Genomic DNA, 48,490 nt, shown 5'->3' with positions numbered 1-48,490 from the left:
CAACGCAGCGTGAGCCGCGATCCGGTCCACGCCCTCACCGAGGCGAAGGACATCGACGACGCCCTGTCCAGGCAGCACGGCCAGGCTGGAAACCGCACCCTCGGAGACCTAGCTGCGCCGGGACAGCGATCCCGCTCAACGTCCTCGACGCGATCGCGGAGGACGTGTGGATCGACCTCGCACCCCTCGATCCGATCGGGGGTGACCCTGAGGTGATCTACCGGCCACTGACGCTTGGCCTGGACACGGATCAGCGCGTGGTCTAGGCCGCGCTTCGCGCAAGTGAGCACGGCCCCACGGCTGCCCTCCTGGTCTCCCACGCGGTGGTTGTCATCGCCCCTGCGGGCCTCGACCAGAGGGACGTGGTCCGCGGGACTGCAACGAGGTCCGCGGGGTGTGGTACTGGCAGCATGCGCGCAGCCCGTGCGCCTCGTAGGGCGCTGCGGGATCCCACCAGAGGTCCTGGAGGCGAAGTAGCGAGTGAAGGGGCGCACCGAGCTCCAGGGCCAGGTGCAGGTCGGTGAAGTTGATCGCGAAGACCGCCGACATGGGCCCTCCGGACAGGGTGAGCGGGTGGAGCGTCCACGGTGCCGGGAGAGACGCTCGCGGCAGTTGCCCGGCCCTGAGCTAGGAGTTGCCGCGGGCGCCGTACAGGGCGTTCAACTCATCGGTGCTCACACGGATCGACTCCCGGTAGACGGCGCTGTCCAGCCCGAGGGCCTCGTCGATCCCCCGGTCCTCGAGCTCGATGCTGCCCTTGTCGCCGTAGCGAGCGCCGTCCTGCATCGGGGCAAGAGTGACCTCGATGGTGACGTTCGACGGTTCGGTGCGCGACGTCGTCCATGCTGCGTCGAGAGTGGCGTCGATCGCTGCGACCAGGCCGTCGTCGTCCTCGTCGGTGGTCGTGGGCATCGACAGCCGCACGATGATGTTGTCGACGAAGATGTCCTTGTGGTTGTGCACCACGGCGTCCTCGACCCCGGGCGCCTGCTCGACGATCACGTCACGGATCTCGCGGGCGTTGTCCTCGGTCGTGGAGCACCCGCCCAGGACCACCACCGCGGCGAACGCGAATACGCCGGCACGCGCCAGGCGAGAAGTGCGGGCAACGGTGGGTGGCAAGGCAGTCCTCCAGCTCGAAAGGCGGGCAGCCACGCAAGGAGGCCGAACGAAATGGTGCCACGTGTGAACGAACCGGCGCGCTGAACCCGGTGCTGTCAGGCCACGTCTTGTTGTACCCATGATCGGACAGCTCGAGATTCAGAGAGAACTCTCGGCGGGCGGCAGCCACGTCAACGGCACCCATGGCAGGCTCTGCGTCACCGCGCGTCGCTCTTCATGAGACCACGGCAGTGCCCGACCGTGGCAGCCTGCCCACTGACGGTGCGCCGCATTTCGGCAAGCAATTCGCCGTGGCCAGGTTCGGGGCGTCGCACCTCGCGGACGAGCACGCCGATTTCACCCGCCTTTTCAGCGGACGGCCGTCGTCCGACATATGCCCGGCGCGAACGCCGTGCCAAACTGCTCACCACAGCGACTTGCTTTCTCCATCTGAGGAGTGCTGATGGCACCGCGATACAACTCGCCGCCGAACTGGCCCCCACCCCCTGCGGGCTGGACGCCTCCGCCAGGTTGGATGCCCGACCCGTCGTGGGCACCAGCACCGCAGGGTTGGCAGTTCTGGGTCGACGATCCTGCCAGCGGGTCCACATACGCCTCAGAGCCTTCCTCTGACCTGGCAGGAGACGGCTCGCGGGCTCGCGGACCTGTTGCCGGTGCCACGACGGCAAAGTCCTGGCCAACTCGCTACAAGGTCCTCACCGGGGTCGGGGCGTTGGTCCTGCTCCTTGTCGTCATCGGCGCCTTGAACGGCGGCGGTGAGCAGAATCCGGAGAATCCGGTCGCCGACACCGCCGCCACGCAAGACGTGGCCGACGACGAGAAGGCTGCCGAAGAAGAAGCCGAGCGCCTCGCCCAGGAAGAGGCGGAGGCTGCGGCGCAGGCTGAAGAGGAAAGACTGGCGGAAGAGCAGCGCCTCGCAGAAGAAGCAGCCGCCGCTGAGGCCGCCGCTGCCGAAGCGGCCGCCGCCGCCGAGACAGCGAGGATCGGCTCGGTCGCCCAGCAGAATGCCTACCGGTCGGCGGTGAGCTACCTCGACTACACCGCCTTCTCCCGTTCGGGACTCGGCGGCCAGCTGGCGTTCGAGGGCTTCAGCCCAGCAGACGCCGAGTTCGGAATCGCTCGCCTGGAGGCCGAGGGCGGTGTCGACTGGAATGCGCAAGCCGCTGCGAGCGCGGCGAGCTACCTCGCCTACACGTCCTTCTCCCGTTCGGGACTGATCGACCAGCTCGTGTATGAAGGCTTCACGGTCGAGCAGGCCACGTACGGCGTGAGCACGGTGGGCCTGTAGCACGTCATGGGGCGAGAGCAGGGACCGCGACCGACGTCGCGCCCTGCATCCGCTGCCCGCGGTCTGAGACAGTCTTCGCCGGTGGCTCCCGGCGAGCCCCGGACGGCCCCCGCACGGGACACAGCAGTGGCGAGGATCACGAGGACGGCCCTGGGCTGGGGCGTCCGTACGGTCGACGACGGCACCGTTCTGGCACGTGAGCACACGCCGTCCGCGAAAAACCGTCCGCGTGAAGTGCAGTGCGCGTCCACGGTGTCCGCGGGTGTCGTCATGAGGGGTCGGCCTGCGTACACTAAGCCCTCGTCACTGCCGGGGAACCGTTCAGCAGTGACGCTCTCTTCTGGAAGGAATGTCGATGGCAGACGTCGTCACCGCCCCACCCGAGTCGCTCGCCCAGCTGCTCACCGACCACGCCGAGGCCGTGCGTGGCGAGTGGATCGAGGCTGCCGCCCGGGAGCTCTACGGACGCACCTCACGAGGTGAGCTCGAGCGCGAGCAGGCCGAGATCTTCGACACCCTGGTCGAGGGACTCCGCGCCGGTGGGACCTCGCTGGCCGACGCCGCGTTCGACCAGCTCCGCGGCATCCTCGCGGACGTCTCGGCGACACGCGCGCGCCTGGGGTTCACGCCGCGCGAGACCGCCGTCGGCATCTTCGCGCTCAAGGAGGGGCTGTACCCGCTCGCCTCGTCCGGTGCGGACATCACGACGCTGCTGCGCCTCGTCGACCAGCTCGGTCTCATCACGTTCGAGACCTTCGCGGCAGCCCGCGAGTCGATCATCGCGGAGCAGGCGGAGCAGCTCCTCGAGCTCTCGACGCCGGTCGTGAAGCTCTGGAAGGGGATCGTCGCGGTTCCGCTCGTCGGGACGCTCGACTCCGCCCGCGCTCAGGTCGTCATGGAGAAGCTGCTCAACACGCTGGTCGAGACGGGCAGCGAGCACGCGATCATCGACATCACCGGCGTCCCGGCAGTCGACACCCAGGTCGCGCAGCACCTGCTCAAGACCGTCGTCGCGGCGCGCCTCATGGGCGCCGAGTGCACCATCAGCGGGATCCGGCCCCAGATCGCGCAGACGATCGTGGCGCTCGGCATCGAGTTCGGCGACATCCGCACCCGTGCGACGCTCGCCGACGCCCTCGTCGACGCGCTGCGCTCGGGCCGCGGTGACCGGCAGGGCGGGCTGCCCGCATGACCGACGGCGTGCCCATCCTCAGGATCGGCTCGACGCTGCTCGTCTCGATCCAGATCGATCTCCAGGACGACACCGCGCTCCGTCTCCAGGAGGACCTCGCGGAGCGGATCACCGAGACGGGCGCACGTGGCGTCATCATCGACATCTCCGGCCTGGAGATCGTGGACTCCTTCATCGGACGGATGCTCGCGTCGGTCGCCGGGATCTCGCACGTTCTCGACGCCACGACCGTCGTCGTGGGCATGCGGCCGGCGGTCGCGATCACCATGGTCGAGCTGGGGCTCTCGCTCGGGGACGTCCGCACGGCGCTCGACGTCGAGCGCGCCCTGCTGCTCCTGGCTCCCTCCGAGCGATCCCCGGAGGACGTGCTTCTCGCGGCCGCCGAGCGCGAGGAGAGATGACCTCGACCACGGCAGAGCGCTTGCCGATCAGGACGGACTCCGACGTCGTCAAGGTACGCCAGCTCGTGCGTACCCTGGCGCAGGAGGCGCGCCTCTCGCTGGTCGACCAGACCAAGCTCGTCACTGCGGCGAGCGAGCTCGCCCGCAACACCCTCGTGTACGGCGGAGGTGGCGATGCCGAGGTCGTGCTCGTCACCGACGGCGTCCGGACCGGCGTGCGCGCGGTCTTCTCGGACGAGGGCCCGGGTATCCCGGACCTCGACCTCGCCCTGACGGACGGCTGGACCAGCGGGGGCGGCCTCGGCCTGGGCCTCTCCGGGTCGCGCCGGCTCGTCCAGCACTTCGCGATCGACACCGCCGCAGGCGCGGGTACTCGCGTCGAGATCGCGACCTGGCGCCGATGACCCCCACATCGAGCGGTGTCGACGAGCGGCGCAGCCTCGTCGAGGAGGGCGACTGGTACGCAGTGGACCACCCGTCCGCGGTCGGGCGGGTGCGACGGGCCGCGAGCACGAGCGCCCGACAGCTCGGCCTGAGCGAGGACCGCGCCGCGGAGATCGGCCTCGTCGTCTCCGAGCTGGCCACCAACCAGGAGAGGCATGCCGGATCCGGGGCGATCCTGGTCCGCGTGCGCCGCACCGGTGACCACGCCACGCTCGAGGTCCTCGCCGTCGACTCCGGTCCCGGCATGCGCGACATCAGCGCCGCCATGCGGGACGGCGTCTCCACCGGAGGGACCCTCGGCATCGGTCTGGGCACTCTTCCCCGGCTCGCCACGTCCTGGGACGCCTGGACGGCGCCCGGGCAAGGGACGGTCATCGCCGCGACGTTCGCCGCCCCGGGTGGGGCGAACGGGCTCGCGCAAGCGACGGGCGTGGTGCGCGCGATGACCGGGCAGGACGTGTCGGGTGACGCCTTCGCGGTTCGCCACGACGACGGTGTCCCGAGCCTCATGGTCGCCGACGGCCTGGGGCACGGGCCACTGGCCGCAGCGGCCTCCGGCGCTGCCGTGCGCGCCTTCCTCGACGCGCCTGCGGGGACGCCCGTGGCGCTCTTGCAGCGCGTGCACGGAGCCCTGTCCGGCACGCGTGGGGCCGCCGTCGCGATCTCCCAGGTGAGCGGCGGCGTGCTGCGCCATGCGGGCCTCGGGAACATCTCCGGGACCATCCACGGCGACCGTCAGCGGGGGCTGGTCTCCCACCCCGGGATCGCGGGGGTGCCCGGCCGACCGCTGCGCGAGACGACGTACCCGGTCGACCGTGGCGACGTCGTCGTCCTGCACAGCGACGGACTCACCAACCGCTGGTCCCTCGGGGACTACCCGGGACTGGCGACCCGCTCCCCTCTCGTCGTCTCCGGCGTCCTGCTGCGCGACAACGCCGTGCGGCGCGACGACTCCAGCGTGGCGGTGCTGCCCGTCGCCTGGTCGGATCGCTGACCATGCCACTCCTCGCGACCCATCTCCGGTCCGACGCCGACGTCCTCGCGCTGCGCCGGGCCGGGCGAGAGATCTGCCGCCAGCTCGGGCTGGACACCCAGGACCAGGTGAGGGTGGCGACCGCGCTCTCGGAGATCGGCAGGGCCGCGGTGGCCACCGGGACCGCCGACGTCGTGATCGCCGTGATCCCGGGTGTCCCTCAGGCGACCCTGCGCGCCGAGATCACCCCCGACGTCCCCTTCGTCGTCGACGGTGACTCGTCCGGCGGTGGGGTCCCTGCGGCGCGACGTCTCGTCAAGGGACTCGAGGTGGAGCCGACCGGTGCCCGGGTGGTCCTCACCAAGGTCCTCAGCTCGACGGCCCGCACGGACGAGGCGTCGCTCGCAGCCGTGCGCCGGTCCACCGCGGCGGCGCACGTGGCGGACGCGCTGGACGAGCTGCGGGTGCAGAACTCCGAGCTCGTGCGGACCCTGGAAGAGCTGAACCAGCAGAAGGAGGAGCTCCGGCGCTTCAACGAGGAGCTCGAGGAGACGAACCGCGGCGTGCTCGCGATGTACGACCAGCTCTCGACCGAGCTCGAGGAGACGAACACCGGGGTCGTGGCCCTCTACGCCGAGCTCGACGAGCGTGGTCGTGAGCTCGCGTCAGCCAACGAGGCCAAGACGCGGTTCCTGCGCAACGTGAGCCACGAGCTGCGCTCACCCGTGAACTCGATCCTCGGCCTCACGTCGCTGCTCGCGGACTCGCACCTCGACACCGAGCAGGCGCAGCAGACCGCCTACCTGCGAGAGAGCGCCGGGACGCTGCTCCAGCTCGTCGACGAGCTGCTCGACCTCGCACGGGCCGAGGCAGGGCACGAGGACGTCGAGCCGGCACCGGTCGACGTCGCCCAGCTGCTCCAGGAGCTGCACGGCACGACCCTTCCGTTGCTGCGACCCGGCGTGACGCTGCGGACCACCACCACGCACCAGGCCCCGCTCGTGACGGACCGCCGCCTCGCCACCCGGGTGCTGCGCAACCTCCTGGCGAACGCCGCGAAGTTCACCGACGAGGGGCACATCGAGTTCACGGCGAGCACCGACGGCGACCACGTGCGGTTCGACGTCCAGGACACGGGCCTCGGGATCCCCGAGGAGCAGCTCGACGCGGTGTTCGAGGAGTTCGTGCAGGTACCGAACCGCCTGCAGCCCACAGCACGCGGCACCGGCCTCGGGCTGCCCTACGCACGGCGGACCTCGCAGGCACTGAGCGGGACGATCCGCGCGTCGTCGCGCCTCGGCGCCGGGAGCACCTTCACCGTCCGCCTTCCCTCGCTCTCGCTCGGCGGGGCGCTCCGGGACACCCCGCCCCGCCCCGCCGACCCTCGCGCGAGGGACCTCGGTCACGTGCTCGTCGTCGACGACGACCGGGCGTTCGCGTCCGTCCTCGTCGCCATGCTGGCCGACGACGCGGCTCGGGTCAGCATCGCGCACGACGCGCCGCACGCTCTCGCGCTCCTGCACGACGGCGCAGCGGACCTCGCCCTCCTGGACGTGCGACTACCTGGCATGGACGGACCGACGCTCCGGTCGACGATCCACGACCTCTATCCGGCGACCGCGACGGTCCTCATGTCGAGCACTCCCCCTCCCCTCCTGGAAGATCTCGGAGGCGCGGCTTTCCTCCCCAAGTCGAGCATCTCGCGAGACCACCTCGTCGCGACGTTGCGGCGGGCGAGGGAGACCTCGTGAGCGCGCCCCGCACCGTGCTCGTGGTCGACGACACGGCGGCGCAGCGATACGTCATGTCGAGCTGGCTCCGCCGTGCGGGCTTCGACGTGATCGAGGCCGCGACCGGCAGCGAGGCCCTGGCCCGCACCACCCCGCAGATCGACGCGATGGTCCTCGACGTCAATCTCCCGGACATCTCCGGGCGCGAGGTCTGCAGCACCCTCAAGGCGGACCCCGCGACCGCTCACATCCCCGTCCTGCACGTCTCGGCGACCGCCGTCGACGCGGCGTCCCGGACCGCCGGTCTCGAGGGCGGTGCGGATGCCTACCTGCCCGAGCCTCTCGACCGGGACGAGTTCCTCGCGACGATCAGTGCGCTGTGCCGGCGGCACGACGCTCAGCGCGGGGCCGGACGTACCGCACGTCGTCTCGAGGCGCTCGCGAGCGCCCTGGTGCCCTTGCACGAGGCCCGCTCCTACGAGGCGATCGTGGACCGTACCGCTCGCGGGGCCTGCACCGTCCTCGGGCGGGCCGTCGTCGCGATGGTCGTCGCGGAGACCGGACTCGTGCTGCGCTCGGTCTGTACGACGGACACCTCGCCGCTGGTCCGTGGGCGCGGAACCACCGCCGTGCTCGCCCCGGGCGACGAGAGGACCGCTGTCTTCGCCGCCGACGAGATCCCTGCCCCCTGGCAGCCTCTCCTGCGGGAGGCGGGGATCGACCCGTCGCCGTGGTGGACCCTGTGGCTCGTCGACACCAACGGTGCGCTCGTGGGCGGGCTGGGCGTCCAGGTCGACGAGGCCCGGACGCTCACCGACGAGGAGAGAGCGGTCGCCGGCCGCTTCGCCGACGCTGCGACGGTCGCGCTCTCGAACCTGCGCACGTTCGCCGAGGAGCAACGCATCGCGCTCGCGCTCCAGCGGGCGCTGCTGCCGTCGGGCCTGCACGTGAGCGGCGGCCTGGACGTCGCGGCTCGCTACGAGGCCGCCGACGCCCGTCTCGACGTCGGCGGTGACTTCTACGACGCGTTCGACCTGCCGGACGGCCGGGTGGCCGTCGTCATCGGCGACGTCCAGGGGCACTCGTTGCGCGCTGCGACAGTCATGGCCGAGGTGCGCGTGACCCTTCGCGCCTACCTTCGAGAAGGTCACGACGCGCAGGTCGCCCTCAACCTCCTCAACGAGGCGTTGCGCCAGGACCACACCGAGTACGCGACGGTGTGCGTGTGCGTCGTGGACCCCGTCTCAGGAGCGGTCGAGATCACCGACGCCGGCCACCTCCCCGCGCTCGTCGTCCGCGCCGACGGCACGGTGATACGTGTCAAGGAGGGGTCACGCCTCCTGGGGCTGCCGAACCCGGACAGCCGCCCCGCTCACCATGACGTCCTCGACCACGGCGACCTGCTGGTCCTCGTGACCGACGGGCTCGTGGAGCGCCGCGGCGCGTCGCTGCCCGACGCCCTCGACCGACTCGCCGTGCTCGCCGGGGAGAACGCGGGGGTCGAGCCGACGACGATGTGCGAACGGCTGGTCTCGGGCTTCGACGATCCGGGCCGCGAGGACGACGTGGCCGTGGTCGCGGTCGGACGTCGCGCGCTGCCCGACGGACCTCCCCGCTAGCTCTGCGCCGCGGCCGCACCTGGTCCTTCTGCCGAGCGGCTAGGCGACGCGGGCCGTCCGGGCCGCGCGGCGGCTCGACCGCATCCTGACGGTCGTGCGGGAGCGGAGCCTGTCGTCGGGCAGCACGGTCGCGGCATCGGTGACGACGTCGTCGAGCCGGGTGGCGAGGTCGGGCAGGTCGGTCGCGGGGTCGACGGTGACCAGGAGGCTGAGCACGAGCTCGGCGCCCTCGTCGCGCAGGGTCGCCGTGGCCCTGCGGACCGAGGGGATCTGCTGGGCCGCACGGGCGGTCGCGTCGGCGACGGCGCCCCGGTCGATCCGCAGACGCACGGCGCGGCTGGAGCCGGGCAGGTCCTGCTCGGGCACGGTGCGCGCGGGCAGGTGCGCGAGCATCCACCAGACCGCCACGACCGCGAGCACCAGGGCGACGGCGCCGGTCGCGTAGGGCCACCACGACTGGGAGTCGGCGTCGGTCGCGGCGGACGTGTCGAGCGTCGTGGGGACGCCGTCGACGTACTCCGCCAGGGTGCCCGTGGTCCACAGCAGCGCAGCGACGCCGACGACGACCAGCACGAGGCCGGCCAGGGCGAGCAGCGCACGGTCGAGACGCAGGACGGTGCGGTTCATGGTCGTTGCCCTTCGCTGGGTCGCACCGTCAGGCGCGGCGGTCGTTCGAGCGCCGCGAGCTGGCGGGTGACCTCGTCGCGAACGTCGGAGAGGATGTCCGGGGAGCCCGTCGACCGGACCGTGACCCGCACGGCGCGTCGCGTCACGGACGTGCGGGTGTCGAGGACGCCCGGTACGTCGCGGGCCGTGGCGTTCACCCAGCGGGCGACGTCGGCCGAGCGGAGATGGACGCCGCTGGCCGCCGCGACGCGCTGGGTCGTGCGCGGACGGGGGCGGACCGCCTGCCAGAGCAACCAGAGACCGACCAGGGCGACGAGCACGCCGACCACCCCGACCCACGTCTCGGGTTCGAGCCCGTCCAGGGCGTCCGCGAGGGAGGCGTACCAGCTCGTGCCCTGCCCGCGGGCGGCCACGAACGCGGCCTGCCCGGCGAGGACCGCGACGGCGAGCAGCACGAGCGCCAGGACGAACGCCCACGAGGTCAGGGCGAGACCGGCCCGCGGCGATCTGGCCGGTGCGGGGATCGTCCGGGTGGGGGGTGCTGAGGGTGCGCTCATCGGACTCGTCGCTCCTTGGCCGAACCGCTGGGCCCGACGACGTCGGACGGGTCCACGATGCGCGCGACGGTCGCGCGGATCTCGTCCACGTGCACCCCGGCGAGGCCCCGGAGCTGGTCGGTCACCGCGTCGCAGACCCGGCGGGCGACGTCCGCGGCCGGGGCCGGCCACACCAGGGCGATCTCGAGCACGACGCGGGCCCGGTCGCCGGCGCGTGAGCAGGTGACGTGCGGGTAGGCCCTGCCCAGGGCTCGGCCCACCGTTCCCGCGGTGGCCGCGTCGGGCGCGACACCGGGGACGCCGAGCACGGCCGCGCGAGCGACCTTCTCCACGACCCGGTCGGCGACGCGCAGCACCCCCCGTTCCGGGGCATCGGTCGCCTCGACCGTGGGGCGCGTGGCCCACCCCTCGGCGAGGGGCGGCCGGGTGGTCGACGGGTCAGACATGGCCGCGGCCGCGGAAGGCGGCGCCGAGGTCGATGCGCCCTTCGATCTGGGCCGCGACGACCCATCCGATGCCGCCGAGGACCACGGCGAGGACGAAGCCCCAGAACCCTCCGAGGATCGCGGCGATCGCCAGCAGGATCCCGGTCAGCAGACCGATCGTGGACACAGACATGTGCTCTCCTTGGACGGCGCCCGCTCAGGGCGCGGACGGTGATGAGGGTGGGGACTCGACGTCCTCGACGAACACGCGCACGGGACCGGGGACCAGTCCACGCAGGGCCTCGTGGACGTCACGGGCGACGTCGGGGAGGGGACGGCCGACCGAGACGACGAGGTGCACCTCGGTCTCCTCGGGACGGAGCCGGACCCCCGTCACGGCGCGCCCGGGCAGGTAGGTGGCGACCTCACCGAAGACCCCGGCGTGCAGCCGCACGACGCCCGGCACGGCGAGCACGCGGGCCACGACGCGGTCGGCGAGCTCGTCCTGGTCGCGGTCGGCGGTCACGGTCTGCGCACCGGTCCCGGCCACCGGGCCGGTGGCCGCGGCGGTGGCGTCCACGGCCACCGGGCCGGGCACGGGACCCGGTGCGGAGGGCTCGACGTCGCTCGCTGCCGCGTGCGCGTGCTCGAACGCCTCGGCGACGTCCAGCGGGGTGGGGACGGCATCCTCCTCACCCTGGCCGGTGGGACCGGGGTCGGAGGCCGCGGGTACGGACGTGGTCATCGGACCCGCCCGCCACCGTCCTCGCCCTCACCGCTGTCCGCGGTCTGCGCGCGCCGGCTGGGACGGTCGGGGCTCGGCTCGGCGTCGTCGTCGGGCAGGTGGACGTCGTTGACGTCGATGTTGACCTCGGTGACCTCGAGCCCGGTCATGCGTTCGATCGAGGTGATCACGCTGCGGCGGACCGCCTGGGCGAGGTCGGCGATCGACACCCCGTAGTCCGCGACGAGGTCCAGGTCGACGGCAGCCTGACGCTCCCCGACCTCGACGTGGACGCCCGAGGTGGTGTCGCTGCCGCTGCCCGGGATGTACTCGCGGATGGCGCCGAAGGCCCTGGCCGCTCCCCCGCCCACGGCGTAGACGCCCTGGACGTTGCGGGTCGCGATGCCCGCGATCTTGGCGACGACCTGGTCCGCGATCGTCGTGCTGCCGTGCTCGGAGGCGAGCGCCGAGGTGCGTTCGCCGCTCTCGCGTGGCGACCGTCCGGGCCCGAGGTCCCCGGGACGTGAGGACGTGCCGGAGGTGGTGGGTGTGCTCTGCTCGCTCATCGTTGGCTCCTCGTGCTCGGGACGCCCGGCCCCCGGCCGGGCGATCTGCGACGTTCATGAGTGAGTGCCGCGGCACGGGCCGAACGTCACGGCCCATCCGGTGTGATCTGCGTCACATCAGGGGCTGCGCATGGCGAGTACCGGACCGGGCGCTATCGTCGAACGGGTGGAAGCCGTCGGTGCTGAGGACGACGCGGGGGCAGTCTCCGACCTGTTGCTCGCCCGCCGGGCTGCCCTGCACGACCGGGCCGCGTTCACGACGCTCGTCGACCGGCACGGCCCGGCATTGTACCGGTACGTCCTGCGCATGGTCCAGGACCCGGAGGTCGCAGCGGACTGCCTGCAGGACACCCTGGTGGCGGCGTGGACCGGGTTCGCCGGTTTTCGCGGAGAGTCCGCTCCACGCACCTGGCTCTTCGGGATCGCGACGCGCCAGGCATACCGCCACCGGAGCCGAGCAGCCCACGTCCCCGGCCCCTTGCCCGACGAGCTCGTCGAGACGGCCTCCCACCCGCCCGACCAGGACGCCGTGGACGCCGCCCTCGTCGAAGCCCTCGACATCGCCCTGCTCGGTCTGCCACCGTTGCAGAGGTCGTGCTGGCTGCTGCGTGAGGTCGAAGGACTGCACTACGCCGAGATCGCCGACATCCTCGGCACGACGCACGACGCAGTGCGCGGGATGCTCCACCGGGCCCGCGCCACGCTGGCCGAGACGATGAAGGGGTGGCGATGAACGACGACGCCGTCCTCGACCGCGCGACCCAGGCCCTGCGACGCCACACCGACCACGGGTGGACCCTCGTCCGGGAGAACGCGCTGCTCAAGGCTCTCTCCGCCTTCCGCCCCTCGGCCCCCGTGCGCGGCCGGACCGCCACCGCCGACGGCGTGGTCGACTACGTCGTCGCCGCCGACGTCGTGGTCGCGGCCCTCCGCGAGTCGGTCGTCGCGACGCCGCAGGCCGCGCCCCTGACGATCACCTGCTCGACCGACGCGCACGACCAGCTCACGGCCGTCACGATCGAGATCGTCGCGGCCTTCGACGAGCCCCTCGTCCCGCTCGCGGCGGCCGTCCGCCGCGCGGCAGCCGCACGGCTGCGCTCGGTCCTCGGCGACCTCGCTCCCCCGGCGACGGCCGTGTCCATCGATCTCGCGATCACCGACGTCATGAGCGGCGACCTCTGGCCGACGGCGCGCCCCGACGGCGCGCCCTGACCGGTGCCGTCGGTCGTCGGGGCGCGCTGCCAGACCGCCACGTCGCACGCTGCGACCGTCGCGCTGCGGCCGGAGGGCTGCCCGTGGTCGCACTGCGCAGGTCGCGCTGCGCTCGTCGCACTCCGCAGGTCGCGGTGCGCGGTTCGCGGAGCGCGAAGCGAGCGCACCTTCCACGGGCTCTGGCGCTACGATCCGGTGAGGAGTCTGGAAGCAGTCCGTGGCCTCCCTGCCCCCCAGGAGTTGAGATGACGACCTCGTACAACCTTGATCGCCCTCTTGATGCGGACCTCATGGAGGTCCTTCTCACCGGCACCCCCCAGCCCGTCGGTCAGTTCGTCCTGACGGTCCGCTCGGGTGAGTGGTGGTGGTCGGACGGCCTCTACGAGATGCACGGCTTCAAGCCGGGCGAGGTGGTGCCGACCACCGAGCTGATGCTCGCGCACAAGCATCCTGACGATCGAGCCCGGGTCCAGGCCCTGCTCGCGGATGCCTGCCTCTCCGGCGAGCCGTTCGCGTGCGTGCACCGGATCATCGACGCGAACGGTCACACCCGGACGCTCGGCGTCGTCGGCCGGGGCCGCAAGGAGCCTGGGTCGGACCAGGTCACACAGGTCTCGGGGTACTTCGTGGACCTCACGATCACCCAGCGCGAGCTGTCGCAGCGCGAGGCGAGCGCCGCCATCCAGGCGTCCGCGAAGAGCCGCGCCGTGATCGAGCAGGCCAAGGGTGCGGTGATGACGGTCTACGGCCTGTCCGAGAACGAGGCGTTCGACCTCCTGCGCCACCACTCGAGCGTGACCAACGAGTCGATCCGCCACCTCGCGCGACGCCTCATGCACAACCTCGCCGAAGGCTCGGCGCTCGCTGCTCCCACGGCCGACGACCTCGACCTGTTCTTCGAGGCCACCCCCGCGGCGGCAGGCGATCTCGGTGCGGGCGACCCGCCGGCGAGCTCACGGACCGAGCGTGCCGCTGCCACGTCCCCGAACCTGGCCGCGTTCTCCTGACCTCAGCGGGTCACGGACGCAGGAGCACCTCCACCGGTCGGTGCCCGCCACGTGCGAGGCCGCCGGGCCGCACCTAGCCTACGGGGAACCCCCCGAACGGACAGGAGGCCGCCTTGACCGGTCCACGCCCCACAGATTCCACCACGCCCCGCACCGTCGAGCTCGATCCCGCGCGACGGGACGACGGGCGCCGTCGCCGTCTGGACGCCTCGATCGCCCGTGTCCCCTCGATGCGGGGCGACGTCGTCGCGGCCCTCGGCTGGGCTGCGGAGATCGGGCAGTCCGCGCCCCACCCAGGGTCCGGCGGCACCCTCGAGCTGTGGGAGCTGCTCGCCTCGACCGCCGCCACCGACGTCGGTGTGGCGCGCGTGCTCGAGCCGCACCTCGACGCGTTGTCGATCCTCGCCCAGGCTCCCGACGTGGTGGACCTGTCGCGGATCGGCGCCGACGGGACGAGCACCTGGGGGGTGTTCGCGGCCGAGGGCCCGGACACCCGTCTGGAAGCGCACGAGAGCGAGGACGGGTGGCGGTTGACCGGGGTCAAGCCGTGGTGCTCGCTCGCGGCGACCCTCTCGCACGCGCTCGTGACCGCCTGGACCGAGGCCGGTCGCCGCTTGTTCGCCGTCGACCTCCGCTCGCCCGGCGTCGTGCCCGACGACGGCCCGTGGGTCGCCCGGGGCTTCCCGGAGATCGTCAGTGCGCCCGTGCGGTTCAGCGGGGCCGTCGCCGTCCCGGTCGGCGGCGCCGGGTGGTATCTCGACCGCACGGGTTTCGCCTGGGGCGGCATCGGCGTCGCGGCCTGCTGGTGGGGCGGGGCGGTCGGGCTCGCGCGCGACCTGTTCGCCTCGACGCGCCGTCGGGAGCCGGACCAGCTCGCCCTGGCCCACCTGGGCGCTCTGGACGTCGCCCTCGCGGGAGCCCGGACGCTGCTCGTCGAGGCGAGCCGGACCGTCGACGGGGCACGGGGAGAAGACGTCCCACCAGGAGTCCTGGCCCGCAGGGTGCGGGGATCGGTCGCGCGCGCCGTGGAGGAGGTCGTGGAGCGGTGCTCCCACGCGCTGGGTCCCGGGCCGATGACGGCCGACGAGACCTACGCCCGTCGGCTCGCCGACCTCCAGCTCTACGTCCGTCAGCACCACGCCGAGCGGGACGACGCCGCGCTGGGCCGCGACCTCGTGGCCCGCGGGAGCGCACCGTGGTGACGTTCGACCACCGCGCCCCGGGGACCACCGAGGAGGTCTGGCGGGACAGCGGCCTGCTCGACCGGTTGCCGCCGCTGGACCTTCCCGAGAACGTGTCCCACCTCGTCGTGCTCGCTGCGCACCCCGACGACGAGTCGTTGGGCGCTGGTGGCCTCCTGGCCCGGCTCTCGGGCCAGGGGACCCCGGTCACGGTCGTGGTCGCGACCGATGGCGAGGCGTCGCACCCCGGCTCCCCCACGTGCTCCCCGACCGAGCTCGCGGCCGTGCGCCGCAAGGAGCTCGTGGAAGCGGTCGATCTGGTCGCTCCTGGTGCCGCGCTGGTCTTCCTCGGGCTGCCCGACGGCGGGTTGCGTGAGCACCGTACGTCGTTGCACCAGGGTCTGACCGGTGCCCTGACCCTGGCCGGCGCGGCGGGCTCCACCCGCGATCCGGTCGCACCGGGACAGGCGCTCCTGTGCGCGCCCTGGCGGGGCGACGGCCACCGTGACCATCGCATCGCGGGCGAGGTGGCGGCCGTCGTGGCCGTCGCACAGGGTGCACGGCTGCTGGAGTATCCGGTCTGGTGGTGGCACTGGGCGACCCCCGACGCCCCGGTGGGCAGCGACTCGATGAGGGCACTGGCCCTCTCGCCAGGGGAACGCGCCGGCAAGGCGCGGGCTGTCGCCGCGCACCGGTCGCAGGTCGAGCCGCTGTCCGGGGACCCTCGGGACGCCGCGACCATCGGGGCGGAGATGCTGCGGCACGTCGAACGGGCCGTCGAGGTGTTCGTCGAGTCGCCGGGCGTGGCGCCCGCCGATCACACCGCCTCAGCCGGGACCGCCGCCACGACCGGGCCGACCGCCCCCGCGAGCCTGCCCCCTGAGTTCTTCGACGAGTTCTACCGGGACCGTCGCGACCCGTGGGGCTTCGAGACCCGCTGGTACGAGGAGCGCAAGCGCGCCGTGACGCTCGCGGCGCTGCCGCGCCCGCGCTTCCGCGCCGGCCTCGAGATCGGGTGCTCGACGGGTGTCCTGACCGCGGGTCTCGCCGCGCGGTGCGATCGGACGGTGGCGGTGGACGTCGCTGAGGCTGCGCTCGCGTCCGCCCGCGAGCGCCTCGGCGACTCGGTCGAGCTCCTCCTCCTCCGGACTCCCGCCGAGTGGCCGCCGGGACGCTTCGACCTCGTGGTGCTCTCCGAGGTCGGGTACTACTACGGCACGAGCGACCTGGAGGTCGCGATCTCCCGCGCCGTCGAGTCGCTCACGCAGGACGGCGTCCTCGTCGCGTGCCACTGGCGCCATCCCGTCCCCGAGTACCCGCTCGGGGGGGACGACGTGCACGCGGCGCTCGGGGCCCGCCCCGAGCTCGTGCGCCTGGTCCACCACCTCGAGGAGGACTTCGTCCTGGACGTCTTCACCCGGCCGCCCGCACGGTCGGTCGCCAGGGAGGCGGGGCTCGCATGAGCGCACCCGACCGTGTGACGCGACTGGCCGTCGTCGTCCCCGTGAACGACGAGGAGGCACTGCTGCCGCGCTGCCTGGAGGCTCTCGAGGTCGCCGTGGCGAACGTGCGGGCCGAGCGCCCCGCGCTCCGGGTCGCTGTCGTGGTCGTCCTGGACGACTGCCGTGACGGCTCGGCGGCGATCCTCCGGTCCTCGCCGTTCGCCGTGATCGAGGTGGGCCACCGCCGGGTGGGCGCAGCCCGCGCCGCAGGGGTCGCCGCGGCGACGGACCTGCTCGGTCGCGGCAGTCCGGCGCGGCTCTGGATCGCGAGCACGGACGCCGACTCGGCGGTCCCCCCGCAGTGGCTCACCCACCAGCTCGCGCTCGCCGAGGACGGTGCGGACCTGGTCGTCGGCACGGTCCGGCCGGACTTCGACGACCTCTCACCCGCACAGCAGGCGGCCTGGGTCGCGACGCACCCCGGGGGGCGCGCGAACGGTCACGTGCACGGCGCGAACCTCGGGGTCCGCGGCGACGTCTACCGCGCGGCAGGGGGGTTCCCGGGCTTGGCCGAGCACGAGGACGTCGGCCTGGTGGCGCGCGCCCGCGCCGCGGGCGCGCGCGTCGTGGCGTCGGACGGTGGTCGGGTCCTCACCTCGGGGCGCCCGACGGGTCGGACCCCGGGCGGGTACGCGCGGCACCTGCGGGAGGACCTGGTCCGCGACGCGCAGGTCGGCTGAGGGAACGGCCCGTCCCGACGGCGCCTCCCGGGCCGGCGCGTCGCGCGCGCCGTCGCGACGTGCCCGGACGGGACGAGGCCCCTCTGCCCAGGATGGTGGGCAGAGGGGCCTCGTGGTCGGTCGCGGGTGCTCCGCCGGGAGGCGTCACGCCGTGCTGGTCGGTGCGAACAGCGGGTCGGCGGCGTCGGCCATCTCGAGGTCGGCGGTGGCCTGGATGAGGGCCAGCAGGTCGGGGTCGAGTCCTGGGGAGAACTCCTCGAAACGTTCGCGGGCGATGGTCGAGGGGACACCGGCCGGTGCCTGCTCGGTGCCGTCGAGCTCGGTCCCGTCGTTCGAGGGCGACATGCCCTGGAAGATGCGCCCGGCCTCCGAGGCTCCCTCGAGGTCGAACGTGTACTGCTTGGACTGCAGGCCCAGGTCGACGAGCTTCTTGACCTCGGGGAACTTCTCGGCGTTCGTCCTGGGGATCGGCAGGACCTTGCCCCAGTCCACGCCCAGGGTCTCCAGAGCCTTGGCGTACGCGTTCTCGTGGGCCTGGTCACGCACGATCAGGTAGGAGATGGTCGACCGCGCGGTCTTGTTGTCGGTCATCTCGTAGATCCGACACTTCTGCAGCCGCCCCGTGGACTCGAGCATCAGGTTGTACAGCAGGTCCAGGACCAGGTTCCCCGAGTTGTAGACGTAGCTGCCGCTCCACGGGTTGCCCGCCGCGTCCACGGGCAGGGCCCCCTGGGCCGCGACCAGGTAGTGGTGGATGTTCCCCACCCCCAGCGCCAGGTCGAGCGGCGTCTTGCCGCCCGCGCCCGGGGTGTCCAGCGGGTCGGTCTTCCTCCCGTTGTACCGGGGCGAACCGTCGAGCAGACGGGCGATGGTCGTACCGATCAGCTCGACGTGGCTGATCTCCTCGGTCCCGATCCCTTGCAGCAGGTCCCGGTACGGCTTGCCCGTGGGGCCACGGAAGTTGATGCTCTGGAAGAGGTACTGCATCATCGTGCGCATCTCCCCGAACTGCCCTCCCAACCCTTCCTGGAGCGCGTTCGCCGCCGCAGGGTCCGGCTCGTCGGCCACGATGTCGTTGATCAGTCGCTGCACGTGCAGATACATCTCGTGCCTCCTCGGTGAAACCGATGTGGCCCTCCACCGTGCGCGCCTCCCGGCCCACTGGCATCTGGGCGGCCCGACCGGTCAGTCGTCGACCCGGGAGGTCGCGCCCGTGCGACGACCGGCGAGACGCGTGAGGAGGTAGAGCACGACGCCCACCAGGACCAGGGCGCCCGCCCGGAGCCACGTCTCCGGTGCCTGCTGGGTCAGGAGCAGGACGCAGCTCGCGGCCCCGAGCACGGGCACGATCGTCGCGACGCGGAAGTGGTCCTCCGGCACGGTGTCCTTGCGCAGGACCAGGACCGCGACGTTGGTGCTGATGAACACCACGAGGAGCAGGAGCACCACGGTCTCCGCGAGTGCGCCGAGGTCGCCCGTGAAGACCAGCCCCATCGCGACGAGCGTCGTCGCGACGATCGCGACCCACGGGGTGCGGCGACCGGGCAGGACCCGGGCCAGCCCGGCGGGCAGCAGGCCCTGTCGCGCCATGCCGTAGGTGAGCCGGCTCGCCATGATCATGGTGAGCAGGGCGCCGTTCGCGACCGCGACGAGGGCCACGACCGCGAAGACCCGCTCCGGCACGACGTCGGCGACCTTGACGACCTCGAGCAGCGGTCCCGTCGACCCGGCGAGCTGCTCGGGGGGCGCCACCGCGACGGCTGCGACGCCGACCGCGACGTAGACGGCCCCGGCGGTGATCAACGCGCCGAACAGCGCACGCGGGTAGACCCGCCGGACGTCCTTGACCTCCTCTGCCAGGTTGGCCGAGGTCTCGAAGCCGACGAACGAGTAGTACGCGATGAGCGACGCCGAGAGGACCGCGAGCGCCGGCGTCGTGCCCTCGGTGAACTCGAGGGCCCTGCCCGGCTCCGCATCGCCCCGGGTGAGGACGACGGCCGCGAGCACCACGATCAGCACCAGCCCGGAGAGCTCGATCGCGGTCATGGCCACGTTGGCCCGCAGGGACTCCTGGATGCCGCGTGCGTTGAGGGCCGCGACGAGGAGCAGGAAGACGAGCGCCACCGGCACGACGGGGAGGTCCACGAACGAGCCGAAGTAGTCGCCGGCGAAGGCGAGGGACAGACCGGCGGCGCTCGTGACGCCCGCCGCGAGCATGCAGAATCCCACGAGGAACGACACGATCGGTACCTTGAAGGCGCGTTCGGCGAACACCGCGGCGCCCCCTGCGGCCGGGTACTTCGTGACCAGCTCGGCGTAGGAGCCCGCGGTCAGGAGCGACAGCCCGAGAGCCACGAGCAACGGCAGCCAGACGGCGCCCCCCACCTTCCCGGCCATCTCCCCGACGAGCGCGTAGACACCCGCACCAAGAACGTCGCCCAGGATGAAGACGTAGAGCAGTCGGCCCCCGACCGTGCGGCTGAGGGGCGAGGTCGCGGTGGTGGTCGTGGCAGGCATCCGGGCAGACTCGCACGGGTGTGCGCGACTCGCGACCTCTCGTGCCCCGGCCGCTGAGCGGGACTCCGTCGAGGTCGTTAGGTTTGCTCGATGACCACCGGCGAGATCGAGCGACACTCCACGGTGTCCACCGCGGTGGGAGACGTCGTGCGCGTCCTCGCAGGTATCGCGATCCCGGTGGGCACCCTTCTCTACGGGCCCGTGGCGACCGCCCTGCTCGCTCTCGTCCTGCTGGGAGCGGTGATCCCCCGGGCCGTCGGTCTCACGGGGCCGCTCGACCCCCTCGTGGGCCTCGTCCTGAGCGCCGCTGCCTGGATCGCCCTGCTCGACCTCTATGCCCGGCTCGCGTGGCTCGACCTCGCCGTGCACCTGGTGGCGACCGCCGTGCTCACGGTCCTGGCGTACGCGGTCCTCGTCTTCCTGGGGGCGCTTCCCTCGCCCGGCCCCCTGCTCGACGGCCTGGGCGGCCGCCCCACGCGCTCGGTCATGGACGGCCTGGCACGCCCTCGGCTGGGCGGCGTCGTCACGGCGACGGCGCTCGGGGTGCTGCTCGCGCTGCTGTGGGAGGTCGGCGAGTGGGCAGGAGCCACGTTCGTGGATCCCTCGATCGACGTGGGGTACCTCGACACGCTGGGGGACCTCGTGGCGGGTGGCGTCGGGGCCCTCCTGGCAGGTCTGGCCCTGGTGAGGCGCTCGTGAGCGCCACGACGCCGAGAGACGCGGCGGCGTTGACCGTCGTCATCCCCGTCAAGGACGACGCCCGGCACCTGGAGCGTTGCCTCGCGGCCATCTCCCGGCAGAGCCTCCCACCCCACGAGGTGGTGGTCGTCGACAACGCCTCGTCGGACGACAGCGCCGCCGTGGCGCGACGGGCCGGGGCACGGGTGCTCGACGAGCCCTCGCCCGGCATCCCGGCGGCCGCCTCGACCGGGTACGACGCCGTGGCGGCCGGCATCATCGTGCGTTGCGACGCGGACACCGTGCCCCCGGAGGACTGGCTGCGGCGGGTGCACGAGGCGTTCGCCGGCGACCCCGGTCTGACGGCGCTCACCGGCACCGGACACTTCTACGACCTCCCCGCAGTGCGTGGGCGCATCGCCCGGCTCGTGTACATGCGCTGCTACTACTGGGGCATGCACGCCGCGACGGGGAACGTCCCTCTGTGGGGATCCACCATGGCGATACGCGTCGACGCCTGGCAGGAGGTCAGGCTCCTCGTGCACCGCCACGACCCGCACGTCCACGACGACACCGACCTGAGCTTCCAGCTCGGGAGCGCCGCCCGCGTGCGCTACGACCCCCGGCTGGTCGTCGGGGTCTCGGGACGCACGTTCGAGTCCCGGCAGGCCCTGGCCCGACGGTTCCGGTGGGCCTGGCACACCCTCGCCGTGAACTGGGCGATCAGCCCGCCGTGGGAGAGATGGGCCGCGCGGATCGTCGCCCGCCGCGCCGGGGCGCCGCGCGTCGGAGCAGGATCGTCGGACGAGCCGACGCGCGGACGGCCGCCCACCACGGAGCCTTGAGCCGCCGGCTAGCCGACCGCGTCCGGTGACCGCCGCCGGAAGACCTTCGCGTGCAGGACGTCGAGCAGGTCGGAGAGCACGCGGACCTGCTGGTCCGCCTGGGTGACGAGGTCGCCGAGGTCCACGACCTGCTCAGCAGCGAGCCCCAGGTCAGGACCCTGCGCGAGGAGCGTCTGCCATCCGCTCTTCTTCCCCGTGACCGCACCGCGGAGCAGCTCGACCTCGAGGAGCGCGCTCAGCGGCGACGTCCTGCGCACGTGCCCGTTGAGCTTGAGACGTCCGACCCGCTCGGCGACGGACGCGCCCACCACCTTGTAGGTGCGCACCGGGATCTCGAGGCGACGCAGGCAGTCGAGCAACCACTCCCGTTCCTGCCCGAGCTGGGGCACGAGGGGCGCGATCGCCGTGCCCACCACGGTGCCCCCGTACACCTTCGCCATGCGCTGGACCCGCTGCACCCCGACGGTCGCGCCGGCCACGTGGTCGTTGAGGTAGATCGCGAGGAGGTGGGTGTCGATCGCCGTCATCGTGAGGACTCCTTCTCGAGGGCCGACGCCGTGCGCACCGTGGGGTCGAGGACGACCTTGATGCACCCGTCCTCCTTCTTCTGGAACAGGTCGTACCCCCGGGGTGCGTCCTCGAGCGCGAGGCGATGGGTGCGCAGGTCGAGGACGCCCAGCGGGTCGGCGGGGTCGGAGACGAGGGGCAGGAGGTCGTCGATCCAGCGGCGGACGTTGGCCTGTCCCATGCGCAGCGTGACCTGCCGGTCGAAGAGGTCCATCATCGGCAACGGGTCCTTCGCTCCGCCGTACACGCCAGAGATCGAGATCGTCCCCCCGCGCCGGACGAGCGAGATCGCGGTGAGGAGCGCGGCCAGGCGGTCGACGCCCACCTTCTCGTTGATCGCGCCGGCCACGGCGTCGGGCAGGATCCCCGCCGCCTTCTGGAACATGGACGCACCCGGCGAACCGTGCGCCTCCATCCCGACGGCGTCGATCACCCCGTCGGCGCCCCGACCGTCCGTGAGGTCCCGGACCGCGCCCACGACGTCGTCGACGACCGACAGGTCGACGACATCGATGCCGTGCCGCCTGGCCATCTCCAGGCGCTCGGGCACGAGGTCGAGCCCGACGACCTTCCCCGCCCCGCGGTGCCTCGCGACGCGAGCGGCCATCTGACCGATCGGGCCGAGCCCGACGACGACCACGGTCCCGCCGGGCGGCACCGCCGCGTACTCGACGGCCTGCCACGCGGTCGGCAGCACGTCGGACAGGTAGAGGAATCGTTCGTCCGGGCCGCCGGCCGGCACGACGACGGGGCCGTAGTGCGCCTGCGGCACCCGCAGGTACTCGGCCTGACCGCCCGGGACCTGGCCGTAGAGCTTCGTGTAGCCGAAGAGCGCCGCACCCTTGTCCTGCGACCTGACCTGCGTCGTCTCGCACTGCGACTGCAGTCCGTGGGTGCACATCCAGCACGTCCCGCACGCGATGCCGAAGGGCACGACGACGCGGTCGCCGACCTTGAGCCGGGTCGCGTGCGCACCGACCTCCTCGACGACGCCCATGGTCTCGTGCCCGAGCACGTCGCCCGGGTCCAGGTACATCCCCAGCACCGAGTACAGGTGCAGGTCGGAGCCGCAGATCGCGGTCGACGTGACCCGCACGATCGCATCGGTGGGCTCCTCGATCCGGGGGTCTGGGACGTCCTCGACCGAGACCTTCTCTCGTCCCTGCCACGTCAGTGCTCGCATGCGCTCGGTCCTCTCGTGCGTCGTCCTGTCGGATGGTCGTGCCACGTCCCGGCCGGGAGGTTCCCGGCGGGACCGTTCAGTCCCGCACCGTCGGGGATCCGGCGGACTCCTCCGTCGTCTCCTGCTGCGCGGCCCTGCGGATCTCGGTGCCTCGCTCGACGTCCTCCTGGAGCTTCTGCGCCCGCTTGTCGCTCGCGCGCGTGTCGCGGGGCGGGAGCTGGAGGGACTGCTCGGCCGCGATCCCGCCCTCCAGCTCACGGGCCCGCTCGAGCTCCGCGTCGAGCTCCGCGCCGAACAGCAGGGCGAGGTTGGTGATCCACAGCCACAGCAGGAAGACGATGACTCCTCCCAGCGCGCCGTAGGTCGAGTCGTACGAGGCGAAGGTCGAGACGTAGACGCCGAAGCCGACCGACGCGAGGACCCAGACGAGGATCGCGACGATCGCGCCCACGCTCAGCCAACGGAACCGGGGCTGCCGGACGTTGGGCGTCGTGTGAAAGAGCACGGCCACGATGAGGATCACCAGCAGCAGCACCACGGGCCACTTGGCGAGGTTCCACGTCGTCACGGCCGCCGCGCCCAGCCCGACGGCGTCCCCGATCGCGCGGGCGACCGGCCCGGACACCACCAGGGCGACCACGACGAGCGCGGCCATGAGCACCACGGCAGCGGTCACCACGAGCATCACGGGTCGCAGCTTCCAGATCGGGCGCCCCTCCTCGACCTCGTAGATCCGGTTCATCGACCGACCGAACGCGCCGACGTAACCGGAGGCGGACCACAGCGCCACGACGAGCCCGACGATCAGCGCGAGCCCGGCCCGGTCGCTGCCCCCCGCGACCTGCTCGACGAGGGGTTCGATCGTCGCCATCGCGTCGGCCGGTACGACCGACGACGCGACGTCCAGCACCTGGGCGACGATCTTCTCGCTGTCCCCGACCAGGCCGATCAGCGAGACGACGGCCAGGAGCGCGGGGGCCGAGGCCAGGACCGCGTAGTAGGTCAGGGCGGCCGCGAGATCGAGGCACTGGTCGCGTGAGAACTGCCGGAAGGTCGTCCGGGCGACGTGCTTCCACGAACGCCTGGGCAGGTCCGTGGGCGAGTCCGGCTTGCGCGGGTCGTCGGGCGCCGGCTCGGAGCCGGACCGAACCGTGTCGTTGCTGTCGATGGAGTCCTCCTCGTGGGCGACGCGGTGCACCCGGGTTCCCGGTCGGTCGCGTCTGATCTCCCTCGAACGTAGGCCACCTCCCCGCACTCGCCACCGGGAGGGCGCCCCGACCCGACGGGCAGGCTCTCGGGAGCGAGCACGAACCCCGCTCCGGTACGGTGTGCGACGGCAACCGGTCGAGAGGCCGACGACGAACGCGACGAAGCAGGGGTTCGACATGGTGACCAACGACGCAACGGCCGGCGAGGCCCGGGGTCCAGCCGGCGACCCCGACGCCAGGACCGCTGTCCTGCCGTACCGGGAGTCGGGCGGCGGGTACGGCCGGGCGGCGAGGTGGGTGGCGGTGCCGACGGCCGTCGCGTTCCTCGTCGATGCCGCGGTCCGTGGATGGCAGGACGCGTCGGTGTGGATCATGATCGGCACGATCGTCGGGGTGATCGTGCTGCTGACGGTGTTCTCCACACGCCGCTACCAGAAGATCGTCGTCGACCGGACGGGGCTGCGGGCCGGCAGGGACCACTTTCCCGCGGCCATGATCGATCCGACCGTCGTCGCGCACGTCGCCGAGCACGGGCCGCTCAGCCCGGGGGAACGCCTGCCGGACGGCTCGACCGTCAGCGACGGGACGCTCGTCGGCGGCGCCTACGCGCCGACGGTCGGTGCTGCGGTGCTCCTGCTCCGCCTCACCGACGGCAGCTGGGTGCGGGTGCAGTGCCGTGCGCCTCGGCAGGTCGTCGCAGCCTTGCAGCTCTGTCTCGCCGGAGCGCAGAGGGTCGGCTGACGCCCGTCCCGGGCTCGAGACGACGAGCGTCGACCGCTGCGTGCGGAAGCCGGCTCGGGAGCACCGTTCACCCGATGCCGCGACCCCACCAGGAGAGCGCACCGGCCCAGACGAGAAGGGCTTCCTCGTCTCCGGCGAGGGGGCCGATCGTGAGCACGGGGACGCCGTCCTGCGGGCGGACCGACGCGAGCTCGTCGAGGCCGCGCCACACGCGTGCGACAGCCCGTCCCCAGCTGAGATCCTGCAGCTCGGTGAGCACGGGAGCCGTGCCGACGTCGCCGGCCGGCCGGACCTCGCGAGATCGCGCCTTCCTCTCGGGGACCACCAGCTCGGCGACCAGGGTCCCGTCGGCGAGGGTCACGTCACGCGTGACCCAACTTCTCCCGTCGCGCCGCTGGACGAGCGTGCTGCGCAGCAGGATCTGCCCGTCGGTGTCGACCAGCTCGACCGTGCGCAGGTCCTCCTCCCCCGGGTGGACGTCCATGGCCAGCTCCTCGACGATCCCCCAGAGGAGCGCTCCCTTGGAGGGGGGCTTCACCGGGGCCTGCCGGACGAGGACCCGGGGCACCTCCCCGCCGACGAGGTACATCGCCCCGGTCCACCCGAGGGGTTCGACGACCCCCTTCGCGGGTCGCACGGGAAGCTCGAACGACCGTGGCAGGAGCGCGGCGACCTCGGCCGCGCTGCGGAGCACGGGGTGCTCCGGGACAGCGGGGACGCCGACCGCGGGTGCCGGTGGCCCGAAGAGCGCTCCCGGTGCGCGCAGCTTCCGCCCGATCGTGCGCACGCCGGCTTGCGCCCCTTCGACGTTCGCGCGAGCCGTCTCGACCCCCGCGAGCGCCGCGCGCCCCCGGTCGACCAGCGCCTCGGGCACGAGCGAGTCGAGCCTCGGGACCTCCCACCCACCGATGCGTCGCGGGGCGCCGGCCCTCCCGACCGCGTCGTCCTCGCCGACGCTCTCCCGGGCGTCGGCCTGCGGGCCCTGGACGGGGTCGGTGGTCTCGTCGCGGTGCGTCACGGACGCCAGGGTATCGGCCCCGTGCCCGTTCAGGCGTCGCGCCGGCGCCCGAGCACGAGCGCGGCCGTCCCGAGCACGAGCAGCATCGCGACCAGTGCACCGGCCCGGGCGAGATCGGCCCCGGTCCCGGGCAGTACGTCGCCGGTTGCCGCCTGGGCGCAGCCGGCCGCGACCGCCGCGTCGGCGGGCGAGAGGGCCGTCGTCAGCGCGTCGTGGACCGCCGTCCCGCCGCCCATGCCACTGCTCGTCGGCGACCACGTGTTGACGACCTCGACGGGCTCGCAGACGTCCGGCCCCACAGGGAGGTCGAACTCGACCGACTCCGGGACGGTCGCCGAGGGGTCCGTGAGCGTGCTCTCGCCGTCGACGACGATCTGCACGGTGTCCGCGCTGCCCGCGTCCGTCTCGGCCACGACGCACGCGGCCCCCTGCGGGAGGTCCTCGTACACCGCGACCCAGCCGTCGGCGGCCGAGAGCGTACGCGTCGGACCACCGGGAATCGCGACGTCGGCCGTGACGCCGTCGACCTCCTGGGTGCACGCGAGCGAGACGGTGAAGACGTCCCCCCGGTGCTCGGCGGCGTCGGCACCGGACAACGTCTTGACGACGCGGACCTCACCGACGTCGAACGTGTTCGTCACGGTGACGCCCCCTGCGTCTCCTGCCGGGACGACGACGGCGCCCGGCTCGCCCTCCCCCACGGCGGAGACCGCGGTGGTGGTCGCGCCGCCCGTCGCGGTCTCGGTGACCTCGCACTGCGCGCCGACGGGCAGGCCGTCGTACTCGACGGGCTCGCCCGGGACGAGCTCGCGCGCGGCGCCGCCGGGGATGTCGACCGCCTGGCCGTCGAAGGTGCACGCGAGCGACACCTCGAACGGTCCGGCGCCGTACAGCGCGGCCCCGTCACCGTCGACGACCTTGTCGACCACGAGCGACCCGAGGTCGAACGTGTTCGTCGCGACGACGCCCACCGTGGTGGGCGCCCCCTGCGCATCGACGGGCGTCACGACGACGTCGGCCGACGGGCCGTCCGTCTCGACGGGGGCGCCGCCCTCGGCCGTGATCGTCATGGTCGACGCGGACGCCCCGCCGTCCTCGGTCTCGGTGATCGTGCAGGCCGCGCCGACGGGCAGGTCGTCGTAGACGACGGGCGTCCCCGGCACGAGCGTGCGCGTGGGTCCGCCGGGGACCGTGAGCGGCTCACCGTCGGCCGTACAGGTGAGCGTCACGGTGAACGGGCCCGCGCCGTAGAGATCGGCGCCCTCGCCGTCGACGACCTTGTCCACCGAGACCGCGCCGACGTCGAACGTGTTGGTCGCCGTGACCGCGACGGTGGTCCCTGCGGCCACGGTGACCGGGCTGGGGTCGATCGACGTCGACGTCGCGCCGCCGTCGTCGGGCTCCGTCACGTCGCAGACCGCACCCGCTGGCAGGTCGGCGATCTGCGCCTCGAGAGGCGCCCCGACGCCGAGCACGACCGTGTCGTCGTAGACGATGCGCGGGACACCCGGGCCCGTGCCGTCGTCGTCGAACGTGCAGCGCACCGCGAGGGTGAACGGCCCTGCGCCGTACGTCGTTGCCCCTTGACCCTCGACGACCTTGAGGAGGTCGAGCCCGCCGACGTCGTAGGTGTTGGTGAGCACGACGTCGTTGGTGCTCGCGCCATCGTCGGTGTCGGCGCCCAGCGTGAGCGTCGTGGAGGCCCCGGGTGTGGTCACGGGCGGGCCGGCATGCTGGGTCACCGTGATCGTGACGGACGAGGCGTTGCCCGTCCCGGTCTCCTCGACCGTGCAGACGGCGCCGACGGGCAGCCCGTCGAGCTCGACCGTCTGGTCGTCCTCGATCTCGATCACCATCGGGTCGTCGGGTCCGTACCCGGTCGCGTACACCGGCTCGCCGAGGAAGGTGCAGTCGACCGTGACCTCGAACGGGCCGAACGGCACCGGCTGACCGTCCTGGTCCTCGGCGTCCGTCACGACGTCCTTGGAGACCTCGATGCTCGCGAGGTCGTAGCGGTTGGTCGCCGTGATCGCCGTGACGTCGGGAGACTCGCCGATCGTCACGGTGCCGACGATCAGCTCGGTCTGGCCGCCCGACCCGTCCTCCGTGAGCGTGCAGACGGCGCCGTACGGCAGGTTCGGCACCGTGACCGGCGTGTTGCGCGCGACCGTGATCGGGATCGGGTCGAGCACGGTCTCCACGGGCGTGCCGGGTGCCGACGTGCACTGGACGGACAGGTCGAACGTGGCCGGGGCGTTGGCCGCCCCCGCGCCGGCGACCCGCTTGGTCACCTCGAGCGACCCGGTCGCCGTGGCCACACCGACCTTGGTGCCCTCGGTGGGCAAGAGGTTGAGGTTGCCCTGCGGCGTCACGACGACGGCGGACGCGGCGGCCGAGTTCCATGCGATCGACCGGTCGCCGGCCTCCGGCGCGAGGGCCGGGGTCAGGGTCGTGCCCTCGATCGCGACGTACTCCCCCGGCTGGAAGGGATCGGCGTCGGGGAACGTGATGACGAACTTGAGCGCCGTGACCGTCGCGAGCAGCGCCGCGTCCTCGGTGCCGGTCAGCTGGACCCAGCCCGTCGCCGGGTCGTCCGTCGGGCAGGTCGGCTCGGCCAACGGGTCCGTGAGGTCGTCCATGCAGTAGTCCACGGCCGTCGTGTAGGAGAACGACGCGGTGCTGCCTTCCGGTGCGTTGACGAGCGCGGGCGGCGGGTCGTTCGTGAGGATCGGCGTCCACTGCGAACCGCGCGGTGACGTCGACGAGGAGGACCCGGTGTCCCCCACCGCAGGGAGCCTGTCGTACGCCACGATCTTGCTCATCGGCAGGTTGCCGACGTTGTCGATGCGCACGTGCCACGTCTCCTCGTGCCCCGGCGCGATGACAGGTGTGCACGGGTAGGCGTAGAGCCCCGTCGGGAGCGGCGTGCACTCGACCGGCGGGCCGGTGTACGCCGGGTCCACGATGACGTCGAGCGCGTCGCCGTTCGTCGCCCGCACGAGCTTGGACTGCGCGAGGACCCCCGCGGGGATCGGCGTCACGTCGGCGTCCGCCTCGCACGCACCCGTCTGCGCGTCGAGCCGGGTCTGGCACTGGTCCCACGGACGGTCGGCCGTCGCGCCCGCGGTGTTCGTCACCAGGGTCTGCGGGGCGAGCCCCACACGGAAGCGCACCAGGACGGTGATCGTGTACGTCTGGCCGACCCCGAGCACGGTCCCCTCGGGGAAGGCGAACCGGAGCCCGAGCAGGTCCCCGGTCTGGGTGACCGTCACCTCGTCGGGGTCGACGGGCAGGGGGTCGCCCTCCTCGGGGGCCAGTGGCGGACCGGTCAGCAGGTAGGAGTAGGGGTCGTCCACGTCGGCCAGCCGGAGCTGGGCGCCCTGGGCGTCCGTCGGCATCGGGGCGTCCTCGACCACGAGCTCGCCGATCGCCCGGTTCCCGGTGTTCGTCACGGCGATGCTCATCGGGAAGGTCGCGTCGGGCGGCTGGGTGCCGCCGGTCACGACGCCGTCGAACGCCTTGACCACCTGCACCCCGTTGGTGGCGTGCACGTAGACGAGCGGGGCCGTCTCGGTGTCGGTCGCCGAGACGGGGACCAGGTCGCCGGACCCGGGGTCGACGACGAGGTCCGCCCCCGTCACGGTGCCGTCCACGGTGTTGGTCGCAACGCCCGGGGCGCTCTCGCCCGGGGCCGGAGCGTTGGCCGCGAGGTCGGTCAGGACCGGGCCGCCCGTGCGCATCTGGTCCCGGCGTTCGACCGAGATCGGCACACTCTGCAGCGGGTTCGCGGGGTTCTCCCAGATCGACCCGTCGCTCCGGGAGAACGTGAACCGCAGGCCCTGCACGTCGGCCGGGGCCACGCCGTCGGGAAGCTCGAACGTGGCGACCTCGTCCCCCAGGACCCACGAGCCGCCGTTCACCACGACTCCGCCGGGGCCCGTCACGAACTCGCCCCCCGTGAAGGCGTCGACGCGCACCTGCTGGATCGGCGCGGTGAGCGCAGCGCCCGCGAACGCGTCGAAGTCGTACTGGTTCCAGAACCGGGGGTCGTCGTCGACGAGAACCATCTCGACCGCGCGCGACGGCCCGAGGGGCTGACCGCTGAGCGTCATCGTCACCGGGCCCGTGCCCGGCTCGACGATCTGCGTCGGGTCGAAGGTCTTGCCGACGTCGAGCGCGATGCCCGCGTCCTGCAGGACCATGCTCGCGTCGTCGTACGCGAGCCGGACGTCCTGGTCGGTGCCGCCCGGGTCGGCGATCGTGGCGACCGCGCCGTCCGGCACCGGGCTGTACCCCGCGACCGTCACGGGCGCCGCGGTGTACCGGTCGTTCTCGCGCAGCTGCAGCGTGAGGTCCATGCTGCCCGACGCGCCGGGGGCCACGAGACCGTCGAACGACGTCACGACACCGACGACGTCAGCCAGGTCACCCGTCGTGAGGGCCTCGGCCTCGGCCTCGGTGAAGCTCGCGGTCGAGCCCCCCAGGTAGGTGAGCGTGACCGTCGTCGTCTCCGCGCCCTCGGGGGGCTCCAGGGCGATCGCCCGCAGCGTGAACGCGTCGAACGGCTTGGTCCCGGGCGCCGTCTGCACGTCCCCCGAGGTCGCGATGCCCGGCTCGACCAACCGGAGCTGGCTCACCTTCGCGGCCGACGCGTTGGTCCCGGCGATGGTCACGTCGGTCGTCGGGTAGAACTGCGCCGGGGTGTCCGACGGCGGCACGGAGATGGGACCGCCGGTCCAGTCCTTGGCGACGGTCACGTTGAGGGGTTGGTCGATGATCAGCACGTCGGCCGTGTCGGTGTCCGTGTACTGGTTCGTGTCGAACGTGCCGGTGGCGCGCACGGTGTCCAGGACGATCCCGGGATCCGTCGAGTTGTAGAGCGTGCCCTGGGTCGAGCCCAGCACCGGGGCGGCCGGGTCGGAACGCTTGACGTCCCGGACCTGGAAGGTCAGGTCGAGGTGACGACCGTCCGCGAGCGTCGAGCGCGCCACGCCGTCACCGGGCTGCGGAGCCGTCGGGTCCCCCGTCGTGGTGCGGTCGGGCGACTCCTCGTAGGTCAGGCGCACCGACGTCGCCGACGCCTGCTCCGCCGGAGTCAGGGTGTACCCCGGGAAGGACCCCACGCACGGGCACGGGTCGCCGCTCGCGGGAACCCATGTGCCCCCGATGAACAGCTCGACCCCCGTCACCTGGTCGTAGGAGATCAGCGGGTCCGTGGTGGTGTCGATCGCCTCGACCCGCACGAGGTCGAACGCGTCGTAGAACGAGCCCGCGATCGGGGTGCTCTGCGGGTCGGCGATGTCCGAGATCACCATCGGGTCCACGCCCGAGAAGCCGTTGGTGGACCAGGTGATCTGCGCCGTGACCTGGTCGTCCGAGCGGGCGAGGACGCTGGGCGGGGTGCCGCCGAGGAAGTCCTTGGTGACGAACTCGAGCGCGCCCGGACCGTCCACGGGGAACGGGTCGACCGAGGCGCAGCCCTGCGCGGGCGGGGTCGGGTCCACCGTGCCCGACGACGCGCTCGACGCGCCGCAGTTCTCGATCGGGGTGTCACGGTCGGCCGGTCCGGTGTAGTCGGCCGTGAAGTTGGGCTGGAACTGTGTGCCGGGCGGGAAGCCGTCGCCCGTCGAGTCGTAGACGAACTGGACGCCCTGGGCACCGGCGGGGAGCTCGCAGCTCACGGTCGCCGGGCCGGTGTAGGGCCCGCACGCCGGGGCCGGCACCCAGGCGCTGCCGTTCCAGTAGTTGACCGTCAGGGTCGAGCCGGCCGGCACGTCGGTCGTGCGCACCGCGGTCGCGGTGAAGTTCGACCAGAACTCGCCGGGGTTCGCCGGGTCGACCGGGTCCTGGACGACGACCTGGTCGGCGTTCGCCGTCGACCCGTCCGGTCCGAACGGGAGGAGCTGGGACGGGAGCTGCACGATCACGGACTGCCCCGGGACGGCGGGGATCGTCGAGGGCGACATGAGCTTGGTCGTGCTCGTCGCCAACCGGTCGACCAGGGTCACGAGGTCCGCGGGGGCCGTGGCCGGGTCCGCGCTCGGCACCGTGGCCTCGATGGTGTTGGTGTGCGTGACGTCGTCGGTCGTCTGGTCGGGGTCGGTGTCGGCCGTGAACGGGATCGAGGCGGACGCCCCGTTCGGCAGGTCGCCCGTGAAGACCACGGTGAAGCCGACCACGACGCACCCGTCCGGGGGGTTCGGGAGCGTGTTCGGAGCGGACGCGTCGACCTCGGGGGTCGAGCCGTCGGCGCACGTGAACGTCACGGTCGCGCCGTTCGCGCCCGAGGGCCACTGCACGCCCGTGCCGTCCCCCGTCGGCCCGAACCCGGTGAAGGTCAGCGGGTCGTCCCCCTCGAACGGGTTGTCGGTCCCGGGGGCGGGCTCGGTGATCGTCAGGGAGTCGACGGCGGTCCCGGTGTTGGTGGCCCCGATCGTGACCGTCGTCGGGTCGCCCGCGGACACGGTCGTCGGCGAGAAGCTCTTGGACGCCGCCACGCTGTTGTCCGGCGGGGTGATGACGTACGTGTCGCTCGCCGTGGTGGCCGTGGACTGCGCGCCCGTGTGCGTGACGTACGACGAGGCGTCGTTGGTGATCGTGGTGGCGTCCGTGAGGTCGTCGACCGCGTCGCTCTGCTGCACCTGCACGGGCACGCTCGCGGTCGCGCCCGGCTGGATGTCGCCGCTGAACGTGTAGCGCAGGCCCTGCACGGTCGCCGGGTCGACCGTGTCGTCGAGCGTCTCCCACGAGTCGCCGTCCCAGTACTGCGTGGTCACGGTGTCGGCGTTCGGGGGGAGCACGACCGTGCCCGTCCCCGTGTACTCGAGGTACGTGAACGGGTTGGGGGTCGCCGTGGGGTCGACGGGGTCCTGGAGGACCAGGGTGTCGACCGGGTCGTTCGAGGTGTTCGTCGCGCCGATCGTCATGGTCGCGGTCGTCCCCGGGGCCGCGAGCGCCCCCGGCGGGTCGATCGCCTTGGTCGTCGTCGAGCCGAGGACGAGCGGGACGACCGGGGTGATCGAGTCCGACGCGGGCTGCTGCGCCGCGTTGTCGGCCACGACGGTCGCGGTGTTGGTGATCGGCACGCCGTCGGCACTGAAGGGCAGGTCCGGGGACACCCGCGCGGTGACGATGATCTGCGCCTGCGCGCCGTTCGAGACCTCGGGGTTGGTGTAGGTGACCGTGTTCGTGCCGGTGTCGGCGTCGATCTCGCCGCCCGGCGGGCCGCTCTGGATCGATGCGGCGACGAGGTCGAGGCCGTCGGGCAACGGATCGGTGAGCACGGCGTTGGTGCACGGGTCGGCGTTGGGGTCCGAGCAGGAGATGGTGATGATCCACTGGACGTCGTCGCCGGGTTCGTAGGGGCCCTGCGAGACCTCCTGCTTGCTGATGCCCCAGTCGGCGGCGGCCGCCGGGATCGCGGGGACGAGGGCCAGCGGCAGCGCCAGCAGGACGGCGCCGGTGGCCGCCCAGGCCCGGCGGGCCCGCACGGACCACTGCTGCCGGGCCCTCCCCCCGCTCCGGTGCTGCCTCGATCGCGCGTTCCCCATCCCCGTGCCTCCGCTCGCCCGTCAGTGCGACGCACGCCCTCGTGCGCCGTCCGATCCCGTCCTGCCGGCAGGTGCCTCCCTCGCCCCGGTCGTCCTTCGGTCGGTTCCGCGGGCCCTGGTCCGCGGGACCGGTCAGGCCGTGCCGGGTGCCGGGGCGGCGACCGGCACGACCCGTCCGCCCGTCAGGGGGTGACGATCGCGAAGTCCTTGTCGCCCGGGTCCAGGACGGCGGCGAGCCGGCCGAGCACTGCGGAGTCGCCGCTGAGCTCGATGCCCGCCTGGACGAGCGTGTCCGGGGTGACGTTCCCGCTCGCCAGGACCGGTAGTGCGCGCTTGGTCCCGGTGAGCGTGAGGTCCGCCGGACTCTTCTGGACGGCCGTGTTGTAGGTGAGCACCCCGTTGGCCAGGCGCAGACGGTAGCGCTCGTGGGTGTCGGTCAGGACGATGTCGATCGAGAGCTTCTCGTCCCACGCCCGGGGCCCGTCGACCTGGATCGCGAGGGCGTCGAAGAGCATCTCCGGGGAGAGCTGGGCGACCATGTCCCGGGACCCGGTGACGGTGGGGGTGCCGAAGGGTCCGTCGCGCAGCTCGGTCACTCCCGAGAGGTAGACGTTGCGCCAGGTGCCGTTCTCCGCCCCGTACCCGAGCTGCTCGTAGGTGTCGGCGAGGAGGTCGCGTGCTCCGGCGTGGTCGGGTTCGGCGAAGACGACGTGGTTCAGGATCTCGGCGACCCACCGGTAGTCGCCCTCGTCGAAGGCCGCCTGCGCGGAGGCGACCACGGCGTCCGCACCACCCCCGAGCGCCACGTAGCGCTTGCCTGCCTCGACCGGGGGGTGACGCCACAGGCTCGACGGGTTCCCGTCGTACCAGCCCATGTACCGCTGGTAGATGGCCTTGACGTTGTGGCTCACCGAGCCGTAGTAGCCGCGGGTGCTCCATGCCTTCTCGAGCGCCGGGGGCAGCGTGATCACCTCGGCGATCTCGATCCCGGTCAGCCCCTGGTTGAGGAGCCTGAGGGTCTGGTCGTGGAGGTACGCGTAGAGGTCTCGCTGGATGTTCAGGTACTCGAGGATGCGTTCGTTGCCCCAGGTGGGCCAGTGGTGGGACGCGAAGACGACCTCGAGGTCGTCGCCGAAGAGCTCGATCGACTCGGTGAGGTAGTGCGCCCAGGCGTGCGGGTCACGCACGACGGCACCGCGCAGCGTCAGCAGGTTGTGCAGGTTGTGCGTCGCGTCCTCGGCCGCGCACAGCGCGCGGTGGTCCGGGAAGTAGACGAGCATCTCGGACGGCGCCTCGGTGTCGGGGGCCATCTGGAAGATCATCCGGACGCCGTCGACCCTCTTCTCCTCACCGGTCGTGGTGATGTCCACGGTCGGGGCGACGAGGGTGATGGTTCCCGTCGACGTCGTCTGTCCGAGCCCCGCCCCGACCTGTCCCTGCGGTCCGCGCGCGAGCGCCGCGCCGTACATGTAGCCCGACCTGCGCGCCATGGCCGTGCCCGCATAGACGTTCTCCGAGACGGCGTGCTCGGTGAACCCCTCGGGGGCGAGGACCGGGACGCGCCCGGCGTCGACGTCCTCCTGGGTCGTGACCCCCTTGACCCCGCCGAAGTGGTCGACGTGCGAGTGGGTGTAGACGACCCCCGTCACGGGACGCTCGCCGCGGTGCTCGCGGTACAGCGCGAGGGCCGCCGCGGCCGTCTCGGTCGAGATCAGGGGGTCCAGCACGATCACGCCGGTCTCGCCCTCGATGAAGGTGACGTTGGAGAGGTCGAAGCCCCGCACCTGGTAGATGCCCTCGACGACCTCGAACAGCCCCTGGGTGGCGACGAGCCGCGACTGGCGCCACAGGCTCGGGTTGACCGTGTCCGGGGCCTCGCCCTGGAGGAAGTCGTAGGTGTCGTTGTCCCAGACGACGCGACCGTCCGTGGCAGTGACCGCGTTCGGTGTTCGTCGGCCGAGGAGGCCGCGGGAGACGTCGTCGAAGTCCTGGGTGTCCTGGAAGGGCAGGCTGTCTCGCAAGACCTGCTGCTGCCGGACGATGGCGGGGGAGGCTGGCTTGGCTGGTGACATGTTGGCAGCATTACAGCCACCCACGGACTGCGCACCCGCAAGGTGTGACGTGGGTCTCGACGGCGACACGAGCGGGCACGCGCGCGGCCGCGCCGGTGCCTCGGCGCGCCGTCGTCGCGGTCGTGTGACAGCCTCGACGCGACGGAGGCGCACCCGCTCGTGCGTCGTGGGCGCGAGCTGAGGCGCGGAGGGCACCGAGATGAGGGTCAGGCCCGTGCGCGCGGCGAAGGCCTGGTGGGCCGGCGTGCGCCCTGCACCCGGGACGTTCTGGCGCTCGGCCGGGACAGGGGTCCCCGGGGCGGTCGGCGGCGTCCCGGACGGCATGGCGGCCGCGACGCTCGTCGGGGTCAACCCGATCCACGGCCTCTACGCGACGGCCGTCGGCCGGATCGCCGGCGGCCTGACCGTCGACTCCCAGCTCATGATCGTCACGACCACGAGCGCCGCCGCGCTCGCGGCCGGGTCGGCGCTGGCGGAGATCGACCCGGCCGACCGGCTCGGTGCCCTGATCCTCCTCACGACGCTCGCGGGCGCCGTGATGGTCGTCGCGGGGCTCTCGGGTCTGGGCCGACTGACCGGTTTCGTGTCGCACTCGGTCATGACCGGTTTTCTCACGGGCGTCTCGGTCAACATCCTGCTCGGGCAGCTCGACGCGCTCACGGGCAGTGACCCGACGGCGTCGCTCGCGATCGAGCAGGCCTACCAGGTGCTGCGGTCCCCCGGCTCCTGGGACGTGCCGACGCTCGTCGTCGGCGCCGGTTCGATCGTCCTGCTGCTGGTCCTCGCCCGGACGCGGCTGGCGCCCTTCGCCGCGGTGGTCGCCCTCGTCGTGTCGTCGGTGGGCGTCTGGCTCGTCGGAGCGGGGTCCGTGGAGCTCGTGGGCGACGCGGGCGCGATCCCCGTCGGCCTGCCCGTCCCCGCGGTCCCCGACCTCACGGTGTTCTCGCTGGACGTGACCGTGGGAGCCTTCGCCGTCGCGGCGATCGTGCTCGTCCAGGGGGCGGGCGTCGCCGAGTCGGTCCCGAACGCGGGGCGGCGCGCGGACCCGGACCGGAACTTCGTCGGTCAGGGGGTCGCGAACCTCGCGGCGGGCTTCTTCCGCGGGATCCCCGTCGGCGGTTCGGTGGGCCAGACGGCGGTCAGCACCGCCGCGGGGGCACGCGACCGGTGGGCCGGGGTCATGTCGGGCGTGTGGGTGCTGGTCGTGCTCGTCCTGCTGTCGGGACCGGTGGGGGCCGTCCCCTCGGCGACCCTCGCAGCCCTGCTCGCGGTCGCGTCGGTCGGGTCGATCCGCCTGTCCGCGATGGCCACGGCCTGGCACACGGGCAGCCAGTCGCAGGTGGCCATGGCGACGACGTTCCTCGCGACGTTGCTGCTGCCCGTGGCGGCAGCGGTCGGGATAGGCGCGGCCCTGTCGATCCTGCTCCAGGCCAACCGCGAGTCCCAGGACCTGCGCATCGTGCGGCTCGTCCCCGTCGAGGAGGGGCGCTATCGCGAGGAGCCTGCGCCCCGCCGTCTCGACGGCGGGACCGTCACGGTGCTCGACGTCTACGGCAGCCTGTTCTACGCGGGGGCCCGCTCCCTCGAGGCGACGCTCCCCGAACCTACCGGCGCCCAGGACGCCGTCGTCGTCCTGCGGCTGCGCGGGCGAGCGAGCCTCGGCGCGACGGCCTTCACCGTGCTCGCCCGCTACGCCGACCAGCTCGGCGTCCACGGCGGGCGTCTCTACGTGAGCGGCGTGGACCCGGTGCTGGCAGCGAAGTTCGAGCAGGTCATCGACCTGCGGCTGCACGATCGCATCGAGGTGTTCGAGGCCCGGCCCGTGATCGGCGAGTCGACGGCCGACGCCGCACGGCACGCGCAGGCGTGGCTCGTGCACGGTGCGCAGGCCGTGCCACCTCCCCCCGAGCAGGAGGGCAGCCCGCTCCGACGGCTCTGGGACCGGCTGTCGCGCAGGGGGCACCGCACCTGAGCGGACTACGGCACGGGGAGCCCGGGCACCTCGAGGCTCGCGTCGGCGTACGGCGCGAGCAGCAGCGTCACGGTCGCCCACCCGCGCGTGAGCAGACCCGTGTCGGAGTCCGGCTCGGAGTGCCGTTCCGTCCCCGAGTACTGCAGCGTCAGGCTGCGGTCGTCGCTCTCGCGGATGCGCGCCTGGACCAGCCCGAAGCTCGCGAGCGGCGCCTGGCGCAGCCCCCGGAGGTCGCCCGGAGCGCAGTCGGGGACGTTGACGTTCACGACCCGGCGGCCCAGCGGCGTGCGCCCCACCCACTCCACGACGTGGTCGGTCACGAGGCGTGCGGTCTCCCAGTGGCGGGGCTCGGCGGCGTCCATCGACACGGCGACGGACGCGATGCCGTGGGTCGTCGCGGACATCGCCGCGCCCACGGTCCCCGAGTGCAGGATCGCGTTGCCCGTGTTGGCACCCTTGTTCACGCCCGACAGGACCAGGTCCGGCGTGGCGCCGAACCCCCCGTACGCCGCGACGAAGGCGATGAGCGCGGGGGCGGCCCGGACGGCGAGGGACGTCACGCCGTCGGGCAGGCCGGGGGCTCTACGCTCCTCGACGATCAACCGGCCGTCCTCCTCGGCCCCCAGCAGGGCCGCGCTCGCGCCCGAGGACTCGCGCGCGGGCGCCGCGACCACGACCTCGTACCCCGCGTCGAGCGCCGCCCCGGCGAGCACCGCCAGGCCCGGGGAGTCGATCCCGTCGTCGTTGGTGATGAGTGCGCGCATCATGGCCTCCTTCTCGTCCGGTGCGGTCAGTGGGTCTCGTGCACCGTGACGCGGTGCGCGAAGCGTTCGATCTGGTCGCGGTGCCCCGTGCCCAGCCCGCGCCGGGTCACGTTGAGGGCTCCGGCCGCGGCGCCCAGGCGCACGGCGTCGGGCAGGTCCATGCCCCGCGCGAGCCCGACGGCGATCCCCGCCGTCATCGAGTCGCCCGCCCCGCGATGGTCCACGGTCGTGACGGACGGGCTCTGCACGGTGTAGCTGCGCTCCCGCGTCACCAGGAGCGAGGGCGCCTCGGCCCGGGAGACGATCACGGCGCGCGGCCCCGCGGCGACCATCTCGTCCGCGGCGGCGCGCAGCGACCGCTCGCTGTCGTCGGGCGCGAAGCCGCCCTCGACCATCTCCTCGTGGCTGATCTTCAGGACCGCGCCGGGCTCCTGCGCCACGGCCTGGGCCTCGGCCCCGGACAGGTCCGCCACGACCTGACGCTCGGCCGCATGGAGGTCCTTGGTCAGCCGGCCGAAGAAGTCCGGCGGGACGCCGACCGGTGTGCTCGACCCGGTGAGGATGGTGACGGCGGCGTCGAGCGCCGCGACGAGCACCGTGCCGTACAGGTCGTCGACCTCGTGCCGGTTGAGGGGAAAGGGCTCCATGGCGACGACCTCGGCCCGCTCACCGCTGCGTCGGTCGTGCACGAACGCGCCGTTGGCGCCCGTCGAGGTCACGCGCAGGTCGAGGTTCTCGGCGCGGGCCAGGTGCGCAGCCACGGTGCCGGTCTCGCCCCCGAAGGGACCGCAGACGATCGCGTGCGCCCCGAGCGAGTACGCCATGCGCGCGAGCCACAGGCCCTGGCCACCCGGGTGCACGTGGATCTCGGGCGACGTCTCGTGGGGTCCGGCGGGCTCGATCTCGATCGCCAGGAGAGGCGTGAGCGCGAGCACGCACACGGTCGGCTCGCGGGGTTCTTCCGTCGTCATCGACCGAGCCTAGGTCGGGGCACCGGCGGTCACCCGGCGAGGAGCGCTGCTCACGTGTGCGGCTGGTCACACCCGGGCCGGCCCAGGGCGCGACTAGGCTCGGCGGCGTGAGCGCACAGATCGAGGTCCGCCCCGCGACGTCCGACGACTGGTCCGGGATCTGGCGCGTGCTCGAGCCCGCCTTCCGCGCGGGCGAGACCTACACCTACCCCCGCGACATCGACGAGGCGCAGGCCCGCGCGGCGTGGACGGACGCTCCGGGAGCCCGCGTGCTCGTCGCGGTGGACACGGACGGCGTGGTGGTCGGCACGGCGAAGTACCTGCCCAACCTTCCCGGTGCGGGCGCCCACGTCGCGAACGCGAGCTTCGTCGTCGGGCCGGGCGAGGGTGGACGCGGCGTCGGGCGCGCCCTCGCGAACGCGGTGCTCGACGGCGCGCGCGCCGACGGCTACCTCGCGATGCAGTTCAACGCCGTCGTCGAGACCAACGAACGCGCCGTGCGGCTCTGGGAGTCCTTCGGGTTCGAGGTCCTGACGACCGTGCCCGAGGCGTTCGCGCACCCCACGGCCGGTCTCGTCGGGCTCCACATCATGTACCGCGACCTGTAGGGCGGGCCGTCCGGGACCGCGAGCCCCCCCGGACGCCGAAGACCTCCGGGCCGAGCCGTGACGGCTCGACCCGGAGACCCGGTGGATCACGCCCGGCGACGCGGGACGGCGTCCGCCTCAGAGGCGACGCTCGCGGCGGAACAGCGCACGCGCCCACACGTAGCCCGCGACGCCGATCACGACGGACCAGGCCACTGCCTGGACGACGGTCGACCCCTCGAGCCCCGCTCCCCCGGCGAGCAGCCCGCGCACCGTGTCGATGATGGGCGTGAACGGCTGGTGCTCGGCGAACCAGCGCACGGCCGTCGGCATGGTCTCGACGGGCACGAACCCGCTGCCGAGGAACGGCAGGAGCAGCAGGAGCATGGGCGTGTTGCTCGCGGTCTCGACGCTGCGGGCGTTGAGCCCCATGGCGACGCACAACCAGTTGAGGCAGATCCCGAGCAGGACGAACAGACCCGCGAGCGCCAGCCAGTCGAGCGCGTCGGCCTGGGGGCGGTAGCCCATGGCGATCGCGGCGCCCAGCACGAGGACCACGGCGATCATGGCCTGGACGGCGAACCCGAGCACGTGCCCCGAGAGGATGGACCCCGGCGAGATCGCCATGGTCTTGAACCTGGCCATGATGCCGCTCGCGGCGTCCATCGCGGCGCTGACCGCGACCGACGTCGCTCCCCCGACGACGGTGATGACCAGGAGCGTCGGCGTGATGTAGTCCAGGTAGGCGGCCCGGCCGTCGGCGCCCGGCGTGATCCCGGGAGCCACGCCGGCACCGAAAGCCCCGCCGAAGACGTAGACGAACAGCAGCAGCATGACCATCGGGCCGCCGACGATGAAGACCGTCAGGCCCGGGTAGCGCACGGCACGCAGCAGGCTGCGGCGCAGCATGGTCCCGACGTCGGCGACCGGACGGGGCCGGGCCGTGGTGGTGGGGGCGGTGGTGGCGATGGCAGTCATCGGACGTTCTCCTTGTCCTGTGTCGGACCGGCGGGGGCCGCGGCGTCGGTGCCGGCCTCCTCCTCGGTGGGCGGTTCGGTCAGTGCGAGGAAGACCTCGTCGAGCGAGCCCGCGTCGTGCACCGACTTGAGCTCGGCGGGCGTGCCCTGGGCGACGATGCGGCCGCCGTGGAGGACCGCGACGGAGTCGGCGAGCCGGTCCGCCTCCTCGAGGTACTGCGTGGTGAGCAGGATCGTGGTGCCCCCCTCGACGAGCGCACGCACCTCGTCCCACAGGGTGCGACGGCTGCGGGGGTCCAGGCCCGTGGTCGGCTCGTCGAGGAAGACGACCGACGGCGTGCCGACCAGCGTCATCGCGAGGTCGAGCTTGCGCTTCATGCCGCCCGAGTAGGTGGCGACGGGCTTGCCCGCGGCCTCGGCGAGACCGAACTGCTCGAGCAGCTCGGTCGACCGACGGCGTCCGGCGGACTTCCCGAGGTGGTTGAGATCGGCCATGAGCCGCAGGTTCTCGGTGCCGGTGAGCAGCTCGTCGACCGCGGTGATCTGCCCGGTCACGCCGATCGAGGCGCGGACCGCGTCGGGTTCACGGGCGATGTCGTGGCCCGCGACGCGGACCGTGCCGGCATCGGCGGTGAGCAGGGTCGACAGGACGCCGACGGTCGTCGTCTTGCCCGAGCCGTTGGGGCCGAGCAGCGCGGTGATCGTCCCGGCCGGGACGACGAGGTCGACCCCGTCGAGCACGAGCTGGGTGCCGGACTTGGAGCGATAGGACTTGCGCAGGCCGGCGACCTCGATCGCGGGTCCGCGGACTGTGGTGGTCATGAGCTTCTCCTTCGAGGGTGGTGGACGAGCGGGTACAGCGAGGACGAGCGGGGTGAGCTGCTCGGGTGGGGACGGCGGAGGGCCGACCTCAGGGGTGCGGACGGCGCACGATCACGTCGCCGTAGCTGGTGCCTGCGCGGACCTCGACCGTGAGGTCGGACTCGCCGGGACCGGCGGCGTCCTGCAGGAGGTTGCGGACCTGGCCGTGCTGGGAGGTCGCGTCGAGCCAGGCGGCCGTGCCCTCGGGCACGCCGACCTCGATCGAGCCGTACGAGCTCTCGAGCTGGACGCGCCCGTTGACGGCCTGCTCGACGCGGACCCCGCCGTGCGCGCACCTGACGACGGTGTCGCCGTGCGACCGGTCGATCGAGATGTCCCCGTGCGCGCCGTTGACGCGCAGGCTCCCGGTCGTCCTGCCGATCTCGGTGGTGCCGTTGGGCACCTTGACGGTCGCGTCACCGTCGAGCTCGCGGACGCGCAGGCCGCCCGCCGAGACCGTGGCCTCGACGGTGCCGGAGACCCGGCCGACGCTGAGCGACCCGGCCGAGACCTTGATGTCGAGGCGGTCGACGTCGTCGAGGCGGGCGTTGCCGCCGTTGAGGTTGAGGTCGACCGCGCCGAGCCTGCCCTCCGCGTACAGGGACCCTGCCTTGCCCCGGAGGTCCGAGCCGGCGGGCAGCTCGATGGTGACCTTCGCGCCACCCGAGGCGAACGGCAGGACGTACTGCTTCCAGGCGTTGGGGTAGACGATCGAGATCGCGTCGCCGTCGCGCTCGACGCGCGTCTCCTCGGCGGCGCGCACCGAGCCGGACTTGCTCGGGTCGGCGGGCAGGACGGTCACGACGACGTCGTCCCGCTCGCCGGCGACGACGTACAGGTTGCCGAAGGGGACGTCGATGACGACCGGGACGGGGGTGGGGGCGGCGAAAGTGGGCATGACGGATCCTCCAGAGGGGTGAGCGTGTCCGCCCCGGGGTGGCGGGGCGCGGGAGTGTGGTGGTGTCGGGTGGCGGGTCAGCGCACCCAGCCGGTCACGCGACCGGAGGTGCTCGTGGCCCGGGGAGCGGGGCGGGACGGGGCGGTGGGCGCGAGCGCGGCGGCGACCGCGCGCACGAGCCACGTGTTGACGGACATGCCCTCGCGGGCGGCCGCTTCCTCGACCTGGGCCTTGAGCTGGTCGGGCAGGCGGAGCGTCGTGCGGGACGTGCTGACGTCGTCGGGGTCGAGGACCGCCGGTCGGGCGGGCTCGGCCACGGGGGTGGCGTCGTCCTCGAACGCCGAGGCGGGCGCAGGGGTCACGATGAACTCGGGGTCGCGCCCCCGGAGCCGGACGTCGACCGCGCCGGGCGCGAGCTCGGCCGTGATCTCGGTGGCCGCGGTCGAGAGGGCTTCGAGCAGGACGAGCCGGACGGCGGCGTCGAGCGGGGCCGAGAGGCGCCCGGCCAGCTCACGCGCCTCGTCCCCGCCTGCGGCGGCTGCGGTGGCGAGCTGGTGCTGCAGCTCGTCGACGTATCTCGTAAGTTCCATGACGCCACTATGACACCACTCGTGGTGTCACCGCAAGAGATATGGCGTCATTCGTCGGAGAAAGTGGTGTCACCCTGACGCCACTCCAGCAAAAGGCCAGGTCAGAGCCCCGGTGCCCCGCCCGGGATCTCGGCGACGACGCGCCTGCCACCCAACGCTCGCCTCACCCCACGCGCTCGGAACCCCCGGGAGCAGGCCGGACGTCCCGCAGCGCGATCTGCCCCCGGCACGGGATCGCCAGCAGGTCTCCGACGTGCAGGTCCGCGGGCACCGTGAGGCTGCCCGGGCCCCGGCTTCCCGGGACGACCGCTCGCACGGGTCGGACGCTCGAGGCACGACCGATGAGGCGGGCCTGTGCCCAGCGCGCCTGCAGGGGATCGATCTCGGCGTCGAGGACCAGCTCGAGACCGCTCGGGCCGAGGACGCGCACGTCGGTCACGGCGGCGACGACCGCGGTCCCCATGCGGCCGCCCACGGGCCCCGCTCCGCTCGCCTGAGCGACGTGTACGCACGGGGTCCCGCACAGCGTGGCCAGGTGCGCGAGCGACACCCCGGCGACCAGGACGTCCGTGACGGTAGCCCTGGTCGCGGCAGGCCAGGAGTCCTTCGAGAGCGGGTCGGGGATGCTCGCACGGAGCGTGGGCAGGATCGAGGTCAGGGTCATGCTCCGGGTCTACGCGGCGAGCCCGCCCACCGTCGCCCGTCTTGACGGGACGCTGACGGGAACGCCCGAGATCTTGACGGAACACGGACGGACACGGGTGCCCGCCGCGGCCTAGCGTTGCCGCATGCCTCCTCGACACAACCCGTTCGGTCAGCTGCTCGTCGCTCTCGTGACCCCGTTCACGCCCGACGGCGAGGTGGCCTGGGAGGATCTTGCCCGGCACCTGGACGCCGTGGTGACGGGAGGCGCGGACGGCGTCGTCGTCGCGGGCACGACCGGCGAGTCCAGCACGCTGACCGACCACGAGAAGGTGCGGGTCGTCGCGGTCGCCCGGGAGACGGTCGCGGGCCGCGCGACGGTCGTGGTCGGCGGCGGGGCCGGCGACACCGCCCACGCGATCACGCACTTCCGGGCGTGCGAGGCCGCGGGGGCCGACGGGATCATGGTCTCCGCGCCCGCGTACGTCCGGCCCAGCCAGCTGGGCGTCCTCGCGCACGTGCGGGCCGTGGCCGACGCGACCGACCTGCCGGTCATGCTCTACGACGTCCCGGCGCGCACAGGCGTGGGGCTCGACCTCTCCACGCTCCTGCTGGCGTCGGCGCACCCGGCCGTCTGCGCGCTCAAGGACGCGGACGGGGACCTCGCCCGGGCGGCGCACCTGATCGAGGCGAGCGACCTGCTCTACTTCGCCGGCTCCGACGCGGCGACCCTCCCCACGCTCGCGATCGACGGCGCGGGGGTCGTGAGCGTCGCGGCCAACGTGGCTCCCAGCACCTACCGGCAGCTGCTCGATGCCGTCGCCGCGGGCGACCTCCGCACCGCCACCTCGGCCCACCGGCGCCTCGAACCTCTCGCTCGCGCGCTCACCACGTACGCCCCGCCGGCTGTCGCCACCAAGCTCGTCCTGCACGCGCTGGGCCGCATCGGCAGCCCGCGCGTGCGCCTGCCCCTCGTGGGCCCCGACCAGCTCGCGGTCGACGCGTTGCGTCGCGAGCTGGACCGGGTGCGCTCGCTCCCCGACGCCCGCACGACCGGGATCCATCTCGACCTCGAGGCCGCGACGGGCGGTGCGCTCGCCGCCCGGCACATCGACGCCTGACCACGCCCCGGCCCGACGGCGCCGCTCACCGCGAGGGTGGGCGGCGCCGTCGGGCAAGGTGTGGGACGTGCAGGCCTCGGCCGGTCCCGCGAGCGCCCCGGCGTGCCGGGAACGCGGCGTCAGGACCGCAGGAACGCGAGCAGGTCCTCGTCGAACTCGGCCTCGTAGTCGCCGAAGAGCCCGTGCGGGCGCCCCTCGTGCACGACGAGCGTCGCGTCCTGGAGCAGCTCGACCGCCCTGAGCGCGGACGGCCCGATGGGCACCATCTGGTCGTCGTCGCCGTGCACCACGAGCACGGGGACGTCGATCGAGCGCAGGTCCGCGGTGAAGTCGGTCTCCGAGAACTGCTCGACGCAGTCGTAGGCGGCCTTGAGGCCCACCTGCATCGCCAGGCGCCAGAACTGGTCGCGCACGCCCTGGGTCAGCGTCGAGCCGTCCCGGTTCCCGCCGTAGAACGGGACCGCCAGGTCCTGGTAGAACTGCGAGCGGTCGGCGAGGAGCGCGGCGCGGATCTGGTCCAACGCCTCGATCGGGGCGCCGTCGGGGTTGTCCGGGGTGCGGAGCATGAGCGGCGGCACGGCCCCGAGCAGCACGGCCTTCGCGACGCGGCCCGTGCCGTGCCGGCCCAGGTAGCGCGTCACCTCTCCCCCGCCCGTGGAGTGGCCGACGAGGACGACGTCGGTCAGGTCGAGGGCCTCGATAAGCGCGGCGAGGTCGTCCGCGTAGGTGTCCATGTCGTTGCCGTCCCACGTCTGGGTCGAGCGGCCGTGCCCGCGCCGGTCGTGCGCGATCCCCCGGAAGCCGTGCGAGGCGACCAGGTTGAGCTGCCCGTCCCAGGCGTCGGCGTTCAGGGGCCAGCCGTGGCTGAACACGACGGGCTGCCCGCTCCCCCAGTCCTTGTAGAAGATCCGGGTCTCGTCCGCGGTCGTGACGAAGGGCACGTCAGATCTCCTGTTCCTTGAGCCACGTGAGGGTCGCCTCGGCGACCTCGGCCCAGCCGTGGTCGATCGTGAGCGAGTGCCCCCGGTCGGGGAACTCGTGGAGGTCGGTCACGGCGTCGGAATGGCGCCGGTAGATCTTGGCCGAGGTCTTGGTGAGCGAGGCGGGCGCGGTGTGGTCCATGCCGCCCGCGACGAACAGCAGCGGCCCGCGGTCGGCGTTCTTCGAGTCGACCTTGGCGGCCGAGTGCGGGAACAGGTTCGCCGCGGCGTCCTCGAAGAGGGGGCGCCCGGGCGAGGGGATGGTCCACCGCTCGTAGAGCTCGTCGGCCTCCTCGTCGGACAGCTCGTTGGCGAACCCGTAGCGGAACTCCTCGGGTGTCAGCGAGACCGAGCCCTTGTAGTGGGCGGGGTTCTTGAGCGCGACGGCCGCGACCTTGAGCGAGCTGGGTGGCAGCAGGATGTTGCCGCGCATGGGCGCGGGGTCGATCGCGATCCCCGCGCGCGCGTGCCCCGCGGTGAGCAGGCGCTGGACGATCAGCCCGCCGAACGAGTGCCCGACGACGACGGCCTGGGCCGGCAGCGCGTCGAGGACCTCGACGTAGTGCGCGACGACCTCGTCGATCCCGTACCCGCCGACGGCGTCGGGGTTCGCCCGGGTCTCCTCGACGGTCGCGCCGTCGCCGGGCCAGCCGGGCGCGTGGGCGTCGTACCCGGCGGCGGCGTATCGCTCGACCCAGGGTCCCCAGGAGTCGGCGTGCAGCCACAGCCCGTGGACGAACACCACGGGGGTGGGGGTGGTTCCTTCGGGGGTCCGTGCGGTTCCTTCAGTGGTCATGGTCCAGCTCCTTGCCCGACGGCGCCGCGCACCGTCGAGCATCCGCTCGCCTCGCGCAGGGGTCCCGTCGTGATCGCACCGGATGGAGATCTCAGCGTGCGCCCGGCGGTGCGCGTGCGCATCCCGGATGCGACCGCGTCCCGTCGTGCCCGGGTGCGACCGCGTCCCGTCGTGCCCGGGTGCCCGGGGCGCTCCGTGCGCCCCCGGCACCCGGGCACCCGGGCACCCGGCGGTCAGGGCGTCACGATCGCGAAGTCGGGGTCGAACGTGTCGAGCACCGACCCGTAGGTGTCCAGGACCGAGGCCTCGCCGTCGAGCGTGACCGTTCCCGCGTCGACGAGCCGGGCCGTGGCCGCAGGCTGCAGCAGGACGCCCGCGAGCGCCGCCTTGGGCCCGCTCACGGTGAGCGACGCGTCGGGGTGGGCGCCCTTGCGTGCGTTGAGGACGCCGTGCCGGACCCACAGGGTCCAGGTCTCGTCCTGGTCGGTGAAGTGCAGGTCGAACCGGAGGTCGACCTGGGCCGCCTTCTCGCCGACGACGTGGACGGCCGCGTAGTCGAACAGGATGTCGATCGGCATGCCGGCGATCGTGTCGGGGCTGGCGGTCGCGAACCGCGCGGTCAGGACGCCTTCGCGCAGCTCACGGGCCGCGGTGAGGTAGATCCCGCGCCACTGGGGCCCTTCGACCTGGTAGCCCATCTGCTCGTAGGCGTCGGCCTGGAGGTTGCGCGCCTCGGTGTCGTCGGGGTCGGCGAAGACGAGGTGGTGCAGGATCTGCACGGCCCACCGGTAGTCGGCGGCCTCGACGGCACGCCGACCCTCCGCGAGGATCGCGTCGCGGCCGAACGCGGCGAGGTACCGCGACGCGGTGTCGACCGGGGTATGGGGGTGCAGCGAGACGGGGTCCCCGTCCCACATGCCGAGCTCCTTGGTGAAGACCGCGCGCACGTCGTGGTGCAGCGTGCCGTGGTACCCACGGTTGAACCACTCGCGGCGCAGCACCTCGGGCAGCTCGACGACCTCGGCGGCCTCGAGCGGGGTGTACCCCTTGTTGGCCAGGCGCAGCGCCTGGTCGTGGATGTACTTGTACGTGTCGCGCTGGGACTCGATGAACGCGACGACCTCGGCGTTGCCCCACACGGGCCAGGTGTGCGGGCCGTAGTGCACCTCGGCCTGGTCGCCCCAGCGTTCGAGGGTCTCGTCGAGGTATCGGGCGAAGTTCCGGGCGTCACGGGTGCGGGCGCCTCGTAGCGTCTGGATGTTGTGGAGGCCGTGGTTGGCGTTCTCCGCGCACGTGAGGGCCTTGAGCTCGGGGATCCAGATGTGCATCTCCTCTGGCGCCTCGGTGTCGGGTGCGTAGAGGAACTCGAACGTCAGGCCCGCGATCCTGCGGGACTGGCCCGTCTCGGTGATCGGGTCCGTCGGGGAGAGGTAGGAGATGGTGGGGCCGCTCGCCGTGCCCGATCCGATGCCGCAGGACACGAACTGTCGGGGGCCCGCGTCGAGCAGGTTGCCGAACGCGTAGGCCGCGCGTCGGGACATGGCGTTGCCCGCCACGACGTTCTCCCCGATCGCGAACTTGTCGAAGCTCGCGACGGTGCCGGGCGCGAGGATCGGCACCTTCCCGCTCGCGACGTCGGCCTCGTCGACGACCCCCTTGACCCCGCCGTAGTGGTCGATGTGGGTGTGGGTGTAGATCACCG

44 protein-coding genes (1 of these 44 only partly in view) are annotated in these 48,490 nt (G+C 72.8%); 19 read left to right on the top strand and 25 right to left on the bottom strand.

Translation table 11 applies throughout. The features are described from left to right. Positions 1 to 627 precede the first annotated feature (627 nt). Positions 628 to 1,122 carry a hypothetical protein gene (locus tag JOD49_RS19875; RefSeq protein WP_205308691.1) on the bottom strand — a complete coding sequence of 165 codons (495 nt, stop codon included), beginning with the start codon at positions 1,120 to 1,122 and terminating at the stop codon, positions 628 to 630. Between the two features lie 712 nt (positions 1,123 to 1,834). Between JOD49_RS19875 and JOD49_RS19870 the strand changes: the two genes are divergently transcribed. From JOD49_RS19870 to JOD49_RS19840, 7 genes are all read left to right on the top strand, one after another. Next, positions 1,835 to 2,410 (top strand): Ltp family lipoprotein, encoded by a 576-nt coding sequence (locus JOD49_RS19870; RefSeq protein WP_239525267.1) that lies wholly within the window; start codon positions 1,835 to 1,837, stop codon positions 2,408 to 2,410. A gap of 355 nt (positions 2,411 to 2,765) precedes the next feature. Further along, the gene (locus JOD49_RS19865; protein WP_205308689.1) at positions 2,766 to 3,602 is read left to right on the top strand and encodes an STAS domain-containing protein; all 837 of its coding nucleotides are present in this window, start codon (positions 2,766 to 2,768) and stop codon (positions 3,600 to 3,602) included. Between the two features lie 8 nt (positions 3,603 to 3,610). Then, on the top strand, positions 3,611 to 4,003 hold the full coding sequence (locus tag JOD49_RS19860) for an STAS domain-containing protein (protein WP_239525266.1): 393 nt from the start codon (positions 3,611 to 3,613) through the stop codon (positions 4,001 to 4,003). Continuing rightward, positions 4,000 to 4,407, top strand: coding sequence for an ATP-binding protein (locus JOD49_RS19855; RefSeq protein WP_205308687.1), 408 nt, complete (start codon positions 4,000 to 4,002; stop codon positions 4,405 to 4,407). Before JOD49_RS19860 ends, JOD49_RS19855 begins: the two co-directional genes overlap by 4 nt. Beyond that, positions 4,404 to 5,441 carry an ATP-binding protein gene (locus JOD49_RS19850; RefSeq protein WP_205308686.1) on the top strand — a complete coding sequence of 346 codons (1,038 nt, stop codon included), beginning with the start codon at positions 4,404 to 4,406 and terminating at the stop codon, positions 5,439 to 5,441. Before JOD49_RS19855 ends, JOD49_RS19850 begins: the two co-directional genes overlap by 4 nt. A 2-nt stretch (positions 5,442 to 5,443) precedes the next feature. Beyond that, positions 5,444 to 7,171, top strand: coding sequence for an ATP-binding protein (locus JOD49_RS19845; RefSeq protein WP_205308685.1), 1,728 nt, complete (start codon positions 5,444 to 5,446; stop codon positions 7,169 to 7,171). Continuing rightward, on the top strand, positions 7,168 to 8,769 hold the full coding sequence (locus JOD49_RS19840) for a fused response regulator/phosphatase (RefSeq protein ID WP_205308684.1): 1,602 nt from the start codon (positions 7,168 to 7,170) through the stop codon (positions 8,767 to 8,769). The genes JOD49_RS19845 and JOD49_RS19840 overlap by 4 nt, the downstream gene beginning before the upstream one ends. A gap of 39 nt (positions 8,770 to 8,808) precedes the next feature. Here the strand turns inward: JOD49_RS19840 and JOD49_RS19835 are convergent, their stop codons facing one another. From JOD49_RS19835 to JOD49_RS19810, 6 genes are read right to left on the bottom strand one after another with little or no spacing between them, the layout of a single operon-like run. Next, complete coding sequence (locus JOD49_RS19835; protein ID WP_205308683.1) at positions 8,809 to 9,396, bottom strand: hypothetical protein; 588 nt, start codon at positions 9,394 to 9,396, stop codon at positions 8,809 to 8,811. Beyond that, positions 9,393 to 9,953 (bottom strand): DUF6286 domain-containing protein, encoded by a 561-nt coding sequence (locus tag JOD49_RS19830; protein WP_205308682.1) that lies wholly within the window; start codon positions 9,951 to 9,953, stop codon positions 9,393 to 9,395. Before JOD49_RS19830 ends, JOD49_RS19835 begins: the two co-directional genes overlap by 4 nt. Next, entirely contained in the window at positions 9,950 to 10,399 is a 450-nt protein-coding gene (locus tag JOD49_RS19825; RefSeq protein ID WP_205308681.1) for an Asp23/Gls24 family envelope stress response protein, read from the bottom strand. Before JOD49_RS19825 ends, JOD49_RS19830 begins: the two co-directional genes overlap by 4 nt. Beyond that, positions 10,392 to 10,571: a DUF2273 domain-containing protein gene (locus JOD49_RS19820; RefSeq protein WP_205308680.1), complete on the bottom strand. Its 180-nt coding sequence runs from the start codon at positions 10,569 to 10,571 to the stop codon at positions 10,392 to 10,394. Before JOD49_RS19820 ends, JOD49_RS19825 begins: the two co-directional genes overlap by 8 nt. A 24-nt stretch (positions 10,572 to 10,595) precedes the next feature. Further along, positions 10,596 to 11,123 (bottom strand): Asp23/Gls24 family envelope stress response protein, encoded by a 528-nt coding sequence (locus JOD49_RS20435; protein ID WP_239525265.1) that lies wholly within the window; start codon positions 11,121 to 11,123, stop codon positions 10,596 to 10,598. Beyond that, a complete protein-coding gene (locus JOD49_RS19810; RefSeq protein ID WP_205308679.1) occupies positions 11,120 to 11,668 on the bottom strand; it encodes an Asp23/Gls24 family envelope stress response protein in 549 nt (182 codons plus the stop codon). The genes JOD49_RS20435 and JOD49_RS19810 overlap by 4 nt, the downstream gene beginning before the upstream one ends. Positions 11,669 to 11,834: 166 nt before the next feature. Here JOD49_RS19810 and JOD49_RS19805 point away from each other — a divergent pair, with 166 nt between their 5' ends. The 6 genes from JOD49_RS19805 (at position 11,835) to JOD49_RS19780 (ending at position 17,250) form a co-directional block, all read left to right on the top strand. After that, on the top strand, positions 11,835 to 12,401 hold the full coding sequence (locus JOD49_RS19805; RefSeq protein ID WP_205308678.1) for an RNA polymerase sigma factor: 567 nt from the start codon (positions 11,835 to 11,837) through the stop codon (positions 12,399 to 12,401). After that, on the top strand, positions 12,398 to 12,880 hold the full coding sequence (locus JOD49_RS19800; protein ID WP_205308677.1) for a hypothetical protein: 483 nt from the start codon (positions 12,398 to 12,400) through the stop codon (positions 12,878 to 12,880). The genes JOD49_RS19805 and JOD49_RS19800 overlap by 4 nt, the downstream gene beginning before the upstream one ends. Positions 12,881 to 13,125: 245 nt before the next feature. Next, the gene (locus tag JOD49_RS19795) at positions 13,126 to 13,887 is read left to right on the top strand and encodes a PAS and ANTAR domain-containing protein (RefSeq protein WP_239525264.1); all 762 of its coding nucleotides are present in this window, start codon (positions 13,126 to 13,128) and stop codon (positions 13,885 to 13,887) included. A 113-nt stretch (positions 13,888 to 14,000) separates the two neighbouring features. Next, the gene (locus tag JOD49_RS19790) at positions 14,001 to 15,089 is read left to right on the top strand and encodes an acyl-CoA dehydrogenase family protein (RefSeq protein WP_239525263.1); all 1,089 of its coding nucleotides are present in this window, start codon (positions 14,001 to 14,003) and stop codon (positions 15,087 to 15,089) included. Next, positions 15,083 to 16,531 (top strand): bifunctional PIG-L family deacetylase/class I SAM-dependent methyltransferase, encoded by a 1,449-nt coding sequence (locus JOD49_RS19785; RefSeq protein WP_205308676.1) that lies wholly within the window; start codon positions 15,083 to 15,085, stop codon positions 16,529 to 16,531. The genes JOD49_RS19790 and JOD49_RS19785 overlap by 7 nt, the downstream gene beginning before the upstream one ends. Beyond that, a complete protein-coding gene (locus JOD49_RS19780) occupies positions 16,528 to 17,250 on the top strand; it encodes a glycosyltransferase family 2 protein (RefSeq protein WP_205308675.1) in 723 nt (240 codons plus the stop codon). Before JOD49_RS19785 ends, JOD49_RS19780 begins: the two co-directional genes overlap by 4 nt. Before the next feature lie 144 nt (positions 17,251 to 17,394). Here JOD49_RS19780 and JOD49_RS19775 read toward each other — a convergent pair whose 3' ends face one another. Together JOD49_RS19775 and JOD49_RS19770 are read right to left on the bottom strand one after the other, a co-directional pair. After that, a complete protein-coding gene (locus JOD49_RS19775) occupies positions 17,395 to 18,354 on the bottom strand; it encodes a manganese catalase family protein (RefSeq protein WP_205308674.1) in 960 nt (319 codons plus the stop codon). Positions 18,355 to 18,435: 81 nt separating this feature from the next. Then, complete coding sequence (locus tag JOD49_RS19770; RefSeq protein ID WP_205308673.1) at positions 18,436 to 19,767, bottom strand: APC family permease; 1,332 nt, start codon at positions 19,765 to 19,767, stop codon at positions 18,436 to 18,438. A gap of 90 nt (positions 19,768 to 19,857) precedes the next feature. On the opposite strand from JOD49_RS19770, the gene JOD49_RS19765 reads away from it, so the two are divergent. Continuing rightward, positions 19,858 to 20,466, top strand: a complete 609-nt coding sequence (locus JOD49_RS19765; protein ID WP_205308672.1) for a DUF2238 domain-containing protein — start codon at positions 19,858 to 19,860, stop codon at positions 20,464 to 20,466. Continuing rightward, the gene (locus JOD49_RS19760) at positions 20,463 to 21,290 is read left to right on the top strand and encodes a glycosyltransferase family 2 protein (RefSeq protein ID WP_307822664.1); all 828 of its coding nucleotides are present in this window, start codon (positions 20,463 to 20,465) and stop codon (positions 21,288 to 21,290) included. The genes JOD49_RS19765 and JOD49_RS19760 overlap by 4 nt, the downstream gene beginning before the upstream one ends. Positions 21,291 to 21,298: 8 nt before the next feature. Here JOD49_RS19760 and JOD49_RS19755 read toward each other — a convergent pair whose 3' ends face one another. The 3 genes from JOD49_RS19755 to JOD49_RS19745 form a co-directional block, all read right to left on the bottom strand. Further along, the gene (locus tag JOD49_RS19755) at positions 21,299 to 21,817 is read right to left on the bottom strand and encodes a hypothetical protein (RefSeq protein WP_205308671.1); all 519 of its coding nucleotides are present in this window, start codon (positions 21,815 to 21,817) and stop codon (positions 21,299 to 21,301) included. Then, complete coding sequence (locus JOD49_RS19750) at positions 21,814 to 23,040, bottom strand: alcohol dehydrogenase catalytic domain-containing protein (protein WP_205308670.1); 1,227 nt, start codon at positions 23,038 to 23,040, stop codon at positions 21,814 to 21,816. Before JOD49_RS19750 ends, JOD49_RS19755 begins: the two co-directional genes overlap by 4 nt. Before the next feature lie 76 nt (positions 23,041 to 23,116). Continuing rightward, positions 23,117 to 24,238: a YihY/virulence factor BrkB family protein gene (locus JOD49_RS19745; RefSeq protein ID WP_307822663.1), complete on the bottom strand. Its 1,122-nt coding sequence runs from the start codon at positions 24,236 to 24,238 to the stop codon at positions 23,117 to 23,119. Positions 24,239 to 24,425: 187 nt separating this feature from the next. On the opposite strand from JOD49_RS19745, the gene JOD49_RS19740 reads away from it, so the two are divergent. Continuing rightward, positions 24,426 to 24,989: a hypothetical protein gene (locus JOD49_RS19740; protein WP_205308668.1), complete on the top strand. Its 564-nt coding sequence runs from the start codon at positions 24,426 to 24,428 to the stop codon at positions 24,987 to 24,989. 67 nt (positions 24,990 to 25,056) lie between these two features. Here the strand turns inward: JOD49_RS19740 and JOD49_RS19735 are convergent, their stop codons facing one another. The 3 genes from JOD49_RS19735 to JOD49_RS19725 form a co-directional block, all read right to left on the bottom strand. Further along, the gene (locus JOD49_RS19735) at positions 25,057 to 26,007 is read right to left on the bottom strand and encodes a hypothetical protein (protein ID WP_205308667.1); all 951 of its coding nucleotides are present in this window, start codon (positions 26,005 to 26,007) and stop codon (positions 25,057 to 25,059) included. 29 nt (positions 26,008 to 26,036) lie between these two features. After that, positions 26,037 to 33,497 (bottom strand): DUF5979 domain-containing protein, encoded by a 7,461-nt coding sequence (locus JOD49_RS19730; protein WP_205308666.1) that lies wholly within the window; start codon positions 33,495 to 33,497, stop codon positions 26,037 to 26,039. A gap of 242 nt (positions 33,498 to 33,739) precedes the next feature. Next, complete coding sequence (locus JOD49_RS19725; RefSeq protein WP_205308665.1) at positions 33,740 to 35,629, bottom strand: alkyl/aryl-sulfatase; 1,890 nt, start codon at positions 35,627 to 35,629, stop codon at positions 33,740 to 33,742. A 214-nt stretch (positions 35,630 to 35,843) separates the two neighbouring features. Between JOD49_RS19725 and JOD49_RS19720 the strand changes: the two genes are divergently transcribed. Continuing rightward, the gene (locus tag JOD49_RS19720; RefSeq protein WP_205308664.1) at positions 35,844 to 37,601 is read left to right on the top strand and encodes a SulP family inorganic anion transporter; all 1,758 of its coding nucleotides are present in this window, start codon (positions 35,844 to 35,846) and stop codon (positions 37,599 to 37,601) included. A gap of 5 nt (positions 37,602 to 37,606) precedes the next feature. Here JOD49_RS19720 and surE read toward each other — a convergent pair whose 3' ends face one another. Next, entirely contained in the window at positions 37,607 to 38,368 is a 762-nt protein-coding gene (surE, locus tag JOD49_RS19715; protein WP_307822662.1) for a 5'/3'-nucleotidase SurE, read from the bottom strand. 23 nt (positions 38,369 to 38,391) lie between these two features. Beyond that, positions 38,392 to 39,336 carry a 1-phosphofructokinase family hexose kinase gene (locus JOD49_RS19710; protein ID WP_205308663.1) on the bottom strand — a complete coding sequence of 315 codons (945 nt, stop codon included), beginning with the start codon at positions 39,334 to 39,336 and terminating at the stop codon, positions 38,392 to 38,394. 107 nt (positions 39,337 to 39,443) lie between these two features. Between JOD49_RS19710 and JOD49_RS19705 the strand changes: the two genes are divergently transcribed. Further along, positions 39,444 to 39,944 carry a GNAT family N-acetyltransferase gene (locus JOD49_RS19705; RefSeq protein WP_307822661.1) on the top strand — a complete coding sequence of 167 codons (501 nt, stop codon included), beginning with the start codon at positions 39,444 to 39,446 and terminating at the stop codon, positions 39,942 to 39,944. 117 nt (positions 39,945 to 40,061) lie between these two features. On the opposite strand, the gene JOD49_RS19700 is transcribed toward JOD49_RS19705, so the two are convergent. From JOD49_RS19700 to JOD49_RS19680, 5 genes are all read right to left on the bottom strand, one after another. Further along, positions 40,062 to 40,901: an ABC transporter permease gene (locus JOD49_RS19700; protein WP_205308662.1), complete on the bottom strand. Its 840-nt coding sequence runs from the start codon at positions 40,899 to 40,901 to the stop codon at positions 40,062 to 40,064. Beyond that, positions 40,898 to 41,722 (bottom strand): ABC transporter ATP-binding protein, encoded by an 825-nt coding sequence (locus JOD49_RS19695; RefSeq protein WP_205308661.1) that lies wholly within the window; start codon positions 41,720 to 41,722, stop codon positions 40,898 to 40,900. The genes JOD49_RS19700 and JOD49_RS19695 overlap by 4 nt, the downstream gene beginning before the upstream one ends. Positions 41,723 to 41,810: 88 nt before the next feature. Further along, positions 41,811 to 42,659: a DUF4097 family beta strand repeat-containing protein gene (locus tag JOD49_RS19690; RefSeq protein ID WP_205308660.1), complete on the bottom strand. Its 849-nt coding sequence runs from the start codon at positions 42,657 to 42,659 to the stop codon at positions 41,811 to 41,813. 77 nt (positions 42,660 to 42,736) lie between these two features. Then, a complete protein-coding gene (locus JOD49_RS19685) occupies positions 42,737 to 43,249 on the bottom strand; it encodes a ribbon-helix-helix protein, CopG family (RefSeq protein WP_205308659.1) in 513 nt (170 codons plus the stop codon). 163 nt (positions 43,250 to 43,412) lie between these two features. Then, positions 43,413 to 43,913 (bottom strand): hypothetical protein, encoded by a 501-nt coding sequence (locus JOD49_RS19680; protein ID WP_205308658.1) that lies wholly within the window; start codon positions 43,911 to 43,913, stop codon positions 43,413 to 43,415. Between the two features lie 124 nt (positions 43,914 to 44,037). Between JOD49_RS19680 and dapA the strand changes: the two genes are divergently transcribed. Further along, positions 44,038 to 45,012, top strand: coding sequence for a 4-hydroxy-tetrahydrodipicolinate synthase (gene dapA, locus JOD49_RS19675; protein WP_205308657.1), 975 nt, complete (start codon positions 44,038 to 44,040; stop codon positions 45,010 to 45,012). Positions 45,013 to 45,131: 119 nt separating this feature from the next. Here the strand turns inward: dapA and JOD49_RS19670 are convergent, their stop codons facing one another. The 3 genes from JOD49_RS19670 to JOD49_RS19660 form a co-directional block, all read right to left on the bottom strand. Continuing rightward, positions 45,132 to 45,953 carry an alpha/beta fold hydrolase gene (locus tag JOD49_RS19670; protein WP_205308656.1) on the bottom strand — a complete coding sequence of 274 codons (822 nt, stop codon included), beginning with the start codon at positions 45,951 to 45,953 and terminating at the stop codon, positions 45,132 to 45,134. A 1-nt stretch (position 45,954) separates the two neighbouring features. Next, positions 45,955 to 46,788 (bottom strand): alpha/beta hydrolase, encoded by an 834-nt coding sequence (locus JOD49_RS19665; protein ID WP_205308655.1) that lies wholly within the window; start codon positions 46,786 to 46,788, stop codon positions 45,955 to 45,957. Positions 46,789 to 47,021: 233 nt separating this feature from the next. Continuing rightward, a protein-coding gene (locus tag JOD49_RS19660) for an alkyl/aryl-sulfatase (protein WP_205308654.1) crosses the window boundary here: on the bottom strand, positions 47,022 to 48,490 show its 3' portion. 442 nt of this gene lie beyond the right edge of the window; only the last 1,469 of its 1,911 coding nucleotides appear in the window; the start codon falls outside the window, past its right edge; the stop codon is at positions 47,022 to 47,024.

This window comes from Oerskovia jenensis, assembly GCF_016907235.1.
GTDB lineage: Bacteria > Actinomycetota > Actinomycetes > Actinomycetales > Cellulomonadaceae > Oerskovia > Oerskovia jenensis.
The sequence above is the reverse complement of the archived record's forward strand: the minus strand, read 5'-3'. Positions and strand labels throughout refer to the sequence as shown.

Coding starts and splice junctions, on each gene's coding strand:
- JOD49_RS19865 (WP_205308689.1), top strand. CDS start 2,766: ATGGCAGACGTCGTCACCGCCCCACCCGAGTCGCTCGCCCAGCTGCTC.
- JOD49_RS19855 (WP_205308687.1), top strand. CDS start 4,000: ATGACCTCGACCACGGCAGAGCGCTTGCCGATCAGGACGGACTCCGAC.
- JOD49_RS19850 (WP_205308686.1), top strand. CDS start 4,404: ATGACCCCCACATCGAGCGGTGTCGACGAGCGGCGCAGCCTCGTCGAG.
- JOD49_RS19845 (WP_205308685.1), top strand. CDS start 5,444: ATGCCACTCCTCGCGACCCATCTCCGGTCCGACGCCGACGTCCTCGCG.
- JOD49_RS19835 (WP_205308683.1), bottom strand. CDS start 9,396: ATGAACCGCACCGTCCTGCGTCTCGACCGTGCGCTGCTCGCCCTGGCC.
- JOD49_RS19830 (WP_205308682.1), bottom strand. CDS start 9,953: ATGAGCGCACCCTCAGCACCCCCCACCCGGACGATCCCCGCACCGGCC.
- JOD49_RS19825 (WP_205308681.1), bottom strand. CDS start 10,399: ATGTCTGACCCGTCGACCACCCGGCCGCCCCTCGCCGAGGGGTGGGCC.
- JOD49_RS19820 (WP_205308680.1), bottom strand. CDS start 10,571: ATGTCTGTGTCCACGATCGGTCTGCTGACCGGGATCCTGCTGGCGATC.
- JOD49_RS20435 (WP_239525265.1), bottom strand. CDS start 11,123: ATGACCACGTCCGTACCCGCGGCCTCCGACCCCGGTCCCACCGGCCAG.
- JOD49_RS19810 (WP_205308679.1), bottom strand. CDS start 11,668: ATGAGCGAGCAGAGCACACCCACCACCTCCGGCACGTCCTCACGTCCC.
- JOD49_RS19800 (WP_205308677.1), top strand. CDS start 12,398: ATGAACGACGACGCCGTCCTCGACCGCGCGACCCAGGCCCTGCGACGC.
- JOD49_RS19795 (WP_239525264.1), top strand. CDS start 13,126: ATGACGACCTCGTACAACCTTGATCGCCCTCTTGATGCGGACCTCATG.
- JOD49_RS19780 (WP_205308675.1), top strand. CDS start 16,528: ATGAGCGCACCCGACCGTGTGACGCGACTGGCCGTCGTCGTCCCCGTG.
- JOD49_RS19775 (WP_205308674.1), bottom strand. CDS start 18,354: ATGTATCTGCACGTGCAGCGACTGATCAACGACATCGTGGCCGACGAG.
- JOD49_RS19770 (WP_205308673.1), bottom strand. CDS start 19,767: ATGCCTGCCACGACCACCACCGCGACCTCGCCCCTCAGCCGCACGGTC.
- JOD49_RS19765 (WP_205308672.1), top strand. CDS start 19,858: ATGACCACCGGCGAGATCGAGCGACACTCCACGGTGTCCACCGCGGTG.
- JOD49_RS19755 (WP_205308671.1), bottom strand. CDS start 21,817: ATGACGGCGATCGACACCCACCTCCTCGCGATCTACCTCAACGACCAC.
- JOD49_RS19750 (WP_205308670.1), bottom strand. CDS start 23,040: ATGCGAGCACTGACGTGGCAGGGACGAGAGAAGGTCTCGGTCGAGGAC.
- JOD49_RS19740 (WP_205308668.1), top strand. CDS start 24,426: ATGGTGACCAACGACGCAACGGCCGGCGAGGCCCGGGGTCCAGCCGGC.
- JOD49_RS19725 (WP_205308665.1), bottom strand. CDS start 35,629: ATGTCACCAGCCAAGCCAGCCTCCCCCGCCATCGTCCGGCAGCAGCAG.
- surE (WP_307822662.1), bottom strand. CDS start 38,368: ATGATGCGCGCACTCATCACCAACGACGACGGGATCGACTCCCCGGGC.
- JOD49_RS19710 (WP_205308663.1), bottom strand. CDS start 39,336: ATGACGACGGAAGAACCCCGCGAGCCGACCGTGTGCGTGCTCGCGCTC.
- JOD49_RS19700 (WP_205308662.1), bottom strand. CDS start 40,901: ATGACTGCCATCGCCACCACCGCCCCCACCACCACGGCCCGGCCCCGT.
- JOD49_RS19695 (WP_205308661.1), bottom strand. CDS start 41,722: ATGACCACCACAGTCCGCGGACCCGCGATCGAGGTCGCCGGCCTGCGC.
- JOD49_RS19690 (WP_205308660.1), bottom strand. CDS start 42,659: ATGCCCACTTTCGCCGCCCCCACCCCCGTCCCGGTCGTCATCGACGTC.
- JOD49_RS19685 (WP_205308659.1), bottom strand. CDS start 43,249: ATGGAACTTACGAGATACGTCGACGAGCTGCAGCACCAGCTCGCCACC.
- JOD49_RS19680 (WP_205308658.1), bottom strand. CDS start 43,913: ATGACCCTGACCTCGATCCTGCCCACGCTCCGTGCGAGCATCCCCGAC.
- dapA (WP_205308657.1), top strand. CDS start 44,038: ATGCCTCCTCGACACAACCCGTTCGGTCAGCTGCTCGTCGCTCTCGTG.
- JOD49_RS19665 (WP_205308655.1), bottom strand. CDS start 46,788: ATGACCACTGAAGGAACCGCACGGACCCCCGAAGGAACCACCCCCACC.